A 57,671-nucleotide genomic window follows, 5' to 3' on the forward strand; every position below is an offset into this window, starting at 1 on the left:
GGCTGAAGGACGGCAGCTTCGGCTTCGCCGTCGACCAGCAGCCCTACCTCCAGGGGTACGAGGCGGTCGACGCGCTGTGGCTGCACTCCTACAACGCCAACGAACTGGGCGGCGGCAAGCCCGTGCTGACCGGCCCCGCGGTCGTCACCAAGAAGGACGTCCCACGGCTGGAGAAGTACACCAAGCGCGGAACCCGGTGAGCATCCGCCGCAGGCAGGTCGCCGATACTGGCGCGGGCATCCGCGCCCGTACCGGTGGCCCCTGCGGGCGCCGGGATGAACAGAAACACCCGTACCGAGAGGTCAGCAGTACGTGTCGAGGCTGGAAGGGTTCCGCGGGAACCGCAGGCGAAAGAGCGCGGGCCGGGCAGCGATGGCAGCCGTGGTCCTCGCGTCCGTGGGGCTCGCGGGATGCAGCAGCACCGGCGGAAAGCGGGCGGAGGAGGAGCGCGACGCGGCCGTCTCGGGCGAGGCGGCCGTCGGCACTCCCCGCTGGAAGATCGCGATGGTGAGCCACTCCGGCGAGGGCGACACCTTCTGGGACATCGTGCAGAGCGGTGCCGAACAGGCCGCCGCGAAGGACAACATCGAGTTCCACTACTCGCACGACAAGGAGGCGGGCCGCCAGGCGCAGCTCGTCAAGGCCGCCGTCGACAACGAGGTGGACGGCCTGATCGTCTCCCTCGCCAAGCCGGAGGCGATGAAGGGCGCCGTGGAGAAGGCCGTCAAGGCCGGCATCCCCGTCGTCACCATCAACTCCGGCCAGGACCAGTCCGAGAAGTACGGCGCCCTCGCCCACATCGGCCAGGACGAGGAGATCGCGGGCGAGGCCGTGGGACGTGAACTCAACGACCGTGGCCGCAAGAAGGCGGTCTGCCTCCTGCACGAGCAGGGCAACGTCGGACACGAGGAGCGCTGCCGCGGCGTGCGCAGGACCTTCGATGGCGAGGTGCGCAACCTGCACGCCGACGGTACGAACATGCCGGCCGTGGAGTCCTCCCTGGAGGCCGAACTCCAGTCGGACCCCGGGACCGACACCGTCGTGACGCTCGGCGCACCCTTCGCCCCCACCGCCGTCAAGGCCGCCGAGGGCGCGGGCAGCAAGGCCGAGACGGTCACCTTCGACCTCAACGACCAGGCGGCGCAGGGCCTCAAGGACGGCTCGATCGGATTCGCCGTGGACCAGCAGCCGTATCTGCAGGGCTACGAGGCGGTCGACCTGCTGTGGCTGGAGCGCTACAACGCCAACATGCTGGGCGGCGGCAAGCCAGTGCTGACCGGCCCGCAGATCCTCACGAAGAAGGACGCATCCACCTTGCAGAAGTACACGAAGCGGGGAACGCGATGACGGCTGCACCCACACCCACACCCTCCGGCGCCCCCGGGGCGACGGAGGAGAACGCAACCACTCAAGCCGGCGGGACCGCGGGATCCGGCGGTGCCGGGAAGACCGCTGGAAGCGACGAGCGCCTGGTGCACCGGCCGCTGCTGCAGCGGCTGCTGGGACGTCCCGAACTCGGAGCCGTCGTCGGCGCGGTCGCCGTCTTCGTCGTCTTCTCGGTCGTGGCCGAGAGCTTCCTGCGCGCCTCCAGCCTCTCCACGGTGCTCTACGCCTCCTCGACCCTCGGGATCATGGCGGTGCCGGTGGCGCTGCTGATGATCGGCGGGGAGTTCGACCTGTCGACCGGCGTGATGGTCACCACCTCCTCGCTGGTCTCCTCGATGTTCAGCTACCAGATGACGGCGAACGTCTGGGTCGGCGTCGGGGTCTCGCTGCTGGTCACGCTGGGCATCGGGCTCTTCAACGGCTACATGCTCGTACGTACGAAACTGCCGAGCTTCATCATCACGCTCGGCACGTTCCTGATGCTGACGGGTCTCAACCTCGGCCTGACGAAGCTCATCAGCGGCACGGTCTCCACCAAGACCATCTCCGACATGGAGGGGTTCGCTTCGGCGAAGGCGCTGTTCGCCTCCGAGCTGAGCATCGGCCCCGTCGGCATCCAGGTCACCGTGGTGTGGTGGCTGGGCCTGGTGGTGCTGGCGACGTGGCTGCTGCTGCGTACAAAGGCGGGCAACTGGATCTTCGCGGTCGGCGGCGGCCAGCACACCGCACGGGCGGTCGGCGTCCCCGTCGCCCGTACGAAGATCGGCCTGTATCTCGGGGTGGCGCTGGGCGCGTGGATATCCGGCCAGCATCTGCTCTTCAACTACGACGTCGTCCAGTCCGGCGAGGGCGTCGGCAACGAACTGATCTACATCGCCGCGGCCGTCATCGGCGGCTGCCTGCTGACCGGCGGCTACGGGTCGGCGGTCGGCGCCGCTGTGGGCGCCTTCATCTTCGGCATGACGAGCAAGGGCATCGTGTACGCGCAGTGGGAGCCGGACTGGTTCAAGTTCTTCCTCGGGGCGATGCTGCTGGTCGCCGTGCTGCTGAACGCGTACATACGCAAGCGGGCGGAGGCGAACCGATGACCGGCGACAAGGACGGGAACGTGGCGGACACCCCACCGAAGGACGAGGCGGCGGCCGGAGCACCGGCCGTTCAGGACCCGGCGCCGCCCGTTCAGGACCCGGCGCCGGCCGTCCAGGACACGGTGCCGCTCGTGGAGCTGACGGACGTCAGCAAGTTCTACGGCAACATCCGCGCCCTGGAGGAGGTCTCCCTGCAGGTGCACGCGGGCGAGATCACCTGCGTGCTCGGTGACAACGGGGCGGGGAAGTCGACCCTCATCAAGATCGTCGCGGGCCTGCACCAGCACGACACCGGCACCTTCCGCATCAACGGCGAGGAGGCCCGGCTCGCCTCCCCGCGCGAGGCCCTGGACCGGGGCATCGCCACCGTCTACCAGGACCTGGCAGTCGTCCCGCTGATGCCGGTGTGGCGCAACTTCTTCCTCGGCTCCGAGCCGACCAAGGGCCGCGGGCCCTTCGCCCGGCTCGACGTCGAGAGCATGCGCCGCACCACCCACAGCGAGCTGCTGCGCATGGGCATCGACCTGCGCGACGTCGACCAGCCCATCGGCACCCTCTCCGGCGGTGAGCGGCAGTGCGTGGCGATCGCCCGCGCCGTCTATTTCGGCGCGAAGGTGCTGGTGCTGGACGAGCCGACGGCGGCGCTCGGCGTCAAGCAGTCCGGCGTCGTGCTGAAGTACGTGGCGGCGGCACGGGACGCCGGGCTCGGCGTCGTGCTGATCACGCACAATCCTCACCACGCGTATCTGGTCGGTGACCGCTTCGTACTGCTCAAGCGCGGCACGATGGCCGGCAGCCACCGCAAGGACGGGCTGGAGCTCGACGAGTTGACCCGGCAGATGTCCGGCGGCAGCGAGCTGGAGCAGCTCAGCCACGAGCTGGAGCGCGCACCGGTCCCGCAGCATCTGCAGTGAGCGGCCGCAGGCTGCAGGCGCCCGGAGACGGCCTCGCATCGTCCCTGGTGAGAGGCCCGTGGCGCCGCGGCCTCACGCGGTAGGGCAGAATCGGCCAGTGGGCAGGCGTACGCATCCGCCGTACGAACCGGCTCACGTACGACCGACCCGTGGCCCACAGCCAGCAGCCGCGCACAGAGGAAAGGCCGCGCAGTGAGCATGTACCGAGAGCGCGCGGACCGGGACCGTCTCTACCGCCGCTCCGCGCCGAGCGCCAGCGTTCTGCGGACCGTCAGCACCCGGGAGCGGCGTTCGCCCCTGTCCGCCCCCCGGGTCCCCACTGTCGGCATCGACATCGGCGGTACGAAGGTGATGGCGGGCGTCGTCGACGCCGACGGCCAGATCCTGGAGCAGGTACGCGCCGAGACCCCCGAGAAGTCCAAGAGCCCCAAGGTCGTCGAGGACACCATCGCCGAGCTGGTCCTGGACCTCTCCGACCGGCACGACGTGCACGCCGTGGGCATCGGCGCCGCCGGCTGGGTGGACGCCGACCGCTCCCGGGTGCTGTTCGCACCGCATCTGGCCTGGCGTGACGAGCCCCTCAAGGACGCCCTCACCGCACGCCTCGCCGTGCCGGTGATGGTCGACAACGACGCGAACACCGCCGCGTGGGGCGAGTGGCGCTTCGGCGCCGGACGCGGCGAGGATCACCTCGTGATGATCACGCTCGGCACGGGCATCGGCGGGGCCATTCTGGAGAACGGCCAGGTCAAGCGCGGCAAGTACGGGGTGGCAGGCGAGTTCGGGCACATGCAGGTCGTGCCCGGCGGCCACCGCTGCCCCTGCGGCAACCGCGGCTGCTGGGAGCAGTACAGCTCGGGCAACGCCCTGGTGCGCGAGGCGCGCGAACTGGCCGTCGCCGATTCGCCCGTGGCGTACGGGCTCGTGGAGCGTGTCGGCGGCCAGACCTCGGAGATCACCGGGCCGCTCATCACGGAACTCGCCCGTGGCGGCGACGCCATGTGCACCGAGCTGCTCCAGGACATCGGCCACTGGCTCGGCGTGGGCATCGCCAACCTGGCCGCCGCTCTCGACCCGGGCGGCTTCGTGATCGGCGGCGGGGTCAGCGCCGCCGACGAACTGCTCATCGATCCGGCTCGTGAGGCCTTCAAGCGCCATCTGACGGGCCGTGGATACCGGCCGGAGGCCACCATCGCCAAGGCACAGCTCGGCCCCGAGGCGGGCATGGTCGGCGCCGCCGACCTGGCACGCCTCGTCGCCCGGCGCTTCCGCCGCGCCAACCGGCGCCGTCTGGAGCGGTACGAGCGCTACGAACGGGCCGCGGACAACCTGCGACGGGCGGTGGGGCAGTGACGGCCACCGCACCGCAGAACCTGCGCCCCTCGCAGCGGCCGCCGCACCGGCCCCGCCACCGCATACTCACGCTCATCATCGTCGTACTGCTGATCGCGGTCCCCGCGGGATACGTGGTCAAGTCGGCCTTCGAGAGCCGGGACAGCGGTGAGGACAAGGAGCGCAACGCCGCCGCGACCAACCTCACCTACGGCTGGCCGAGCAAGGTCCAGCGCAACGTCTACGACGTCCCCTTGCCGTCCAAGTCCAGCCACTACGCCTTCTACGAGGCCAACTCCTGGCAGACCAGCACGCTCTACGTGCAGTTCCGCCTCCCGGAGAAGCAACTCGGCGACTTCCTCGACGACGTGGGCACCAGCTCTTCCGCTCTGCGGCCCGGGCAGGTCACCATCAGCGGCAAGGAGGCCGAGACGGTCGGCTGGGACCTGGACAAGGACGGTCACGACTACGAGGGCACCACGTACCGGCAGGGCGAGAGCCGTCCCGACGTGGCGATCACCGTCGACCGCACCTACAAGAACATGCCGCGTGTGTATGTCGTGTCCACCGTGAAGTTCTGATGTACACAGCGATGCCCCCGAACCCGCACCCCGGCAGGGGCTGGGTAGCGTGGCCGCGTGAGCGAGAAGCAGAGTGACCGGATGTTGCAACACCGCCTCGACGGCCCCGACGACGCCCCCGTGCTCGTGCTCGGTCCGGCCCTCGGTACCACCTGGCACATGTGGGACCGGCAGATACCGGAGCTGACCCGCAACTGGCGCGTTCTCCGCTTCGACCTGCCAGGTCACGGCGGAGCCCCCGCGCACCCCGCCGACTCGGCGACGTCGCTCGCCGAGCGCGTCCTCGCCACCCTCGACTCCCTCGGAGTGCAGCGCTTCGGCTACGCCGGCTGCTCCGTGGGCGGCGCCGTCGGCATACAGCTCGGCATGCTGGCCCGCGACCGGCTCTCCTCCCTCGCGCTCATCTCCAGCTCGCCCCGCTTCGGCACCGCCGACGCCTGGCGGCAGCGGGGTGTCGTCGTCCGTACGAACGGACTCGACCCCATCGCCCGCTCCACCCCGGAGCGGTGGTTCACCGAAGGCTTCATCGAGGCGCAGCCGGCGATCGTGGAATGGGCCGTGCAGATGGTCCGCACCACCGACCCGGGCTGCTACATCGCGGCATGCGAGGTGCTGGCCGCCTTCGACGTACGCAGCGACCTGGGCGGCATCGGAGTGCCCACGCTCGTCGTCGCGGGCGCCGAGGACGAGGCGACGCCGCCCTCCGACGCCCGTGCCCTCGTCGCCGGGATACCGGACGCGAGGCTCGCCATAGTGCCCGGGGCGTCGCACCTGACGCCCGTCGAACAGCCGGGCGCCGTCACCGAGTTGATCATCAGGCACTTCACCACGAGCTGGCAGGAGTCGCCCGCGGGCCCGCCCGCGCCCGCACCGGTGATCACGCCCGCACCGGCCAGACCCACCGGCGCCATAGCCGAACTGGAGTCCGCCGATGCCGCGGCCGGCCGCGGCGACACCTACGACGCCGGGATGAAGGTGCGCCGCGAAGTCCTCGGCGACGCGCACGTGGACCGTGCGCAGGAGAACGCGGACCACTTCACCCAGGACTTCCAGGACTTCGCCACCCGCTACGCCTGGGGCGAGATCTGGACTAGGCCCGGCCTCGACCGGCGTACCCGCAGCGTGATCACCCTCACCGCGCTCGTCTCCCGCGGCCACTTCGACGAGCTGACCTTCCACATCCGCGCGGCCCTGCGGAACGGGCTCACGCCGGAGGAGATCAAGGAAGTCCTCCTGCAGACCGCGGTCTACGCGGGCGTGCCCGCGGCGAACTCGGCGTTCGCCGTGGCCCAGAACGTCATCCGCGAGGAGACCACGCCCACGGAGTAGCCCCTCCCGGGGCAGCCACGACCGCGCCGGCTCGCGTGTGTGGGTGCGGCCGCGAACGCAGTTCGCAGCGGGCGCCCCTCGACGTGGCCGGCGGCCGCCTCACCGCTGGCCCGTTCTGCCGCCGCGGCCGTCCGCGTCGCGGGCATGTCCATGCGCCGCCGCTGCCGCGAAGTCGGTCATGCGAGACCGGGTCTGTCGCCTGCGGCGTGCCGCGCCTGCGGTCGCCTTCACCCGCCGGGCCCCGTGCGGTCCGGCCGACCCTCGTCGGCCAGCTGGGGGCCCCTCGGTCGCAGCCGGGGCACGGACGGCTGCCGCCGTGGCGAGCGGCCACCGCGCAGGAGGGCCCGGCAGCGTGGCCGGCTGCCTGCCGTGGTGGGCGTGGCGTCGCCGGTCGCGGTCGTCGGCGGGCGTGCATCGCCGGGACTTCGGTACGGGCCGGGGCCCGGGGCGGCACGGGAGAACCGCGAACACCCGATGCGCGGGTCCCGCGGCGTGGTCGGCTGCCGGAAGGGCCGCCTGGCCCGGCCGAGAGACGAGGGGGAGCCTCGGGCGGTCGCGCCCCGAGGTCGGCCGGGGCGCCGCAGGCGACAGGCACAATGGGGCCATGAAGCTGATCAAGAAGGGCCACGCCTGCGTACGGATCGAGCAGGACGGGCGCACGCTCGTCATCGACCCCGGAGGCTTCAGCGAGGGCGACGCGGCAGTCGGAGCCGATGCGATCCTGGTCACGCACGAGCACCCGGACCACTTCGACGAGGGCAGGCTGCGCGCGGCCATGGAGGCCAACCCGGGCGCGCAGATCTGGACGCCGCGCAGCGTCGCCGAGAAGATCTCCACCACCTTCCCCGGCCGCGTGCACACCGTCGGCGAGGGCGACACCTTCGACGCCGCCGGATTCGAGGTCGAGGTCCACGGCCAGCTGCACGCCGTCATCCACCCGGACATCCCGCGGATCGCCAACTGCGGCTATGTCGTGGACGGTTCGGTCTTCCACCCCGGCGACGCGCTGACCGTGCCGGGCCGGGACGTCGACACGCTGCTGCTCCCGGTGCACGCACCGTGGAGCAAGGTCTCCGAGGTCATCGACTACGTACGGGAGGTCGCGCCGCGCCGCGCCCTCGACGTGCACGACGGGCTCCTGGCGGACCAGGCACGGCCGATCTACGACCGGATGATCGGCGACCTCGGAGGGGTGGAGCACGGCCGTCTGGCCCCCGGCGAGAGTGTCGGTGTGGCGCGGTAGATTTCACCGCATGCGTATCGCGACCTGGAACGTGAATTCCGTCGGGGCCCGACTGCCGCGGCTGCTGGAGTGGCTGGAGTCCGCCGGCCCGGATGTGGTCTGCCTCCAGGAGCTGAAGTGCTCCGCCGAGGCGTTCCCCGCCGCCGAAGTCGAGGCGCTGGGTTACGAGTCGCTGGTCAACGGCGACGGCCGGTGGAACGGGGTCGCCGTGCTCTCCCGCGTCGGCCTCGCCGACACCGTCCTCGGCCTGACCGAGGGCCCGGCGTACGAGGGCGGCCAGGAGTCCCGGGCGGCTGCCGCCACCTGTGGCGGCGTGCGCGTGTGGTCGGTGTACGTGCCCAACGGCCGCGAGGTCGGCCACCCGCACTACGACTACAAGCTGCGGTGGCTGGAGGCGCTCCGCCTCACCGCACGGCACGAGGTCTCCGGCGACCTCCCCTTCGCGATACTGGGCGACTACAACATCGCCCCGGCTGACGAGGACGTCTACGACCGGGCAGAGTTCGAGGGCTCCACGCACGTCACCGAGCCGGAGCGCGCCGCCCTGAAGGCGCTGCGCGAGGAGGGTCTGACGGACGTGATGCCGCGCCCCCTGAAGTACGACCACCCATACACGTACTGGGACTACCGGCAGTTGTGCTTCCCCAAGAACAGGGGCATGCGCATCGACCTGGTCTACGGGAACGCCCCCTTCGCGGCGGCCGTCAAGGACGCCTACGTCGACCGCGAGGCGCGGAAGGGCAAGGGAGCCTCCGACCACGCCCCGGTCGTCGTCGACCTCGAGGTCTGACTCGGCGGGGTCCGGGCGGCCGACCGCCGCTCCTGCACCCCGCTCCGGGCCCGGGCGGGGCGGCGCCCAGCCCCCGGCACCCCGCCCACTGCACCCCGCCTACGGCACCAGCTTCTTCAGCTCCACCGAGTCCGCCATCGCCTTCAACCCCGCGTCGCCCGGGTGCAGATGGTCCCCGCTGTCGTAGGCGGGCAGCATCCGCTGGGGGCGTGCCGGGTCCCGTACGACGGCGTCGAAGTCGAGCACCGCGTCGAACGTGCCCTTGCTGTCGCGTACGAAGGCGTTGACGGCGCTGCGCTTGGCGTCCACTTCGGGGAAGCAGTCCTTGTAGCCCTCACAGGGCGTCAGGGTGGCGCCTACGACCCGCAGTCCGCGTTCGTGGGCCCGCCGCGCGATCTCCTTCAGGCCCGCGATGACCTCCTCGGGCGTCGCGCCCCACCGCACGTCGTTGATGCCCTCGAAGACGACGACGGTGTGTGCGTTCGTCTGCGCCAGCACGTCGCGTTCGAGCCGGTGCACGGCGCTGACGCCGCCCGTGTCGTCGCTGATCCCGTCGCCGGGATAGCGGTCGGAGACGACGCGGTTCGCGGAGATGCCCTGGTTGAGCACCCCGTAACGCGGCACTTCCTGCTGTGCGCGCAGCCGCCGCGACAGCACGTCCGGCCAGCGGCGGTTGGCGCCGGGCGTGGAGCGCACACCGTCGGTGATGGAGTCGCCGAACGCGACGACGGAGCCCGGGCCGCCCCGCACGTCGACGGCCGTGAGGAAGGGCCAGACCTCCAACGAGCCGGTGAACGCGCTGCCTTCCGTGTCTCCTGTCCGGTCGCCGCTGCCCTTCCCGCTGACGTAGCTGCGCTGGCTGGTCGCGCTGTGCACCGGGGCGGCCGCGACCGGGTCCGGCAGGTGGAGGCTCACCAGCAGATTGGTGCCGGAGGGCACCTGGAAGCCGACGGGGTCGCTGACGGCGCTCGTGCCCGCGGGCATCACCACGCCGTCACGTCCCCCGAACTGCAGCCGCACCGGCCGGCCCCGCCCTGTCGCGCCCTCGCGCTGTACGACGACCGACGCGTGGCCGATCTCGACGGGGCCGGAGGCGAAGGTGTTCGCCAGCTTGATCCGCGTACGGGAACCGCCGGCGGAGGTGTGCACGACGAGCCGGAGGGTCTGGTTCTCCCAGGGGCCGACGGTGGTGTAGCCGGCGGTGCTCGTCGTCCAGCTTCCCGTCCAGGAGGACTCCTCGCGCCGGACGGACGCGGCGAAGACGTGCAGATCGCTCGTGGAGCCCGGGTCACGGGGCAGCGTGATGGAGCGGATGCGGCGGTCCTCGTGCACCGGCACCGTCACCGCGTACAGCTTGGCCTTCTCGGTGAGGGGGCCGCCGGAGCGGGTGTTGACCTTCGGCAGCGCCACGGCCTTCGTGGCGAGGGGGCCGCCGCGCCAGTCGGGCGCGGAGAGCGAATAGGCGGACGTGGAGCCGTCCCAGTAGCGGACGGTTCCGGTCCCGGTGACGTCCGTGCCGGGGGCGCCGCGCGATGTGCCCGCCACCAGCAGCGAGATGGCGTTGCCCGTTCCGCTCAGCCGCACCTGCTGTCCGTCGGCGGTCACGTTGTCGGGCCTGCCGGGCCGGGTGTGCGGCCAGCGCAGCGAGGCGGAGTCGAGTCCGAGAAGCCGGCCGGGATTCCAGCCGGCGGCGCGCAGGTCCTGTGCGGACAGGGAGTTGCCCGCCCCGTCGAAGTCGGCCTCACCGGGGCGTGCGTCGTCGCTCACCGCCCGGTTGTCGAAGAGCCGCTCCAAGGGGAGCGGCTCGGTGGTGTCCGTCGCTGTGCGGCTCTCCGCGACGGCGACCGCGGGGGTCCCCGCGGCGGTCAGGAGGATCATGAGGGGAACGTTCCACAGACGTCCGCGCACGCCGACTGTCCTCTCTCTCGTCCGGCACCAACACCCGCTCCTCGCACCCCGATTCGAACGAGGCCCGGTGAAGGTAGAGAGACGGCAAAGCGGCGTCAAGGTGTCCGGTCGGGACACTGACCGTTTTTTCCGCACCCCTGCCCGATGCACAGCGTGCCTGTGGTGCGGGCCCATGTGGGGATGCCACCCTGACCCGTATGAACATCCCCTTCCTGGACAACTGGCGTAAGAGGCACGAGGAGGCGCAGAGCGCGTCGCTCGCGGACGCGGTGTCCAGCGACCCCGAGGGCGCCGCCCAGCTCCTCTCGGAATGCGAACTGCTGCGGAACCAGGCCGAGGACGCGGGGGTCGAACTCGACGACTCCGCCGAGTCGTTGTCCGCGCTCGACCAGCTCCTGCCGCGCTGGCGCGAGGACCCGGAGGTCGCTCCCTGGCTCGGCAGCGACGCGGGCCTGTACCTGGGCACGGTCCTCGTGCGTACGGTGCCGGGCGCCGCGTGGCGGCTGCGGCCCGACGGCCAGCCGGTGGTGCGGCTGGAGTCGGGCCGGGAGCTGGACGTGCTGGAGGAAGGGACGTCGTGGGCGGAGACCGGGACCCCGGAGCTGTCGCAGCGCTACGCGGAGTTCTCCGAGGGTTGAGGACGCATCCGCCGGGCCGGGACCTTCGAAGCAGGCGGGTCCGGGGAATTCGACGGGCCCGTCGCCGACCGGACGGCCCGTCCGGTCCGGCACCCGCGGCGGATCAGCTCTTCGCGCGGTGGTTGCCGCGTCGTCCGCCGCCGTCCGGGTCCGCCTTGGACGCCGGCGGCGCGGTCGCGGCACGGGTGACGTCGGCGACGAGCTCGACGACGTCCGCCCCGTACGCCTGGGAGTTGACGACCCGGAGCAGCACGCAGAAGTTTCCGTTCGTGCCGTACTTGCGCATCAGCCGTCCGTGGTGCCGGGCCAGATAGCGGGCCGCGGCCTGGTTCGTGACGGAACGCTGGCCGCAGAAGAGGAAGACGGGACGTGCGCCGTCGCTCTGCCCCGCCGTCAGACGGGCGAGCAGCACGTGCTCCCGTACCCCGGACTCCAGCAGATGCCGTTCGCCGCCGATGGTGAAGGCGCCCCGGTCGGGGCTGTTCCCGGTCTCGGTGTCGATGTGGACGCCGGGCAGCAGCGACTGCAGATGCGCCGCCATGCGGCGGTTCGAGACGGGACCGCCGATGCAGAACTCGGTGCGCTCGCCGAAGCTCTGCTGTGCCATGTCATGGGATATGACGTCCCCGTTCGCGCCGCACTCCTTGACGACCGCCGACAGCTCCAGCAGCGCGAAGACGTCGTTGCGGGCGACGGACCACTCCGCGGTCGCCGCGTCGCGGTTGACGACCAGCAGACACTCGGAGTGCTCCGGCAGGCCGAAGAACCGCTGCTTCCGGCTCAGTCCGCGCTGCCACACAAACGTGCGCGCGAACCAGCCCAGGGCGACGGCCAGGGCCACCGCCGGCACACCCAGCACGAGCCAAGGCAGGTTCTCCGTCATGGTGCGGCAGCGTACATCCGCAGGCGAAGGGGGTGTACCGGAGTCCGCGGGATCGGTGCAGCACCGGTGCTGACGTGCCCGCGGCGGCGGGCTAGTCTTCGCTGACCCGTCTCGTCAGGAGGTTTCCATGCGGCGAATGACCAACCGCCGTTCCGCCAGACTGCTCGCCGTGCTCACCGCCACCGCCGCGGTGGCGACGCTGGGTGTGGCCGCCGCGCCAGCGTTCACCGGAAGCGGCCAGGACGCGGACCGCGAGCCGTCGAAGAAGCCGGTCGCGGTCGGTCACGGCGGCGCCGTCTCGAGCGTGGACGCCGACGCGTCCGCAGCCGGCATCAAGGTGCTCAAGCAGGGCGGCAACGCCGTCGACGCCGCCGTGGCCACCGCGGCCGCGCTCGGCGTCACCGAGCCGTACTCGGCAGGCGTCGGCGGAGGCGGCTACTTCGTCTCCTACGACGCGGCCAGCGGGAAGATCCGCACCCTCGACGGACGCGAGACCGCCCCGAAGAGCGCCGACGAGAAACTCTTCCAGGAGGACGGCAAGGCGCTGCCGTTCGACGAGGTCGTCACCAGCGGCCTGAGCGTCGGCACTCCCGGCACGCCCGCCACCTGGGAGAAGGCGCTGGGCAAGTGGGGCACCAAGCCGCTGGGCAAGGTCCTCGCCCCCGCGGAGAAGCTCGCCCGCGACGGCTTCAAGGTCGACAAGACCTTCCGCCGGCAGACCGCCGACAACGAGGAGCGCTTCCGCAAGTTCCCCGACACGGTCGACCTGTTCATGCCGGGCGGCAAGCTGCCGGAGACGGGCAGCACCATGCGCAACCCGGACCTCGCCCGTACGTACGACACGATGGCCCGCGAGGGCACCGGCCCGCTCTACGACGGTGCGATCGCCGACGACATCGTGGAGACGGTACGCAAGCCCCCGGTGGACCCGGACGGCGGCGAGAAGGTGCGCAACGGCGATCTGACGCGCGAGGACCTGAAGGCGTACAAGATCAAGAAGCAGGCGCCCTCGCACACCCGCTACCGCGGTCTCGACGTCTTCGGCATGGCACCCTCGTCCTCCGGCGGCACGACCGTGGGCGAGGCGCTGAACATCCTGGAACGCGGCGACCTGGGCGAGCTCAGCAAGAAGCAGCTGCTGCACCGCTACATCGAGGCGAGCCGGGTCGCGTTCGCCGACCGCGGCCGGTGGGTCGGCGACCCCGCGGCGGAGGACGTGCCGACGAAGGAGCTGCTCTCGCAGCGCTTCGCCGACTCGCGAGCCTGCCTCATCAAGGACGACGAGGTGCTCAAGAGCCCGGTGGCGCCGGGCGATCCGCGTGACCCGGCGGACTGCGGCTCCGGTGACAAGGCCGCGCCCACGACGTACGAAGGTGAGAGCACCACGCACCTGACGACCGCCGACAAGTGGGGCAACGTCGTCGCCTACACCCTGACGATCGAGCAGACCGGCGGCAGCGGCATCACCGTCCCCGGGCGGGGCTTCCTGCTCAACAACGAGCTGACGGACTTCTCCTTCGAGGCGGCCGACCCGGACGTGCACGACCCGAACCTGCCGGGTCCGGGCAAGCGTCCGCGCTCGTCGATGTCGCCGACGATCGTGCTCGACGACGGGAAGCCCGCCTTCGCGCTGGGCTCGCCCGGCGGCGCCACGATCATCACCACCGTGCTCCAGAGCATGATCAACCACGTGGACCGCGGCATGCGGCTCGACAAGGCGCTCAACGCACCGCGCGCAAGCCAGCGCAACGCGGCGAAGACCGAGATCGAGCCGAAGCTGTACGACAGCGGCGTCAGGCCGGAACTGGAGAAGCTCGGCCACTCCTTCACCGAGATCGAGGAGCTGGGTGCGGCAACCGCCGTGCAGCCGCTGCCGGACGGGCGCTGGCTCGCGGCGGCCGAGAAGGAGCGGCGCGGCGGCGGCTCCGCGATGGTGGTGCGTCCCTCGAAGAAGTAGGGCCCTGGGGCACGCCTTTGGGGCACGTCCCTGGGGGTGTGCGAAGTCCAGGAGGACGAGAAGGGGAACGACAGGCCCGACGGCCGCCGGGAGCGGGACGAAAACCGCCCGTAGCCTTCCGGAAACACCCGTCGTAACACGGCGGGTGTGCAATGCGGGGCATGGCAGACGTACCGGCTCCGGCGACCGTCGGGCAACCTCATGGCGCGGTGCGTGCGTACGCCGCCGAACTCCTCGCACTGGCCCGGCGGCTGGACCCGGCGGCCGGGTGGTACGCCGTCTTCGCCGAGCATGATCCGGACGGGCTGCGGGAGTGCCTGTCGGGACGGGAGATGCCGCCGTGGGACGTGGTGGCCTCGCTGCTGGAGGACCTGGGACGGCTGCAGGGTCCCGGTGCGGCGCGCGGGGCGGAGGAGCGGCTGCGTACCCTGCACGGCGCGGCCGTCGCCGCGTACGACGCGTACGCGGGCGGCGCACCCGTGCTGCGTGACCGACTCGCCGCCGTGACGGGGGAGTTGGACGAGGCGGTGGCGGGTCTGCGTGCGCTCGGCGCGGAGGGAGGCGCCGGCGGTGACGGCGGGGCCGGCGCGGAGCGGGCCTGGGCTCGGGACCGACTGCGGCGCGCCGAGGCACGGCGCGCCGAACTGCGTGCACGGCTGGCGGCCCAGGAGGCCGAAGCGGTCGAGCGGCGCCCGGCGGCCGAAGCCGCGGGCCGGACGGCGCAGCCCGGACGGGCCGCCGATCCGCCCGGACAGGGGCCGCCCGGCGGACAGGGCCCGCCGCCTGGACTTCTCCCGGCGGCCGGGCGGACCGCGCCCCCGGAGCACGGCGCGGACGAGGGCCCGTCAGCGGTCCGCGACCAGCACAGCCCCGCGCCGGCCCCGCCCAGGAGACGGGCGCGCACGGGCGGTTCGCGGTTCGCGGGCGCCCCCGCCGGCGAGGCCGAGTCCGCGGAACCGGCCGCGATCGTGCCGCCCGGCGCCCCCTCGCCCGACCTCGCTCCCCGCGGTGACGTGGCAGGCGTCGGCGAAGGCACGGGCCGTGCAGCCCAGGACGTGGAGCCCGGCGCCGAACTCACCCCGCGCGGCGCCCGGTTCGCAGGAGCGGTCCAGCCCTCCGAGGCACCCGGAGACCCGCACGCCGGAAGGGAGACCGCCGAGGACCGGGAGGCCGCCGCCGACGCCGCGGCGAGGCTGGCGCGGCTGCGGCGCGCAGGAGCGGGGGGAGAGGCACACGCCCTGCTGTGCGAGGCCGCTCGCTGGCCGCCGCCCCGATTCGCCGTACTGGTCGGGGAGTTGCAGCGGCGCGGTCCGAACCCGGACGCGGGAATCCTGCTGTGGGAGGCGGCGGCGCTGCCCGCCGGGGCCTTCGCCGCGGCGGCCGGCGCGCTGTCCGCAGCGGGCAGGGCCGAGGACTGCGCGAGGATGCTCCGCCAGGGCGTGTCCCGTCCGCCGCGGCAGATCGCCGAGACCGCCTTCGCGCTGCACCGTGCCGGCCGGGACCAGGAGGCCAGGGAGCTGCTGACGGCGGTGGTACGCGCCCGTACGCCCGAGGGTGCCGCGCAGGTCGCGGGTGCCGGCCCGGCCGTGCTGGTCCGGCTGCTTCTGGAGGCGGCTCTCGCGCTGTCCGAGGAGCAGTGCCGCAGGGTCGCGGACGAGCTGCGTGCCCGGGGAGTTCCCGGCGTGCCCAAGGCGCCGTGACGGCGCGGGGAGATCCCGGGGCCGCGGCGCGGTCACCACTCGTCCTGCCTGGTGAGCGGTGTGCGCGGGGCCGCTGTGCCGCGCCCCGTGGCGGCCCGCGGGAAGGAGATCGTTCGGGCGACGTGGCGCAGATGCCCTTGCCACCGTGCGAGACCCGACCTACGGTCACATTCTCACGTGGATCTACGCGTGTCGAATGGCCTTGACCTCCCGGCAAAGGAGCTGCTCATGCCCGATGTTGTGCGCGCCGCCCTCGTACAGGCGACCTGGACAGGCGACACCGAGTCGATGATCGAGAAGCATGTGCAGCACGCGCGCGAGGCAGCCCGGCAGGGAGCCCGCGTCATCGGCTTCCAAGAGGTCTTCAACGCCCCGTACTTCTGCCAGGTGCAGGACGCCGAGCACTACAAGTGGGCCGAACCCGTGCCGGACGGGCCGACGGTGCGGCGCATGCAGGAGCTGGCGCGCGAGACGGGGATGGTCATCGTCGTCCCCGTCTTCGAGGTCGAACAGCCCGGCTTCTACTACAACACCGCCGCCGTCATCGACGCCGACGGCACGGTGCTGGGCAGCTACCGCAAGCACCATCTGCCTCAACTGCCGGGCTTCTGGGAGAAGTTCTACTTCAAGCCGGGCAATCTCGGCTGGCCCGTCTTCGACACCGCCGTCGGCCGGGTCGGCGTGTACATCTGCTACGACCGCCACTTCCCCGAGGGCTGGCGTGCCCTGGGCCTGGAGGGCGCCCAGCTCGTCTACAACCCCTCCGCCACCTCCCGCGGTCTCTCCAGCCACCTGTGGCAGCTGGAGCAGCCCGCCGCGGCCGTCGCCAACGAGTACTTCGTCGCCGCCATCAACCGCGTCGGCACCGAGGAGTACGGCAGCAACGACTTCTACGGGACGAGTTACTTCGTCGACCCCCGCGGCCAGTTCGTCGGCGACGTCGCCAGCGACAAGGAAGAGGAACTGGTGGTGCGCGACCTCGACTTCGACGTGATCGACGAGGTGCGTCAGCAGTGGGCCTTCTACCGGGACCGCCGTCCCGACGCGTACGAGGGGCTGGTGCGTCCCTGATGAGCACCCAGCACACCGCGGGTTCGGCCGCCGCGCTGCTCCAGCGCCACCGCGCCGTCATGCCCGACTGGCTCGCGCTCTACTACGGCGAGCCGATGGAGATCACCCATGGCGAGGGCAGGCACGTCTGGGACGGCGAGGGCAACCGCTACCTCGACTTCTTCGGCGGCATCCTCACCACCATGACCGCGCACGCCCTGCCCGAGGTCACCAAGGCCGTCAGCGAGCAGGCCGGGCGCATCCTGCACACCTCCAGCCTCTATCTCGACCGTCCCATGGTGGAGCTGGCCGAGCGCATCGCCGCGCTGTCCGGCATCCCCGACGCCCGCGTCTTCTTCACCACCTCCGGCACCGAGGCGAACGACACGGCGCTGCTGCTGGCCACGACGTACCGCCGCTCCAACCAGATCCTGGCCCTGCGCAACAGCTACCACGGCCGTTCCTTCTCGGCGATCGGCATCACTGGCAACCGCTCCTGGTCGCCCACGAGCCTCTCGCCGCTGCAGACGCTCTACGTGCACGGCGGCGTCCGTACCCGCGGGCCCTACGCCGCCCTGGGCGACGCCGAGTTCATCGAGGCGTGCACCGCGGACCTGGAGGACATGCTGGGTCAGACCGGCGGCGACGTCGCAGCCCTGATCGCCGAACCCGTGCAGGGTGTCGGCGGGTTCACCTCGCCGCCCGACGGTCTGCTCGCCGCCTTCCGCGAAGTCCTGCGCGAGCACGGCATCCTGTGGATCAGCGACGAGGTGCAGACGGGCTGGGGCCGCACCGGCGAGCACTTCTGGGGCTGGCAGGCCCACGACCGGGCAGGGCCGCCCGACATGCTCACCTTCGCCAAGGGCATCGGCAACGGCATGTCCATCGGCGGTGTCGTCGCGGGCGCCGAGGTCATGAACTGCCTGCCGGCCAACTCCATCTCCACCTTCGGCGGCAGCCCAGTCACCATGGCCGCCGGCAACGCCAACCTCAACTACCTGCTGGAACACGACCTTCAGGGCAACGCGCGCCGCGTCGGCGGCCTGCTGCTGGAGCGGCTCCGGGCGGCCTCCGCCGGCCTCGGCGTCGTACGGGAGGTGCGCGGCCGCGGCCTGATGGCGGGCGTGGAGATGGTCGAGCCGCACACGGACACCCCGTCACCGCGGGCGGCTTCGCTGGTGCTGGAGGCGGCACGCGAGGGGGGCCTGCTCGTCGGCAAGGGCGGCGGCCACGCGACCAGCAGCGTGCTGCGCATCGCGCCGCCGCTGAGCCTCACCGTCGCGGAGGCGGAGGAAGGCGCCGAGATCCTGGAGCACGCCCTGCGCACGGTTGACACAGAGCTCGGAGGGGAGAGCACGCAATGACGCACTCACGTACGGTCGTTCGCGGCGGACTCGTCATCACCGCGGCCGACGAGACACACGCGGACGTACTCGTCGAGGACGGACGGATCGTCGCCACCGCCGCCACCGGCAGCAGCGTGGCCGAAGGCTGGAACGCCGAGCGGACCATCGACGCCACGGGCAAGTACGTCATCCCGGGCGGAGTCGACGGCCACACCCACATGGACTTCCCCTTCGGAGGCACCTTCTCCTCCGACGACTTCGAGACCGGCACCAGGGCCGCCGCGTGGGGCGGGACGACCACCATCGTCGATTTCGCCGTGCAGCAGAAGGGCCACGCCCTGCGCGAGGGACTGGACCGCTGGCACGCCAAGGCCGACGCCAAGTGCTCCGTCGACTACGCCTTCCACATGATCCTCTCGGACGTGAACCAGGGGACGCTGAAGGAGATGGACATGCTGGTGGAGGAGGGCATCACCTCCTTCAAGATGTTCATGGCCTACCCCGGCGTCTTCTACAGCGACGACGGGCAGATCCTGCGCGCCATGCAGCGCACCGCCGCCAACGGCGGGCTGACCATGATGCACGCGGAGAACGGCATCGCCATCGACGTCCTCGTCGAACAGGCCCTGGCCGCCGGCCGCACCGACCCCCGCTACCACGGCGAGGTGCGCAAGGCGCTGCTGGAGGCGGAGGCCACGCACCGCGCCATCCAGCTGGCACGGGTGGCCGGTTCGCCGCTGTACGTCGTGCACGTCTCGGCGGAGGAGGCCGTGGCCGAGCTGGCCACGGCACGGGACAAGGGTCTGCCGGTGTTCGGGGAGACCTGCCCGCAGTACCTGTTCCTCTCGACCGACAATCTCGCCGAGCCGGACTTCGGCGGCGCCAAGTACGTCTGCTCCACGCCGCTGCGTCCCCGCGAGCACCAGGCCGCACTGTGGCGGGGGCTGCGCACCGACGACCTCCAGGTGGTATCCACCGACCACTGCCCGTTCTGCTTCGTCGGCCAGAAGGAGCTGGGCCGCGGGGACTTCTCGAAGATCCCCAACGGCATGCCGGGCGTCGAGCACCGCATGGACCTGCTGCACCAGGCCGTGCTCGACGGGCACATCTCACGCCGCCGCTGGATCGAGCTGGCCTGCGCCACCCCGGCCCGCATGTTCGGGCTCTACCCCAAGAAGGGGACGCTGCAGCCCGGTTCGGACGCCGACATCGTCGTCTACGACCCGGAGGCGCGGCAGACCCTCTCCGTCGAGACACACCACATGAACGTCGACTACTCGGCGTACGAGGGGAAGCAGATCACCGGACAGGTCGAGACGGTGCTCTCGCGCGGCGAGACCGTCATCGACAGGCGCACCTACACAGGACGGGCCGGGCACGGGCAGTACACGCCCCGCGGTCTGTGCCAACTCCTCGACTGAGACCAGCGGTTGCTGTGTCTGAACAGAAAGGACGGACAGGGCATGGACTTCGGACTCGTACTGCAGACCGACCCGCCCGGGTCCCGCACGGTCGGCCTCATGCAGCGTGCCGAGCGGCAGGGTTTCCGGTACGGCTGGACGTTCGACTCGGCGGTGCTGTGGCAGGAGCCGTTCGTCATCCACAGCCGCGTGCTGGAGAACACCGAGCGGCTGATCGTCGGCCCCATGGTCACCAACCCCGGCACCCGCGCCTGGGAGGTCACCGCCTCCACCTTCGCGACGCTCAACGAGATGTACGGCAACCGGACCGTGTGCGGCCTCGGCAGGGGCGACTCGGCGATGCGCGTGGCGGGGCGCAGACCCAACACCCTCGCGCGGGTGAGCGACGCCATGTCCGCCATCCGGGACCTGGCGGAGGGGCGCGAGGCGGTCGTCGACGGTACGCCGCTGAAGTTCCCGTGGGTGCGTGACGGGAAGCTGCCGGTGTGGATGGCGGCGTACGGGCCGAAGGCGCTGGCCATGGCGGGCCGTGAGGCGGACGGCTTCATCCTCCAGCTCGCCGACCCGTATCTGACGGAGTCGATGGTGAAGGCTGTGCGCGTCGCCGCGGCGCAGGCCGGCCGCGACCCGGACGACGTCACGGTCTGCGTCGCCGCACCCGCCTACGTCGGCGACGACATCCAGCACGCGCGGGAGCAGTGCCGCTGGTTCGGCGGCATGGTCGGCAACCACGTCGCCGACCTCGTCACCCGCTACGGCGAGGACTCCGACCTCGTACCCACCGCGCTGACCAGCTACATCAAGGCCCGCCAGGGATACGACTACGCGCACCACGGCCGTGCGGGCAATCCCGACACCGAGTTCGTCCCCGACGAGGTCGTCGACCGCTTCTGCCTGCTGGGCCCCGCCGAGGCGCACATCGAGAAGCTGCGCACGCTGCGGGACCTGGGTGTCGACCAGTTCGCCGTCTACGCCATGCACGACGCCACGGAGTCCCTCATCGACGCATACGGACGCGACATCATCCCCGCGCTGAACAACTGAGCACCGGGCGGCGGCCGCCGGCGCACCACCGGCCGCCGCCCGTGTGTCCGTCCCCGACAACTGAGAATCCGCACCGAGCCGAAGAGGTGTGCCATGACCGGGACCGCTCCGACCGCCGCGCAGGGCCCGCAGGACGTGCCCGGCACCGGCACCGCTGAAGAAGTCACGTACCCCGACGGCCGGGTGGAGCTCGCCGAGGGCGCGATACCCGAAGGCAGCCGGTTCGCCAACTCGGACCTGCATCCGGTGCCCATGGTCAAACGGCACTGGACCACCTACAACTTCGCCGCCATCTGGATCGGCATGGCGCACAACATCCCGTCCTGGATGCTCGCTTCGGGGCTCATAGCCTTCGGCATGGACTGGAAGCAGGCCGTCTTCACCATCGCCCTGGCCAACGTGATCGTGCTGCTTCCCATGCTTCTCACGGGCCACGCGGGGCCCAAGTACGGCATTCCCTTCCCCGTCTTCGCGCGGGCCTCCTTCGGTCTGCGCGGCGCGAACCTCCCGGCGATGATCCGGGCGGCCGTGGCCTGCTGCTGGTTCGGCATCCAGACGTGGATCGGCGGCCAGGGCATCTTCGTGCTGCTCGGCAAGATCTTCGGCGGATGGACCGAGGCCGCGAAGATCGGCGGGGAGCCGTGGACGCTGTGGCTGTGTTTCGTGCTGTTCTGGGCGCTCGAACTCGCCATCATCTACCGGGGGATGGAGACGCTTCGCCGGTTCGAGAACTGGGCGGCCCCGTTCGTCCTCGTCGGCGCCTTCGTGCTGCTGGCATGGATCGCGTTCAAGGCCGGCGGCTTCGGGCCGCTGCTGGACGAGCCTTCCAAGCTGGGCTGGGGCCCCGAGTTCTGGCCGGTGTTCTTCCCAGCGCTCATGGGCATGATCGCCTTCTGGTCGACGCTGTCGCTCAACATCCCCGACTTCACCCGCTTCGGCGCGGGGCAGCGGGCGCAGGTGTGGGGCCAGTCCCTCGGCCTGCCCACGACGATGACCCTCTTCGCCCTGCTGTCGGTGTTCGTCACCTCCGGCTCGCAGGCCGTCTACGGGGCCTCCGTCTGGGACCCGGTGGAGCTCGCGGGCAAGACCGACAACGTCTTCGGGCTGCTCTTCGCCCTGGTGACGGTGCTCATCGCCACGATCTCCGTGAACCTGGCCGCGAACGTCGTCTCACCCGCGTACGACCTGGCGAACCTCGCGCCCAGGTTCATCAACTTCCGCACCGGCGCGCTCATCACGGGCGTCATCGGTGTGGTGATCATGCCGTGGAAGCTGACGGAGACGCCCGAGCTGTACATCTACACCTGGCTCGGCACGGTCGGCGGCCTGCTCGGCACCGTCGCCGGCATCCTCATCGCCGACTACTGGATCGTGCGCCGCACCCGCCTCCAGCTCGCCGAGCTCTACCGGGTGGGCGGCGCCTACTGGTACAGCTCCGGCTGGAACTGGCGTGCCGTGGCGGCGTTCACGGTGGGCGGCCTGCTCGCGGTGGGCGGCTCGTACTCCGCCAAAGGCAAGGGCCCTTACCCGGCGGACGGCCTGATCCCCTTCCTGCAGCCGCTCGCGGACTACGGCTGGGCGATCGGGGTCACCAGTTCGCTGCTGCTGTACGTCCTGCTGATGAAGGCGGCGCCGCCGAAGGCACCGGGCACCGTCCGGTGACGCTGCCGCCGGCCGCCGGCCGCCGGCCGCCGGCCGCCGGTCGCCGGTCGCCGGTCGCCGGCCGCTGGTCGCCGGGCTCAGGGCCGGGGCCCGGCGCCGGCGGCGGTCCCGACGCGCTGCGGCAGATAGTCCTGGCCGAGGGTGATGTGCAGGGAGAAGGCACGTACAGGCCGGCCGAAGTGAGGGCGACGAAGACGTAGAGCAGCGGGCCCGGTACGAAGACCACGCCGGCGACGGCGAGGACGGTCAGGGCGTAGGACCACTGCACGACGACGACACCCCCGAGCGGCGGCGCATGCTCGCGGTGCTCCTCGACTGCCTCCGCGTCTCACCGCGGGACCCCGTACGGCTGCCGGCCCCGGCCGACCCCCGCCTCGCGGCCGTGTGCGACCTCCTGCACCGCGACCCCGCGGACCCGCGGAGCCTGGCCGAACTGGCGAGCGCTGCGGGAGCCGGCGAGCGCACCCTCATCCGGCTCTTCCACCGCGAACTGGGCATGACGTTCCCGCGGTGGCGGACCCGGCTGCGCCTCTACCACGCACTGTGCCTGCTGGCCGACGACGTGCCGGTGACAACCGTCGCCCACCGCTGCGGCTGGTCCTCCGCCAGCGCCTTCATCGACGTCTTCCGCCGCGCCTTCGGTCACACCCCGGGCAGCCACAAGGCCGGGCCGCAGTCCGGCTGAGCGCGGCGAACCGCCCGGGCCCGCGCCCCTGAGCGGCCTCGGACGCCGGTCACAACTCCGCGTCGAGGGACAGGCGGTGGACGCCGGGAAGGTACGGGTCGAGCTCGCCCGGGGCGAAGCGGGCCATGCCGACGACGTGCCAGAACTCGCCTGCCACATCGCCCTCGTACTTGTACCCGCCGCCCGGTGTCAGCGCCGCCCACCCGCCGGGCACGCCGATCAGCGTGGCCCGCGGCCCGAGGTCCGCCGCGGCTGTGCCGGACGGGCCGGTCCCGTCGGGGATGTTCCACAGGCGCACCGTGCCGTCCTCGCCGCCGCTCGCCAGCGCCCCGCCGTCCGGGCTGAAGGCGAGCGTGTGGATGCGGCCGGTGTGGCCGGTGAGCCGTGCCGTCTGCTCCCCGCTGTCCGCGTCCCACAGGCAGATCGCCCGGTCGTCGCCCGCGGTCGCCAGCAGCGGGCGCCGGGGGTGTGCCGCCGCGGTCCACAGGCGGCCGCGGTGGCCACGCAGCACATGCCGCGCCTCGCCGTCCTCCCACACGACGGCCGTGCCGTCCCAGGAGGCGCTCAGCACCGCGCTGTCGCCTCGGCAGAAGGTGACCGCGTACACGCGGTCGGCATGGCCTTCGAGGTCGGCCACGAGACGGCCGGTCGAGGGCTCCCACAGCCTTACCCGGCTGTCGTCGCAGCCGGTGGCGAGGAGCCGGCCGTCCTCGCGGAAGGCGATGGAGCGCACCCGGCCACGGTGCAGCGTCAGCGTCGTGACGTGCGAGCCGGTGCTGCGCCACCAGAGCCGTACGGTGTCGTCGTCGTTGGCGGTGGCGAGCAGGTCGCCGTCGGAGCTGAAGGCCTCGGCCCAGGTGTGGTCCGTCTCGACGTCGATCTCACGCAGATACTCGCCGGTGTCCGCGTTCCACAGGTAGACGTCGCCGTCGTTGCTCGCGGTGCCCAGCAGGGGACCGGCCGGGCTGAAGACCGCGGAGACCAACCGGTCGCCGCGGCCGGAGAGTTCGGCCGTACGGCGTCCCGTGCGGGCGTCCCACAGCCGAACGAGTCCGTCGCTGCCGCCTGACGCGAGGCGAGCGCCGTCACTGCTGAAGCTGAGCGCGGTGACGCGGCGTCCGTGGCCGCGCAGGATTCGCTTGCCCTGGCCCGTAGCGGCGTCCCAGATCTGCGCGCCGCCGTCGTTGCCGACGGTGAGGAGCTGCCTGTCCTGCGGGCGGAACGCGCAGGCCCATGCCGAACCGCGGTGCTCCAGGGGCTGTTGCGGCACGAGAGTCACCGGGCGTGCGCCCGTGCCGGGGGCCGGAGCCGCCGCCACCCGCCACATCCGTACGGTGCCGTCGCTGTCGCAGGCGGCCAGCAGCCTGCCCTCGTCCCCGAACAGCACCTGGTAGACGGCGCCGGTGCAGCGCTCCAGCGTTCCGCTCGTGACGCCGGCGCGCGGGTCCCACAGCCGCACCCTGCCGTCGGTGTCCCCGCTGACGAGCAGATCGCCCGAGGGGTGGAAGTCGAGGGTGTAGACGGGTCCGGAGTGGCCGGTGAACTCGTGCAGCAGCCCGGGGCCGCCGCCCTCTTCCGGGGATTCCCCGGCGGCCGCCGTCATGTCCCAGACGCGTACGGTTCCGTGGCCGTCCGCGCCGCGGTCGCCGGTGGCCAGCAGACTCCCGTCAGGGCTGAACCGGGCGCGGTAGAGGGCCCCTTGGTGGTCGTGCAGCTCGGCGGTGCACCGGCCCGTGCGGGTGTCCCAGATCCGCAGGACGGCGCCCGCGTCGCCGGTGACGAGGGTGCCGCCGTCGGGGCTGAAGACTGCCGTGTAGACGGGGGCGGCGTGACCCGGCAGCCGGTGCAGGGGCGCGCCCCTCTCCACGTCCCAGAGCGTCACCAGCCCTTCGGCGTCGCCCGTCGCCAGCAGCCGCCCCTCGGCGTCGAGGGAGACGGGCCACACACCGCCGGGGTGGACTTCGAGCCGGTGCAGGCAGCGGCCGGACACCGGGTCCCACAGCCGCACTTCGCCGTCGGCCGCGCCCGTCGCGAGCACGCCCGCCCGGAACTTGACCGCGTAGACCCGGCCTTCGTGTCCGTGCAGCGTCCGTACCGCCCGTCCGGTGTCCGCCGCGCACACCAGCACGCCGCCGTCCTCGCTACCCACGGCGAGGAGTTCGCCCTCGGGGCTGTAGGAGACGGGCTCGGGCAGCCGGCTCGTACGCATGTCGAAGCCGTAGGGGACGCCGACGGCCGACGGGCGCAGCCCCGCCTCCACCGGCATCCCGGGTGCGACGGCGGCCGTGGCCGGCTCCGGCGCGGAGTCGAACTCCCCGTCCGTGACGGGGTCGATGAGCGCCGCCCGGTTCCACCTGCTGCCCGTCAGCCGGGCGCCGCGCAGGTCGGTCCTGGTCAGCCGCGCCCTGCGCAGGTCCGCGCCCCCGAGGTCCGCCCCGCTGAGGTCGGCCTGGTCGAGGCGGGCCCCGACGAGGCGGGCGTCACGCAGCACGGAACCGGAGAGGTTGGTGCCCAGCAGCCGGGCGTCGGTGAGGTCGGCACCGGTGAGGTCGACCCCGGAGAAGTCGCGTGCCGAGAGGTCCTCGCCGACGAGGCGCGCGCCGCGCAGATCCGCGTCGGCGGGCACCCGGAGCCGGTCGACGACCCGCACCGCGTTGGCACGCGCCGCCTCGCTCGTACGCGGGCCGGGGGAGTTGAGCACGTCCTGGACCCAGGCGGTGCACAGCTCGTGGTCCGCCAGGTCGCAGAAGAACTCCACGGCGAGCTGGGTGAGGGTGCGTGCCGCGAGCAGCGTGTCGTCGCCGCGGGCCAGCCGGGCCGCCGCCTCCCGGGCGACGAGCCACTCGACCACGGAGCCGTGGATGAAGTGGAAGAGGCCGTCCTCCGTACGTACCAGAAGACTGCCCGCGCCGACGGCCTGCGCGCTTTCATGGGTGGACATCGAGCCGCCGTCCGCCAGACCGCTGAGGGTCTCCGCGACGGTCTCGGTCAGCTCGTCCAGGCGCAGCGCGCTGCGGCCGCTCTCCCACAGCCGCTGGGCGAGCGCGGTGACCGCGGCCCACAGATGGTCCACGCTCAGGCCGGGGGCGGCGCCCGGACCGCCCTGGCCGCGCCGCTCCTCGAAGGCGAGCCAGGCCGAGAAGACGTCCTCGTACAGACCCGCGGGGCTCAGTGCGCGGCCCGCCCCGGCCACGGCGCGCAGTTGTTCCGGTGCGAGGTCCGCCACGAAGCTGAGGAGGCGCGGGTTGGCGCACAGCTCCAGCAGGTCGGGGATGTTCTGCAGCAGCCGGAAGCGCCGGTCGGCCACGTCCTCGTCGCCGTAGCGGTTGAGGAGGTACGAGCGGATCTGGGCCGGTACGAAGCCTTCGAGGGACAGCACGCGCCGCCGCGGGAGCATCCCGACGCGTTCGCCCAGCGCCGTGAGGATCTGCGCCTGCGACTTGAAGTGCTGGGTGCGGCTGCTGACCACGATCTTGGCGTTGTCGACGGAGGCGTCGAGGAGGACCTGGAGGTGGTCGGCCGCCCTGTCGTAACTGACGCGGTTGACCAGCTCGTCGAAGCCGTCGAAGAGCAGCACCACACGGCCCTGCCCCAGCATGTAGCGCAGCGCCCGCAGATCGATGGTGTCGACGCCGTGACCGGCCAGGTGCGCCGCTACGAGACCTTCGAGGCTGTGCGCGCGGTCGAGGGTGTTGAGCGGGATCAGCAACGGCGTGAGATGAGGCAGCTGTTCGGGGATGCGGCGGGCCAGTTCCCGCAGGGCGAAGGTCTTCCCGTGCCCGAAGTCGCCGAGCAGCAGTACGAAGCGGCCGTGGTCCGCGGCAAGCAGTTCGAGCATGTTCTCGACGAGGCCGTCGCGCTCCTCGCCGTCGGGGCGTTCCGCGTCGCGGTAGCGGCCGGGCAGGTACAGGCCCGGCGGGTAGCGGTCGTCGGCGGCGAGCCTCGCCGTCTGGGCGTCCACGTACGCGCGCAGGTCGAGCAGCCCCTGGAACTCCAGGAAGCTGCGGACGCGGATGCCGCGGCGGCTCGCGCGCTCCCGCAGCGGCCGCTCCGGCGCCGGCCCCTGGTGGACGATCTCCGCCTCCGAGCCGGTGTCGGTGGCGTGGGCCTGCGCGATGAAGCGGTCCGTCTCCTCGTCCGTCGGCGTGCCGGGGTGCAGGGCGATGCGCTGCTGGCGCACCACTCCTTCCTCGTGCCACGTCGCCATGATCTGCGGCATGTCCCGCGGGTCGCGGCGGGGGACGTCGCGCAGCCGTACGCCTTCGCGCCGGGCCCGGCACACCTCGCGTACGCGTTCGGTGAGGGAGTCGGCGGGCTCGTCGAGCGGACGGTCGTCCCGCCCGTCCGGCGCGGGGGCGACGGGCAGGGACGCGGCCGGCTGGTCGGGCACGGCGAAGATCCGCCGGGCCGCGCGCCATTCGGCGGGAAAGTCCGCGGGCTCGGCGCCGGCCTCGTCCGTCCAGCGCGTCACGCCGCCGGCGCCGACCCGCAGCAGCTCGCAGCGGGCCGGGGCCGCCGAGCCGAAGAGCGGCAACTCGCCTGCAGGGGTGGTCAGTTGCGCATGCGACGGTTCGGAGGAGGTGGTACGCGGGCCGCCCGTGGGCCCGTGCAGCACGAAGTGGAGCCGGCGCGCGGTCAGCCGCGCGAAGGTGGCGGCGTCGCGCAGCGGTCCGGGACCGCCGGGCGCGTCACCGGGCCGCTGCCGTCCCTCGGTGAGGGGGTGCCGCAGCACACCGATGCGCAGCCAGCCCTCGTCCTCGTACGTGCGCAGTGCCTCGGAGAACCAGGTGGCCTGGTCGCGGCCGAGGAAGCCGTACTGGTCGTCGGCGCGGTGGCTGAAGGCGATGGAGGAGTTGAACCCGGCGACGACGGTGTGGAGTTCGGGCACGGGGAAGAGCGTCCAGGGCTGGTCGCTCTCGAAGACGGTGTCCATGCCGTGGTACAGGCCGCGGAACAGCCGCGTGTAATGGCGCCACTTGGGCCAGTACGGCGGCTGCGGCGGCACCTCGTCGGCCTCGCAGGTGTGGAAGTAGCCCAGGCAGGCGGCCTGGTTGACGTCCTGGGTGCCCGGCACGACGACCATCCGCTGCGGCGGCAGGTCAAGTTGGGAGCGGAGCCCCGTGAGGAAGCCCAGGGCCTGGTCGCATTCGCGGGGACTTCCGGACGCGGTGAGGTCGCCGGAGACGACGAGGAGGTCGGGGTCAGGGGCCCCGGCGTCCTTCAGTTCGACCAGGTCGCTCCACATCTCCCGCAGCAGCGCCTCGGGTTCACGCCCGCGGCCGAAGCCGGGGCCTGCCACATGGAGGACGGACAGGGTGTCCTGCGGCGTCGTGGCACCGCCCGGTGCCGCCGGATACTGCGGCGCTCTGGCGGGGCGCCGCCGCCCGGACCAGCCCGTACGGCCCAACGGGCGCTGTCCGCCCGCCGGTTGGCCGTCGGGCCGGTCCGCCGGATCGAGGGGACCTGCCGGAACCGAGGGACCTGCCGGAACCCAGGGGCCGGCAGGCCCTTCCGGAGCTGCGAGGCCCTCCGGGTCGGCGGGAGCGCGCGGCGCGGGAACCTCCAGGCCCCTGACACCGCCCGGATAGCCGGGCCGCAGCCCCGGACGGGCATGGCCCGCGACGGCCTGCCCGACGCGCGTGAGCAGCATGCCGCGGGCCGTCTCCGTGTCCGTGACGCCCACGAGGTCCACGTACGTGATCGTGGCGAGGAGCCCTTCGATGGGGACGTCCTCCACCCGTACGGTCAGCAGCTTGCGCTCCGGCGCCTCGGGCTCGGCGCGCAGCGCGGCCTGCCACTCCATGCGCCCGTACGTGGAACGCCCGTAGTGGCTGGAGAGGACGGCGATGACGGCGACGGACTCGCTGACTCCGCGGTCCATGAAGTCGATGAAGTTCGTCCCGGGCACGAAGTCCCACGCCTGGATGACCGTCCGGTACCCGGCCTCCTCCAGCGTCCAGGCGATCCACGACGCCCACTGCTCGTCCGCCGGGGAATAGCTGATGAAGAAGTCCAAGTCCCGTGTCTGCCCCACCAGTTCCCCGTTGTCCGTCATGGCAGCATCGTAGGAGCCGCGGGGCAGTTCGGGCATCTCGGGTACGACAGCCGGCGACGCCGCCCTCACGTCGCGTGTGCGATTCTGTCCGACGTGCGAATCCTGAAGAGCGTGCACCCCCTGGACTGGCTGGCGGGCGGACTGCTCGTCTGCGGGCTGCTCCTGGTCGCCGTCGGGCTGCTGCCGGCCCGTCCCGCCGAGGACGCGATGACACGCATCGGACCGCTGCTCGTCTTCCTCGCGACGGTCATCGTCATGGCCGAACTGACCGGCAAGGCCCAGGTGTTCGACGCCGTCGCCTCCTGGGTCGCGCGCACCGGCAAGGGCAGCTATCCGCTGCTGTTCGGCCTCTGCGTGCTCTTCGCATCCGTCACCACCATCACGCTCAACCTGGACACCACGGCCGTTCTGCTTACGCCCGTGATGCTCGCGCTCGCCACCCGCGTCGGCATCGCGGCCGTGCCGCTGGCCATGACGACGGTCTGGCTTTCGAACACCGCCAGCCTGCTGCTGCCCGTCTCCAACCTGACCAATCTGCTCGCGGCGGACCGCGTGGCGCTCTCGCCCGCCGGGATGGCGGCCACGATGTGGTCGCCGCAGCTCGCCGCGATCCTGGTGACCATGGCATGCCTCTGGGGCTTCTACTGGCGACGGGGCAGACGCGGCTCCGAGAGCTACGTGCCGCCGCAGCCGCTGCGGCCCGCCGACCCCGTGCTCTTCCGCGTCTGCGCCCTTGCGTGCGCGGGCTTCCTGGTCGCGATCCTCGTCGCCGACGTGCCGCTGTGGTCGGCGTCGCTCACGGCCGCGCTCGTCGTCGTCGCGGCCTTCGCCTTCAGACGCCGCAGCGACCTGCGGATCTCGCTCGTGCCGTGGCGGCTGCTGATGCTCGTCCCGGGGATGTTCCTCGTGGTGGAGACCGTCAACGCACACGGCCTGCACGACCTCCTCACCGCGACGATCGGCTCCGACGGGGGAGTGCTGGGCATGCTCCGCTCGGCGGGCGTCGGCGCCGGACTGTCCAACGTCCTCAACAACCTTCCCGTCTATCTCGCGGGCGAGGCGGCCGTGCCCGCCGAGAACAAGCACCAGCTGCTCGCGCTGCTCATCGGTACCAACGTGGGCCCCCTCGTCACTCCGTGGGCGTCGCTGGCGACCCTGCTGTGGTTCGAACGCTGCCGCACGCACGGCACACGCATCCCGCTGAAGCGCTTCGTGGGCACCGGGTTCGTGCTCGCCGTCACGGGCACGTTCGCGGCCACCGCCGCGCTCGCCCTCGTCTGAGGCCGGTCACGCCCCTCCGCAGCCGGCGCCGGCAGCGGCGACGAGTTCCAGCAGATGAGGCAGGGTCCCCCCGCGGGCCGCGATGAAGCTGCGCCCCGAGTCGGGCCCGTCGAAGCCGACTTGGAACCCGCCGCCCGACAACGTACGGAACTCCACGCCCGCTTCGGCGGCCAGCAGCGCACCCGCGGGGAAGTCGATGCCCTCCGCGCGGTAGCCGACGTAACCGTGGATGGTGCCGGCCGCCAGCATGCCCCACCCCAGCAGCGGCGCCCACAGCTGCAGTACGCGCCGTGAGTGCAGCTCGAGAACTCCGCGCAGGGCCAGGGCGTTCGCGTCGCCGCGGGCCACGGCATGCCCCTGTGTCCATGCCAGCACGGGCCCGGAGCGCGGCACGTCTCCGCACGGACCGTTCAGCCGGGCGGTGCCGCACCAGGCGCCCTGTCCGAGCGCGGCGCGCCACGTGCGCCCCGTCACCGGCTCGTGCACCACGCCGACGACGGGCGAACCCTCCACACACAGCGCGATCCCCACGGCGTACGCGGTGAGCCCTATCGCTACGTTGTTGCTGCCGTCCAGCGGGTCCACGAGCCACGTCCGGCTGCCGTCCGCGTCGAGAAGCCCCGCCTCCTCGGAGACGATCCGCTCCTGCGGGAAGTGCGTGCGCAGCCGGGTGAGGATGACCTGTTCCGCCGCGAGATCGAGATCGGTGACGACGTCGCCGCCGTCGCCCTTGCTGCCGACCGTGTGGGCCCGGGCGAAGCGCGCGCGGAGCAACGCCCCCGCCTCCTCGGCCGCTTCGACGGCAACCTTCAGCTCGTAGGCGTATGCCCCGGTGCCCGAGTCACTCCCGCTGCCCGGCATGGACCCTCCTCAGCGCCGCCCGCACGCTCCTCCGGGTGTCTTCCGCCCCGCACAGCCGCCGCACGGTGCGATGGCCGCGCCCGTGCACCGGCCCGAGGAAGAGGTCGGTGCGCCCCGGCAGCGTCCTGCCCAGCACCAGCGTGGCCGCCGGCTCGCCGTTCCTGACGAGCGTCGAGTGGAACTCGCCCGCTGCCAGCATGTACGTCTCACCGCCGCCGCTCGTGTGCTCCGGGCCGGGCTCGCTGCGTACGAGCCGGTCGGTGGGCCGCAGTTCGTCGGTGCCGTCCGGCGCGCTGTGCACCTCGAACACGCGGTGCGTGGGCCGGGGCGGCGCCGCGGTCACCGGATCGGCCACCCGCACCGGGACGTTGGAGACGCGTCCGTACACGACATAGCTGAGCAGCTCCCAGCTGTGTGCGTGCGCGCCGGCGGACGTGGGCTGACCCGAGGGAGTTCCGCCGTCGAAGAGATGGACGCACACGCCGCGTTCGCCCTCCCGCACCACGGGCAGGCACAGAAAGCCCAGCGGATGCCGTACGGCCCGTAACTGCCGCTCACCCGCGGCGATCTCGCCGAGTACGCCCGCCACGGCCTCGCGTGGCCGGTCGGTCGCCGGGCCGGCCCGGAGCGCGTCTTCGAGCTCGTCGTAGTCCATGGCGCCCGAGAGGTTCACCTCCGGTACGGATCGTCGGCGTGCAGTGCCTTCTCAATGATCTCGCCGACGTCGCCGTCGGTGAAGACGGCCGGGAGAGGAAGCCTCAAATGGTCGAAAACCGCGCGCACTTCGTCGACCGTCGGCTCGTCGCTCAGCGGCGGAAGCGCGTGCAGGTCGAGCCGCTCGGCCTGCTCCCTGCTCTGGTGCAGCTCGGTGACGTAGTAGTCGTAGAGCGGCTGGTCACGTGCGACGAGGAGGTTGACGCGGTTGGGGTCGTCCTGCGTGATGACGAGGCAGGATTCGGACAGGTCGAAGCGGAGGGTGGGCACGCCGGAGGAGAGATGCACGCTGATCTCCAGGGTGTCGAGCCGCTGCCGGTACCAGCAGGCGGCCAGCACCGTCGCGTACGACTCCTTGCGGGTACGGGTCGCGGTCCAGGCGTCGGCGGCGTCCACGTTCCGCTGCATCGCGAAGGTCTGCCGGAAACGGGCGTAGTCCGAACAGGTCTTCTCGCTGCCGGGGTTGATGATGTCGATCTTGATGCTGAGCTGTGTGCGCTGCCGGGTGGCCGCCTCCACGCAGCGCGGAAGGGTCACCGCTCGCAGATAGGTGCCCGTACCGCCTTTGAAATACCAGCGGTTGGTCTGCTCACGCGCCTTGCTCAGCGCCTCGCCGACCTCGTTGCCCGAAAGCGAGCGCACCATCGCCAGGTCCTCCAGCGCGCGGCGCGTGTCCGCGGACACCTCCTGGATGTCGGACCGGCGGCGCAGGCGCTCCGTCATCGACCCCACCGCAAGTGCGCCGAGAACAAGGAGAGTTGCGCCCGAGGAGACGTCGTCGCTGACGACCTCTCCGAAGACGTCGAGGAGACCGATCGTCAGGCCCAGCCCGACGGCGATCACGACGTCCAGGTTCCGGATGATCCAGCCGACGCCCAGCTCCAGTCGGCCCACACGCTGTGCCACGTAACCGCCCCTCCCCGTGATGACCAGCATCGTAGGAGCAGCGGCGACGGCCCCGCCAGGAGGGCCCGCTCCATGTGGCCGGTTCCCTGCGCCTTCGGTCCGATCAGGCCGCCGACGAACTCCCGGACGTGTGCGTGGAGTTGTGCCAGTCGAGGCAGAGCACCGTCGCGTCGTCGCGCGGATCGTGGTCCGTGGCCGTCAGGACGGACCTCGTGAACGTCTGCACAGCTTCGCGGGGGTGCTCCGAGGCGGTGGCCTCGACCAGCCGGCGCAGGCTCCTGTCGTCCTGGTCGGGTTCGAGCATGCCGTCGGTGATGAGGACGAGGCGGTCGCCGGGGCGGAGAGCGATGTTCTGCAGGCGGTACTCCGCGTGCGGCTCGATGCCGAACGGGAGGTCGATGAGCGCTGTGAGCTCCTGTGCTTCCCCGTCCCGCAGCAGCAGAGGCCACGTGTGCCCGGCGTTGACGAAGGCGGCCTCCCCGGTCTCGAAGTCGACCCACATCAGCTGTCCGGTGACCATGGCCTGTGCGCCGTGCGCGGCGAGGGCGTGCTGCACCTGAGGCGAGTGCTGCGTAACGGCCCGCTGCTCCCGTACGGCGTGTTCGATGACGGCCTCGTTGGCGGCGTGCGCCTGTGTGAGCAGATCACGGCCGGCGCGGCGCGCGTTGCGCAGCGCCGCGACCACGACGGTGGCCAGCTGCGCCGCCCGTACGTCGTGCCCCATGGCGTCGGTCAGGGTCAGAGTCAGACCGCGCTCGCCCAGGGTGTAGTCGAAGGTGTCGCCGCCGATGTTGGCGGCGGGTTCCAGCGAGCCGGCGACGGTGAAGGGTCCGGCGTCACACGTGAAGGACTCGGGCAGCAGCCGGTGCTGGATCTCGGAGGCCAGCGACAGGCGAGTGGTGCGCCGCCCCCACTCGTACAGATCGGTGAAGCGCCTGTTGACGATCACCACGTAGGCGAGGGCATGGGCGGCCTCTCTGATGCGTTCCAGTCTGCCCCGGTCCGGCCGGGAGGGCAGGGTCAGCTCCAGCAGCCCGATCGCGTCCCCCCGGTCGGTGACCGGTGCGACGACCTTGGTCGGCTCGTCGTCGTGCGCCTCCGGCCCTCCCTCCGCGGGTGCGGACTCCCACTCGCCTTCGCGCAACGGGCTGCCCGCGGAGTCCACCGCCGTGTGCTCGGCGGGTCCCGTCCAGAGCCGCTGGGTGTGGATCACATGCCCGTAGACGGTTCCCGCCAGGGCAAGGGGCTCCGGCCCGCCGTCGGCACCGCCGGTATGTCCGGGCAGGCGGACCACGGCCCTTCCGCCGAGGTCGGTGATCAGGAACGACACGTGGACAGCGGAGAACTCCTGCTCGAGTACCCGCGCGAGCACGGCGACGGACCGCACCGGGGACTCGCGTTCCAACGAGGCGAGCAGATCGTCCATCCAACTACGCCGGTCACCCACGTCCCGCGTCCTTCGCTTCGGCCCGAGGCACAACCTGACCCTGCAGAGAGGAGCGGCCTCTCCTACCCGGGAGTCTGCGTCCCGCCCCCGACCGCCGCCCGGCGGGCGCCCCCGATCGCGTGAACCGGGCGGCGCGGGCCGGGCCCCCGCCGGGGGGCTGCCTCGTCCGTGTACCCGGGGCCTGCCTTGCCCGCGTCCCGTTCCGGCCGCGAGGATCGCCAGGTGCCCGACAGCTCCCGTACGAACGCCGCCCCTGCGAACGCCTCCCGTACGAATGCCTTCGAGGCCGCTCTCGCCGCCGTACCGGCCGAGGACTTCCACGGCTCCGACGGCCGCGCCGTACGCCCCCTGACCCCGGCCGCCGTCACCCACCGGCATCTGCTGATGCTGGACGTGCGTCCCGGCGCCGGCGTCCTCGACATCGGCCTCGGCTCGGGCCTGTCCGCCGCTCTTCTCGCCCGGCTGACCGGTCCGGACGGGCAGGTGACGGCCGTCGAGATCGACGCCGGCCTCGCCGGGCGGGCCGAGCGGCTCTATGCGGAGCACGGGCACCGGGTCGGCGTCGTCGTCGGTGACGGTCTGCGAGGACACCCGCCCCACGCCCCGTACGACCGCATCCTCGCGGGCACCACACCGCCGGCGGTGCCGGACGCCTGGCTCCGTCAACTCAAGCCCGGCGGCGTGCTGTTGTGCGGCGTACGCACCTCCGGCCTGCCCAGCGGCTACGCGATCGCCCGCATCACCGTCGACGAACGGCACAGACCGCACGAGGTGGAGGTCCACCAGGGCGGCTACATGCCGATGGTCGCGCCCGAGCGGCCCGAAGACGTCACCGGCGCGGTCGGTCCCGGACAGCCGGAGCGGTCCGTCACCCTGCTCGGCGCGCACGAAGCCGCCACCGCGGCGGGCTTCCTCACGGCGCTCGACGGCGCCCGTCACATCGAGCCGAGTCCGGCCATGTACGGCGACTGGTTCCACCTGAAGGACTGGCTGATCGCCGCCGGACCGGACGGTCTGCTCGAAGCGACGGTCGAGCGTGGCAACGGGATCGGCCTCGGCTGCCTGTCCCCGGACGGCACCGGACATGCCGCTCTCGTCACGGGCCTCCACCTCATCGCCGACCGGGCGGAGTCACCGGCGCTCCGTGTCCTCACCGGCCTGGTCCGCCGATGGCGGGCGAGCGGCTCTCCGCGTACGCACCAACTGCGCGCAGAGCTGCGTCCGTCGGGCGATTCGTGGCGGGTGCGGATCGACACCGGCTGACATGGTCAGTCGTACATGTTGTACTGTCCGGTGCATTGAAGTGTCCTGTACCCGGCGTGTACCGGGCCTGTACCCGGAGGAGAGAGCACCGTGACGGTCGGCACCGGAACCGGCACCGGAGACGTCGCCGCGCTGCGGCGATGGCTCGACGAGGCGTCCATCGATCCTGCGGTCGGTGAACTCCGCCCCGACTACCGGGCGTTGCTCGTCGCGGCCGACGGCCTGCGGCCGGGCCCCTCCGACGGGTTCAGCGAGAGCATGCTCGCCGCCGCCGAGGCGGACGCCTGCGGCGACCCCGGTGCGCACCCCCACGTCGCCGCCTGGCACGAGGCGTTCCGCGCCTTCGGCGCCAAGCCCAAGCGCGTACGGCCGAGCGTGGACGCGCTGCTGCGCCGCGCGCCGGAGGGCGGGCTGCCCCGGGTGGACCGGCTCACGGACGTCTACAACGCCGTGTCCGTCGCCCACGTACTGCCCCTCGGCGGCGAGGACTTGGACCGCTACGCCGGCCCCGCCCGGCTCGTACGTGCCGAGGGCACCGAGCCCTTCGAGGCCGCCTCGGCCGGCGAGCCGACTGTGGAGTACCCCCGTCCGGGAGAGGTCGTGTGGAGTGACGACGCCGGAGTCACCTGCCGCCGCTGGAACTGGCGCCAGTGCGTCCGCACGCGCCTCACCACCCGCACCACCCGCGCCGTCTTCATCCTCGACGCGCTGGGTGCGATGAGCGACGACGCGCTGACCGCCGCGGGTGACTCGCTGACGGAGGCCCTGTCCGCGGGGAGCCCCGGCGCGCGGACCGTGACACGGCTGCTGCGGGCGGTCTAGAGCGGCCCGGGCGCGTCCGCGGGCCCCGGACGCCCGGCCGGAGCCGGTGACTTCGCCCGCGAGGGGGCCTGGGCTGTGCCGGCCTGGGCCGCCCCAGCCCTACCTGGTCCGGTATGCCCGCAGAAAGGTCCGTACTCCCTCGACGACGAGTGGCCGGACGCGGCCGTCCTCCGCGGCGTTCGCCCAGCCGAGCCTGTCCAGCGCGACGCCGAAGGTCAGCGCGATGAACTGGTCGGCCGCGAGCCGGGCGTCGGGGACGTCCAGCAGCCCCGCAGCGGCGAGGGCGGAGAGCCGCTCGGCGACCGCCTCGTCGGGGGTGTCGGCCATGGAGTTGTAGCCCCGGTGCGGCAGGTGGCCGGATTCCGCCCGGACCAGTCGTTGCAGCGTCGCGTACTCCGCCGAGCCGAGCATGTCGGTCGCGATGCGCATCGAGAACGTGACCAGGGCGTCCTCGAGTTCGGCGGCCTCGGTGACGTCGGTGAGGGTGTCGTCGAGGGTGCTCCGGACCGCGGTGATCATCGACTGGCCGACGTCGTCGACGACTGCTCGCAGCAGCGTCTGCTTGTCGCCGAAGTAGTCGTAGACCGTCCGCTTGGACACCTCGGCCCGTGCGGCGACCGCGTCGACGCTGGAGCGGTCGAAGCCGTCGGCGAGGAACAGTTCCCGGGCCGCCGAGAGGATGGCGGCCCGCTTCGGCGTGGACCCCTCGCGCAGTGTCTTCGTGGTCGGCATGGGCACATCCTAGCGTCCTACACTGCACGGTGTAGTGTAGTAGTCCAGTGCTCGGGGGGAGCCGCGCTGTTACAGCCGCCCTTCCGTGCCCGGCAATGACGGAAAGGACGTCCATGTCCGCCACTCTGGCTCCCCCCGTTCGCATCGGGAAGGCGGCCGTCGGGGCCCTCGGCCTGCTGGCAGTCGCCACCGGTGCCCTGGAGTCGGTGGTGACGCCGACGCTCCCGCTCCTGCAACGCGAGCTGGACATGAGTCCCGCCGAAGGCGCGTTGCTCAGCGTCGTGCTCCTCGTCACCGGCGCCCTCGTCACACCTGTCGCAGGCAAGTTCGGTGACCGCTACGGCGGGAAGCGGGTCCTGATCCGGCTGATGGCGGTGGTCTGTGCCGGTGGGCTGGTGTCCGCCCTGGCGCCGAACCTGCCACTGCTGCTGCTCGGTCAGGTACTGCAGGGAGCGATGGTCGGCGCGCTGCCCCTGTCGTTCATCCTGGTGCGCGAACACCTCCCCGAGGGAGAGTCGAAAGTGGCCATCGGTGTGGTCAGCGGCCTGTTCGTCGGGGGCGGGATGGCGGGGACGCTGGCGGCCGGGCCCGTGGCGGAAGGGCTGTCCCGGCACTGGATGTTCGCGCTGCCGACGATCGCGGTCATCGGGGCCACAGTGCTTGTGAACAGGCTGATGCCGCATGATGCACCGAGCCGTTCGGACGACGCGGGGGTCGACTGGCCCGGCCTGGTTCTCCTGAGCGGGACGCTCGTCACGCTCATGCTCCTGCTCGCGATGGCGCCCGACATGGGCTCGCAGCCACTCGTGCTCGGCGCCCTCGTCGTGGTTCTGGGCGCCTTCGTGACCGGATGGACAGCCGTCGAGCGTCGTGCGGCCTCGCCGATGGTCGATCTGCGCATGCTGGCACGGCCCCAGGTGTGGCAGTCGTGTGTGCTGACGTTCGTGATCTGCGTCGGCACCTCGGTGGCGGTCTATCTCGTCCCGCAGCTGTTCGCCGTGCCCGCCGGCGAGTACGGGTTCGGGGCCGGCGCCACGGAGATCGGCTTCTTCCTGCTGCCCGGTGCCGTGGCCGCGTCGCTGGCCGGGCCTCTCGGTGGGATCGGGGCGCGGCGTTTCGGCTCGCGTGCCGTGGTCGTCGCCGGGACAGGCCTCATGGTCGTCGCCCTGATCGCCCTGGCCGCCGTGCACACGGAGATCTGGCACCTCGTCATCGGCAAGGCGATGATCGCGCTTGCCAACGGCCTGTGCGTCACGGCGATGGTGACGAGTACCGCGACATCCGTCGACCGGAGCGACACCGGCATCGCCACCAGCCTCGTCCTGGTGGCTCGCGTGGTCGGCTACGCCGTGGGTGCGCAGGTCAGTGGCGCGATCCTCACCGCCGGGACCCCTTCCGGGTCGGATGTGCCGGCCGAATCGGCCTTCGTCACCGGCTTCGTCATAGCCGGCGCCGTCACGGCACTGTCCCTGCTCGTCACCCGTAACGTCAGCAAAGGACCCAAGGAATGACCCGCACCGGTCTGTTGAGGGACACCCGTACCACGCAGCGGCGCAAGGTCCTGATATCGGGGGCAAGCGTGGCGGGGCCCGCCCTCGCGTTCTGGCTGAACCGTTACGGATTCGCGGTCACGGTGGTCGAGAAGGCGGGCGCACTTCGCGGCGGCGGCTATCCGGTAGACGTGCGCGGCACCGCGGTCGAGGTCGTCCGGAGGATGGGAATCCTGCCGCGGCTGCGGGACGCCCACATCGACTTGCGCCGGATGACCTTCCTCGACGGGGAGGGCAGCGAGGTGGCCTCGGTCAGCCCGCACACCGTCACCGGCGGAGTCGCGGGACTCGACCTGGAGGTGCGGCGCGGGGATCTGACCGGCGCCCTCCACGCGGCGGTCCGTGACGACGTGGAGTTCGTGTTCGACGACTCCATCGACACCCTCCACCAGTCCGGCCGCGGGGTCGACGTCACCTTCCGCGGGGGCGGCAGGCGCAGGTTCGACTTGGTCTTCGGCGCGGACGGGCTGCACTCACGCACCCGCGAGCTGCTGTTCGGTCCCGAGGAACAGTTCCACCGGTACCTCGGCTACTGCTTCGCCGGGTTCACCATACGCAACACCTTCGGGCTCTCCCGCGAGACCGTTATGTGGAACACCCCGGGCAGGGCCGCGGCACTCTACGCCGTGGGGGACGGCGACGAGACGCACGCCCTCCTGAACTTCGCCCACCCGGAACCGCCGTTCGCGGCGTTCCGGAATCCGGAGGCCCAACGGGACCTGGTCGCCGCGGTCTTCGCCGGCGCGGGGTGGGAGGTCCCGGGCATGCTTGCCGCCATGCGCGACGCGGACGACCTGTTCTTCGACGCGGTCAGCCAGATCCGCATGCCCCGCTGGTCGAGCGGCAGGGCCGCACTGGTGGGCGACGCCGCGTACGCGCCCTCGTTCCTCACCGGACAGGGCTCCAGCCTCGCGCTCGTCGGCGCGTACATGCTCGCCGGCTGTCTGGCCGACCGGGACCACGCAGCGGGCTTCGCCGCGTACGAACGCAGCACGCGTCAGTTCGTCACCCTGAACCAGGAGCAGGTCGGCGAGGGCGATGCCACTCTGTTCCCGACCACCGCCCGGGCCCTGGAGCAGCGCAACGACATGCTGCGCGGTCTCAGGGCCATGCCCTCCCCGGAGGCGAGACCGGAGCATTCGGCCCTCACCCTGCCCGAATTCGGTCCAACCGCCGGGAGTTGAGCGCGACAGGCACTCAACCCCCGTGCAGCCCCTCCAGCAGCGCCGGAAGCGCCTCGCCGATCGGTTCGCGTACGACCTCGTCCGCCAGGCCGTCGTAGGGCGTCGGCTCGGCGTTGACGATGATGAGGCGGGCCCCGTGGCCGGCGGCGATCTCCGCGAGGGACGCCGCCGGCTGCACCTGGAGGGACGTACCGACGGCCACGAAGACGTCGCAGGCCTTGGCCACACCGACCGCCTGCCCCAGCACGTCGGGGTCGAGGGCCTGTCCGAACATCACCGTGCCCGACTTGAGGATGCCGCCGCAGTCCAGGCACGCCGGGTCGTCCTCGCCTGCCTCGACCCTCTCCAGGGCCTGCGCCATGGTGCTCCCGGCCTCGCACTGCGTGCACACCACGGTCCGTGAACTGCCGTGCAGCTCCAGCACCTTGCGGCCGGGGAGCCCCGCGAGCTGATGCAGCCCGTCCACGTTCTGCGTGATGACCCGCACCGGCTTGCCGGACTTCTCCAGCCTCGCCACCGCCTCGTGCGCGGCGTTCGGACGGGCGTCCCAGGTGGGGCTGGTCCGGCGCATCTGCCATGACTTGCGCCGGATTTCGGGATCGGTCATGTAGTAGTCGTACGTGACGAGCTTCTCCGCCTCGGGATCGCGGCGCCAAAGCCCTTGCGGGCCGCGGTAGTCGGGGATGCCGGAGTCCGTGGAGATCCCCGCGCCGCTCAGGATCGCCACGAGAGGGCCGCGGGGGGAGCCGCCGGAGTCCGCGGGGTGCCCCGCTTGCGCGGTGTGCGGTCCGTCCGGTGCGGGTCCGGGGGAGCCTGGGGAGACAGCCATGCCCGCCAAGGGTAGTCATCCGCGGGCGGAACGGTGAGGTCGCACAGGGTGGGTCCCCTGGGGCCGGGAGGTACTGGATTCGCAGCAGCAGAATGTGAATGTTCTTCCTGAATCCTTGCCAATCCGGACAACCCGGTGCACTCTCTGACTTACGGCCCTCGCAGTTCACCCCCACGGCACCGACAGGTGCGTGGGGGTCTTCTGTCTCCCGGCCGTCGTTCTCCTCGGCCGTCGCTACCGGCACCGGCTCACACCCCCAGGGGCGCGGACCACAGCGCGGCGGCCGAGGTCGCCAACCGCAGGGCAGACGAAGGGGAGTGGCGGGGACGGCGTCCGGGGTGGTCCCGGGACGTTGTCCGGGACGTCTTCCGTCCGCGAGACGGCCCACGAGAAGGGGGCACCTCTTGATCACCACCAGCAGGGCCGGGGTGAAGCTCATCGCCTCGGCCAACACTCAGCCCGAGGCGTGCGAGCTCCGGGACCGCCTGGCCCTGCGGCTGCGCCGCTCCCAGGTCGCCGGCCGCTACATGATCAGGGTGAAGCGGATGGAGCGCGGCGCCTGGGGCGTGTATCTGGTCCATCCCGCCTCCCTCCGCCGCTTCGAACGGGCCGAGACGGCGTAGAGGCGGCGCAGCGGCGGCAGGGGAGCCGCATCCAGGATGCGGGCGCAACGGCGGATCACGCTGCGTGGAAGCACGGCTCACGCAGCCGCGACGTCCGCCGGCCGGGCCGCTGTGCGAGGCCGCTGCGGACCTTGTCAGGTGGCTGTATACGACATACTGTCGCCCGCATCCTGTCGATCCGCTTCAGAGGTGGACAGCCGTGCTCCCCCAAGCTTCCTCCCGCGGGCCCGGTCAGGGGGAGTGCCCCCGGCGCATACCAGCCCTCTCTCGCGCCGCGGCCGTGACGGCCGTTCTCGCTCTCGGCGTGACAGGCTGCGCCTCCCTGACGACTTCGGCCACCGAGGTCGGCGGAGTGCGGATGACCGACGAGCGGCCCGCGCGGGACGGCGGCACGCTCACCGTCGCGCTCAAGTCCGATCCGGACAAGCTGGATCCGAGTCTCGGCAGCACCCTCGTCGGCCGCAGCGTCTTCGCCTCGATGTGCCAGAAGCTCTACGACACCGACGCGCGGAACCGCATCCGGCCCCAACTGGCCGCCGGCATGCCCGAGGTGAGCGACGGCGGCCGCAAGGTCGTGATCGAGGTGCGCCGCGGCGCGCGCTTCAGCGACGGAACGCCGCTGAACGCCGAAGCCGTCGAGACGTCGCTGCGCCGCCACCGCGACCTGCCCGAGTCGGCACGCTCCAGCGAGCTCGAACCGGTGAAGAGCATCGAGGCCACCGGCGGCGACAAGGTCGAACTGCGGCTGAAGGAGCCGTACGAGCCGCTGCTGGGCGCACTCGCCGACCGCTCCGGCATGGTGATGTCGCCGCGTGCGCTGAAGAAGTACGGAGAGGACTTCGCCACGCACCCCTCATGCGTCGGACCGTTCCGCTTCAAGGAGCGGGTGACGGGCGACCGTATCGTGCTGGAGAAGGACCCGAACTACTACGACGCCTCCCGCGTACACCTGCGGAAGGTCGTCTACCGCACGATCGTCGACGGCAACGTGCGACTGGCCAACCTGCGCTCCGGCGACGCCCAGATCAGCGACCAGACCGCGCCTCTCGAAGTGCAGAGCGCACTGACCGACGACACGCTGCAGGTCTTCAACTCCCCGACGCTCGGCTACCAGGGCCTCACCGTGAACATCGGCAACTCCCGCGGCCTGGGCAAGAAGCCGGGCAAGGTGAACAGCTCCCTCGCACGCGACGGACGCATACGGGAGGCGTTCGCGCTCTCGCTCGACCGCGCCCTGATCAACAAGATCGTCTTCCAGGGCATGTACGACACCGCCTGCGGGCCCGTGGCCCCCTCCAGCGAACTCGGCACGAAGATGCGCTGCCCCGGCCGGGACCTGGGCCGGGCACGCCAGCTCCTGCGTGAGGCGGGCGAGAAGGGCCGCGTACCCGTCGAACTGACCATCTCCAACACCGTGGAGGACATGCGGCTGGGGCAGGTCGTCCAGGCGATGGCCAAGGACGCCGGATTCCAGGTGAAGCTGCGGCCCACGGAGTTCACCACTCTCCTCGAACACGCCGACAAGGGCGACTTCGAGGCCGTGTCGGTCGGCTGGTCCGGCAGGCTCGACCCCGCGGGCAACATCGACGCCTTCGCCGCCACGCTCGGCTCGGAGAACCGCTCCGGGATCTCCGACGAGCGCATCGACTCCCTCATCGAGGACGGACGCCGCACCGCCGACCCGGACGAACGCAGGGAGATCTACCGCGACGTGACCGCCGCCATCAACGACGAGCACGCCCTCATCTACCTCTACCGGCAGCGCAACTACGTCGTCACCACCAAGGAGATCGCGGGCCTGCGCGTCTACGGCGACGGCCTGATACGCGTCGAGAACGCCGGCTACGCCCGGGGCGGAGACGCGGGCGGGAAGACCGGCGCAGACACGGAGGCGAGGAGCCGATGACCCGCTACGCCCTGCGCCGCCTGGGCCAGTCGGCGGTGACGCTGGTCCTGGTCAGCATCGTCGTCTTCCTCGGAGTGCGCGCCATGCCCGGCGACACGGCCCGCGCACTCGCCGGGGAGGAGACCAACCCGAAGGCGCTGGAGGCGATCCGGCACCAGTACGGACTCGACCAGAACATCGCCGTGCAGTACGGCCGTTACGTGGAGCAGGCCGTCACCGGCGACCTCGGCACCTCGGCCCGTACCGGCCTGCCCGTCGTCGACGCGATCTTCGAGGCGCTGCCCGTCACGCTCGAACTCGCCCTGCTCTCCCTCCTCCTGGCCGTCGTCGTGGGCATCGGAGCGGGAGTCGTCGCCGCCGTGCGGCGCGGCAGGCCCGCCGAGTGGTTCGCCAACACCCTTGCACTGCTGGGACTTTCGGTGCCGAACTTCTGGCTCGGCATCGTCCTCATCCTCGGATTCGCCATCGCCGTACCGGTGTTCGCCGCATCCGGCTTCGTACCCTTCGGCACCGACCCCCTGGAGAACCTGCGGCGGATGGTGCTGCCCGTCGTCGTACTCGGAAGCGGCCTCGCCGCCATCGTGATGCGGCAGACCAGAGCGGCGATGCTGGAGTCGCTGTCCGCGGACTACGTGCGCACCGCCCGCGCCAAGGGCCTCGCGCCGCACCAGGTCGTCGGCGGGCACGCGCTGCGCAACTCCCTCGTCACCGTCGTCACCGTGCTCGGTCTCCAGCTGGGCCATCTCATCTCGGGCGCGGTCGTGACGGAGCAGATCTTCGTTCTGCCCGGGTTCGGGAAGCTGATGATCGACGCCGTCTTCACCCGCGACTACGCGATGGTGCAGGGCGTGGTCCTCTTCACCGCGGCCGGCTACATCCTCGTGAATCTCGCGGTGGACCTGCTCTACTCCGTCATCGACCCCCGCATCCGGCTGGGAGGTGCACCGTGAGCACACAGAGCCCGCAACGACCGGAGAGCACGGGAAGCACGGAGAGTACGGGGAACGCGGGGAGCCCTCAGGGCCCGGCCGGCGCACCCGCCGCCGGCACGGACGCGTACGCGGGGGGCGCGGCCGGCGCCGTACGGGCCGGCGCCGCACCGGCACGGCCCGCCGGCTTGCTGCGTCAACTGCGCCGCAACCGGCTCGCGTTCAGCGGCGCCGTCATCGCCGCCGTCTTCGTCCTCGTGGCGCTCGCAGCCCCGCTGATCGCCCCGTACGACCCGGCGCGTGCCGACTTCGGCTCCGCGCTCGCCCCACCGGGCCTGGACCACTGGCTGGGCACCGACGACCTGGGCCGCGACCAGCTCTCCCGGGTGATCCACGGCGCCCGCGCCTCGATGCAGGTGGGAGTACTGGCCGTTGCGCTGGCTTTCGCGGCGGGCGTGCCGCTCGGGCTGCTCGCCGGGTACTACGGCCGGTTCGCGGACTCCCTCGTCTCACGCCTGACCGACACCCTGCTCGCCTTCCCCTTCCTGGTGCTGGCCGTCGGCCTCGCCGCCGTGCTGGGGCCGTCGCTGCTGAACGCGACGATCGCGATCGGCGTCTCCCTCGTCCCGCAGGTCATACGGGTCACACGTGCCGAGACGCTGCGCCTGAAGCACCTCGACTACATAGGGGCGACGATCGCGGGCGGCGGAGGCGACGGCACCGTCCTGGCCCGGCACATACTCCCCAACGCGGCCTCCGCGCTGCTCGTGCAGGCAACCGTCGGCGTCCCCACCGCCATCATCGGCGAGGCCCTGCTCAGCTTCCTCGGCCTCGGCGTCCAGCCGCCCGAACCCTCGCTCGGCGTGATGCTCTCCAGCGCCCAGCCCTACATCGCGGCGGCGCCCTGGATGGCGGTCTTCCCCGGGCTCGCCATCGTCGCAGCGACGCTCGCCTTCAACCTCTTCGGTGACGGCCTGCGCGACGTCCTCGACCCGAGGGGGGTCACACGGTGAACGGGACCACACCGGCGGCTTCGGACGCCGCAAGCACGGCAAGCACTCCAAGCACCGCAGCCGCCGCGAGCACTGCCGCTGCCGGCGGAGCAGTCGCCGGTGAGCCGGTGCTGCGCGTACGCGACCTGTCGGTCACCTTCCACGCCGAGGAGGGCGAGGTCCACGCGGTCGACCGCATCGGCTTCGACGTCGAATCCGGCGAAGTGCTCGCCGTGGTCGGCGAGTCGGGGTGCGGCAAGTCCGTCGCGTCGCTGGCCGTGATGGGGCTGCTGCCCGGAACGGCCCGCGTCAGCGGCTCCGTGCTGCTCCGCGGACGCGAACTCGCGGGCGCGGAGGAGAAGTCGCTGCGCCGCGTGCGCGGCAGCGAACTGTCCATGATCTTCCAGGAGCCGATGACGTCGCTCAACCCGGTGCTGAGCGTGGGACGCCAGATCGGCGAGGTGCTGCGCCGCCATCAGGGCCTGGACCGGCGGGAGGCGAAGGAACGCGCCGTCGAACTGCTGGACTCGGTGGGCATTCCCGCCCCGCGCCGCCGCATCCACGAGTATCCGCACCAGCTCTCCGGAGGGATGCGCCAGCGCGTCATGATCGCCATCGCGGTCGCCTGCGACCCGGCTGTGCTCATCGCGGATGAGCCGACCACCGCACTCGACGTCACGGTCCAGGCGGGCATCCTCGACCTGCTGACGTCGCTGCGCGAGCGGCTGGGCACAGCGATCGTGCTGATCACGCACGACCTCGGCGTCGTCGCCCACACCGCCGACCGCGTGCTGGTGATGTACGCGGGACGCGCCGTCGAACACGCCCGCGCCGACGAGCTGTTCGCGCGGCCACGGCACCCCTACACCCGCGGCCTGCTCGACGCCGTGCCCCGCCCGGGCACGCGGGCCGCCGCGCCCGCGGGCGAGCGCGCACGGCTGCGGGAGATCCCCGGCATCGTCCCCGGACTCTCCCGGCAGCCGGACGAGTGCACCTTCGCACCGCGCTGCTCCCGCGCCGACGAGGAGTGCACCGCTGAGCGGCCCGCGCTCACCCGCTCCGCCGGGACGGACGGTGACGACGCGGACCCCGGGCACACCGTGGCCTGCTTCCACCCCCTCGGCGCCACGGCGGCGCCGGGAGAGGAGGCAGCACCGTGAGCACAGCGCCCGACGCCACCGCCCCGGAAGGCACCGCCCCCGCCCTCGAAGTACGCGGTCTGGTACGCCACTTCGCCGCCCCGCGCGGGAAAGGCTCCGTACGCGCCGTCGACGGCGTGTCGTTGACCGTCGGACGCGGCGAAGTCGTCGGCCTCGTCGGGGAGTCGGGCTCAGGGAAGTCGACCGTCGGACGCTGCGTCGTACGCCTCGACACACCCACCGCCGGCACCGTCCGCATCGGCGGCACCGACATCACGCGGCTCTCCCGCCGCCGGCTGCGCCCCCTGCGCAAGGACTTCAACATCGTCTACCAGGACCCTTCCGCGTCCCTCGACCCGCGGATGCGCGTCTCCCGCATCGTCGGCGAGCCTCTCCTCCTGCACCGCGTGGTGAGCGGCACGGCTCTCCGTGGGTGTACCCGCGACGAAGTCAGGGGGAGGGTGGAGGAACTGCTGGGCCAGGTGGGCCTGCCGCCCGGGACCGCCGACCGCCGCCCGCACGAACTGTCCGGCGGGCAACGGCAGCGCGTCTCCATCGCGCGTGCGCTCGCAGTCGACCCCATGCTGCTGGTCGCGGACGAGCCGACGTCGGCCCTGGACGTGTCCGTACAGGCGTCCGTGCTGAACCTGCTGGCCGATCTGCAGCGTGACCGCGGCTTCGGCTGCCTGTTCATCACCCACGACCTGGCCGCCGTCGAGTTCCTCGCCGACCGCATCGCCGTGATGTACCTCGGGGAGATCATCGAAACGGCACCGGCCGCCGAGCTGTTCGCCGCGCCCAAGCATCCGTACACGCAGGCGCTGCTCTCCGCCGTTCCCGTCCCCGACCCGCCGGTCCAGCGGGCGCGGAAGCGGATCGTGCTCCAGGGCGACCTGTCCGGCTCGGCCCTGGGACCGGGACTCCCGGGGCCCGGCGGGGTGGCGCAGACTGTTGACCACTGCCGTTTCCACACCCGCTGTCCCCTCGCCTTCGACCGCTGCCGTACGGAGGCGCCCGAGCACCGCACACTGCCGGGCCCGGGCGGAACCCGCACGGTGGCCTGCCACCTCGTGGCGGACGACGGAACCGCGCCCGACGCGGCGGCCGCACACGTCCGCCCCTGACCAGCACACCTACAGCAGGGAGCCGCACCACCCGTGTTCACGACCCGTCCCACCCTCCAAGGCACCTTCGGCATGGCCTCCTCCACCCACTGGCTCGCCTCCCAGACGGCGATGGCAGTGCTGGAGGACGGCGGCAACGCCTACGACGCCGCCGTCGCCGCAGGCTTCGTGCTGCACGTCGTCGAACCCCATCTGAACGGCCCCGCCGGCGAGGTGCCCGCCGTCGTCGCGCCGGCCGGCGGTCCCGTGCGCGTCCTGTGCGGGCAGGGGGTCGCACCGCGCGGCGCGAGCGTGGAGCACTACACCTCCCTCGGCCTCGGGCTCGTCCCCGGCACCGGACCGCTCGCGGCCGCCGTACCGGGCGCCTTCGACGCGTGGATGACGCTGCTGCGCGACCACGGCACGCTGTCGCTGGAGCGGGTCCTCGGATACGCCATCGGCTACGCGGAGCGCGGCCACCCCGCCGTGGAGCGGGTCGGGGAGACGGTGGAGACCGTCCGCGAGCTCTTCGAGACGGAATGGGCCACGTCCGCCGCCCTCTACCTCCCAGGGGGACGCCCGCCCGCTCCGGGGGCGCTGCTGAAGAACCCGGCCCTGGCCGCGACCTGGCAGCGGCTGCTGTCCGAATCCGCGGCCGCCGGCCCCGGCCGCGAACAGCGAATCGAAGCCGCCCGGCGCGTGTGGCGTGAGGGCTTCATCGCCGACGCCCTTCTCGCCGCCTCCGCCCGTCCCACCATGGACACCTCGGGCGAGCGCCACACCGGCACCCTCACGGGCGACGACCTCGCCGGCTGGGAGGCCACGTACGAGGACCCCGTCACCTACGACTGGAACGGCTGGACGGTCTGCAAGGCGGGCCCCTGGTCGCAGGGCCCCGCCCTGCTCCAGCAACTGGCGCTGCTGCCCGACGACATGACGCCCGAGTCCCTGACCCCGGACGGCACGACCTCCGACGGCGCCGCCACCGGCTCCGCCTTCATGGATGCGGCCTTCGTCCACCGCCTCATCGAGGGCACCAAGCTCGCCATGGCCGACCGCGAGGCCTGGTACGGCGATGCCGGGGGCCCCGGCGGCGTCCCCGTCGAAGCGCTGCTCTCCGCGGAGTACAACCGTGCCCGGCGCGCACTGATCGGCGAGAGCGCCTCCCGTGAACTGCGCCCCGGCAGCCCGCAGGGCCGTGAGCCGCGGCTGCCGGCGCACGCCGCCGCCGTGGCCTCCGGGCAGGCCCCCGTCGACGGCCCCCGGAACCCCCGGTCAGCCGGCGCCGGCGAGCCGACCGTCGCGCGCAACGGCGCCACGAGCGGCGACACCTGCCACATCGACGTCGTGGACCGCTGGGGCAACATGATCAGCGCCACTCCCAGCGGCGGCTGGCTCCACTCCAACCCCGTCGTCCCCGAACTCGGCTTCCCGCTCGGCACCCGCCTGCAGATGACCTGGCTGGAGCCCGGTCTGCCCAACTCCCTCACCCCGGGCCGCCGTCCCCGCACCACCCTCACCCCGTCCCTGGCGCTGCGCGACGGGCAGCCCGTCCTCGCCTTCGGCACACCCGGCGGCGACCAGCAGGACCAGTGGCAGCTGCACTTCTTCCTCTCCGTCGCGCTGCGTCCGTACGTACGCGGCGGGCTCGACCTCCAAGGCGCCATCGACGCCCCGAACTGGCACACCGACAGCTTCCCCGGCTCCTTCTATCCGCGGGCCATGCGCCCCGGCAGCGTCACCGTCGAGTCCCGGACCTCGCGGGAGGTGACCGACGGGCTGCGGCAGCGCGGCCACGACGTCGAGGTCGGACCTGCATGGTCGGAGGGACGGCTGTGCGCCGTGGCACGCGACCCGGAGACCGGAGTGCTCAGCGCCGCCGCCAACCCGCGCGGCATGCAGGGCTATGCGATGGGCCGGTGACCGCCGCCGGGGGCAGGGGCACGCGGGCGGCGTCGCCCGGCCCCCGTGCTTTCATTGGTCGCATGATCGACGATGAGCTGATCGCAGCGGTCGAAGGCGTCGTACGCAGGGCGGTCGCGCAGGAGGTGACTCCGCGGTGGCGGCAGCTCGGTGACGACGAGGTGGTGCAGAAGAGCGGGCCGCACGACCTGGTCACCGTCGCCGACCAGCGTGCCGAGGAGCAGCTGACCAGAGAGCTGGCCAACCTGCTGCCCGGCTCCGTCGTCGTCGGCGAGGAAGCGGTGCACGCCAAGCCCGCCACGTACGAGGCGCTGCACGGCGACGCACCCGTGTGGATCGTCGACCCGATCGACGGCACACGGCAGTTCGTCCGCGGCCACGAAGGCTTCTGCACCCTCGTCGCCCTCGCCCGCTACGGCGAACTCCTCGCGTCCTGGACGTACGCGCCGGTCCCCGACGAGATGGCCGTCGCCCGGCACCGCGGCGGCGCGCTGCTCAACGGGGAGGCTCTGCTCGCCGGATCGCCCGAGGAGGGCAAGGTGCTCGAAGTGGCCACCTCCCACCCGGACTTCACCACCGACGCACAGAAACGCTCGCTGCTCGGGCTGCGCACCGAAGGCGTCGCCCCGCGCCCCTGCGGCTCCGCGGGTCTGGAGTACCTGTCCGTGGCGCGCGGGCGCGTCGACGCCGTCGCCTTCAGCTGGGAGGCCGCCTGGGACCACGCCGCGGGGCTGCTCCTGGTGGCCGAGGCGGGCGGCGAGAGCCGCACCGTCGACGGGCAGCCCTTCCGCCTCGCCGGCGGCAACGCGCTGCCCTTCACCGCGGCGCGGGACGCCGGCACGGCCCGGCGTATGGTGGGGCTGCTGCGCGCCGGACGTTGACCAGGTACGGCACGCGACCTCACAGGCGAGGGGAGAGCCGACAGTGCCATCGATCCGTGACGCGGTCGTCGTCGGAGCGGGACCGAACGGTCTGACCGCGGCAGTCGAACTGGCCCGCCGCGGCTGGTCCGTGGAGCTGTTCGAGGCCAGGGAGACCGTCGGGGGCGGTGCGCGCACCGAGGAGCTGACACTGCCGGGTTTCCGGCACGACCCCTGTTCCGCCGTGCATCCGACGGGCGCGGTCTCGCCCGCCTTCAACGGCATGCCGCTGGAGAAGTACGGACTGGAGTGGCTGCACCCCGAACTGTGCATGGCCAACCCCTTCCCTGACGGCACGGCAGCCGTGCTCTCCCGCTCCGTCAGTGAGACGGCGATCTCGCTCGGCGCGCGCGACGCGGGCACCTACCGGCGCATGGTCGAGCCCTTCCTCGCCAAGTGGGAGGAGCTCGCAGAGGACTTCCTGGGCATGGGCTCCTGGTTCAACGGCCGTTTCCCGCAGCACCCGTTGCTGCTCGCCCGGTTCGGTCTGACCGCCCTGCAGCCCGTCAGCACGCTCAACGTCCGCTTCCGCGACGAGAAAGCCCGTGCCCTGATGGCGGGCATGGGCGGTCACGTCATCGCACCGCTGTCCACGCCCGCCATGAGCGGAGCGGCGCTGACCTTCGCACTGGCCGCGCACAAGGCCGGCTGGCCCGTTCCGCGGGGCGGATCGCAGTCCGTCTCCGACGCCCTCGCCGCGTATCTACGCGCGAAGGGCGGCCGGATCCACACGGGCTACGAGGTCAAGCGGCTCGACGACCTTCCCCCGGCCCGCGCCTACGTCTTCGACACCTCCCCACGGGCCCTCGCCCGCATCGCCGGGCTGGGCAACGCCTACGACGGATTCCGCTACGGCCCGGGCGTCTTCAAGATCGACTACGCGCTGGACGGACCCGTCCCGTGGACGTCCGAGGCGGCACGCCGTGCCGGGACCGTCCACGTCGGCCCCACCGCGGGCGCGATCGGCACGGCTCTCAAGGACGCCGTCTCCGGCCGCGCACCCGAGCGTCCCTTCCTCATCACCGCCCAGCCGAGCCTCGTGGACGAGAGCCGCGCACCCGAGGGCAAGCACGTCTTCTGGGTGTACGGGCATGTCCCGAACGGCTGGGAAGGCGACGCCACCGAGGCCGTCGAGGCCCAACTGGAGCGCTTCGCACCCGGGTTCCGCGACCGCGTACTGGCCCGTGCGACGGCCGGTCCGCCCCAACTGGCCGCGCGGAACGCCAACTACGTCGGCGGAGACTTCTGCGCGGGCGCCGCCGACGGGCTCCAGCTGCTCATCCGTCCGAAGCTGACGCCCCTTCCGTACAGCACCGCTCACCCCGCGGTCTTCCTCTGCTCCTCCTCGACGCCTCCCGGCCCCGGAGTGCACGGAATGTCCGGACATCATGCGGCCCGTGCGGTCTGGCGGGAGCTGCGGCGGCGCTCCTGAGCCCCCGGCGGGGCGGCGGCACCCTCCGGGACTCTTGACCTGGGATGCGAAATGGATGACCGAGCGGTGCCCTCTCGTTGCATGGCCCATGGTGGCCGGGGGCCCGTGCCGGATAAGGTCGCACCGGCGCGACTGCCTGTTCGAACGTAAACAGACCCAGGGGCAGAACCATGACGACGACGGCGCGCGTACTGATCGCCGCGGACAAGTTCAAGGGATCGCTGACGGCCGTCGAGGTCGCCGAGCGGATCACAGCCGGGATCAGGCGGGCGCGGCCCGGCGCGAGCGTGGAATCGCTGCCCGTCGCGGACGGCGGCGACGGCACGGTGGCGGCAGCCGTCGCCGGCGGCTTCGAACGCCACGAGAGGGAGGTCACCGGGCCGCTGGGCGCGCCCGTCACCGCGGCCTTCGCACTCCGTGACGGCACGGCGGTGGTCGAGATGGCCGAGGCCTCCGGCCTCGAACTGATGCCCCCCGGCGTCTTCGCCCCGCTGACCGCCACCACCCGGGGCACCGGCGAACTGATCCTCGCCGCCGTCGAGGCCGGCGCCCGCACCGTCGTGCTCGGCGTCGGCGGCTCCGCGACGACGGACGGCGGCACCGGAATGCTCGAAGCACTCGGCGCCCGTTTCCTCGACGAGGACGGCGACCCGGTGCCGCACGGCGGCGGGCCCCTGGTGGAGATGGTCTCCGCCGACCTCTCCGGGCTCGACGAACGGCTGGCGGACATCGAGGTCGTGCTCGCCAGCGACGTCGACAACCCGCTCACCGGCCCGAAGGGCGCCGCGTACGTCTACGGCCCGCAGAAGGGCGCGGGGGAGCAGGACGTGAAGGTTCTCGACTCCGCGCTCACCCACTTCGTGCACGTGATGGGCGAGTCCGTCGGTCCCCGCGCGGCCGAGAGCGCGGAGGCCCCCGGCGCGGGCGCGGCCGGCGGCATCGGCTACGGCGCGCTCGTCGGGCTGAACGCGACCTTCCGCCCCGGTATCGACGTACTGCTGGAAGTCCTGGGCTTCGCAGGCGCGCTCGAACGCGCCGACCTTGTCATCACCGGTGAGGGCTCGCTGGACGAGCAGACCCTGCACGGCAAGGCCCCGGCGGGCGTCGCGTCGGCGGCTCGCAAGGCGGGTAAGCCCGTCGTCGCGGTGTGCGGCCGCCTCGGCCTGGACAACAAGGCCCTCAAGGGCGCCGGCATCGAACGCGTCTATGCGCTCAGCGACTTGGAGAAGGACAAGGACCGCTGCATGTCGCAGGCGGGCCCCCTACTGGAACAGCTCGCCGAACGCCTCGCGGAGGACCGCCTCTAGGCACCCCGGCACCACTTCGCCACCACGCTGTCGCGGGCAGCGCCGCGCCCGTGCGCCAGTGGTGTCATGGGCACGCCCGCGCGCCGCCCGCACCGCGTGCACCGTCCGTTCCCTCCGCGCCGGGAACGCGGCCCCCCGCCGCCCCGGACTCGGCACAGACCCAAAGGGTCCCGCCCGAGCCGAAAATGTTAGTGTCTAACATAAGGTCTCTCCGAGCACGGACGAAGGCGGAACCGGCAGTCATGGGCAAGAGCGAGCGGACGCGGGAGCGGCTGGCCGAGACGGCGCTGGAACTCTTCGAACGCCAGGGGTTCGAGCAGACGACCGTCGGCCAGATCGCCGCTGCCGCCGGGGTCACCGAGATGACGTTCTTCCGCCACTTCCCGGCCAAGCACCAGGTGCTCTTCGAAGACCCCTATGACGCCCTCATCGCCGACGCCGTCGCCGCCCAGCCGGGAGGGTCGGCCCCGCTGCGCAGAGCCGCGGGCGGCCTGCGGCAGGCGTGGTCGCGCGTGCCGGAACCGGACGGGGACGTCGTACGGAGGCGGGTGCGGATCGTGGCGGGCACCCCCTCCCTGCGGGGCGAGATGTGGCGCAACAACAGCGAGACGGAACGGCTGGTCGCCGAACAGCTCGTACGGGACGGAGCCCGGCCGCTCCCCGCGAAGGCGGCCGCCGCGGCCGTGCTCGCCGCGGTGACCGCCGCGCTGCTGGAGTGGTCCGTCGGCGAGGACGCCCCCCTCGGCGACGCGGTCCTCACAGCGCTGGAGACGGTGGAGGGCGGCGGGAATGAGTGAACTCCGCCTGCAGACCAGGAACTTGACGCGTGCCTTCCCGGGCGGCGCCGGCGTGCACGGTGTCGACCTGGACGTCACCGCCGGGCAGATCCATGCGCTGGTCGGGCTCAACGGTGCCGGAAAGACCACGCTGATGCGCCTTCTGCTGGGGATGCTGCGCCCGGACTCGGGAGCCGTACGCCTGGGCGGGTGCGCCCTAGGCGAAGCGGGCGCGGCGACATGGGCCAGGGTCGGCCACCTCGTCGGCCACCCCCTCGCCTACCCGGAACTCGACGCCGAGTCCAACCTCACGGTGGCCGCGCGGATGCGCGGCGTCCCGCGTCCGCGCATACCCGCCATGGTGGCCCGTGCGCTGGCCGAACTCGATCTCGAACAGTACGCCCGTGTACGTACCCGGGTGCTCTCGAGCGGCAACAGGCAGCGCCTCGGAGTCGCCGGTGCGCTCCAGCACGACCCGGACCTGGTCGTGCTCGACGAGCCGACCAACGCCCTCGACCCCGCGGGAGTCCTCCTCGTGAGGGAGGCCTTGCTGCGCAGGGCGCACGCCGGAGCCGGGGTGCTCGTCTCCAGCCACCACCTCGACGAGGTGGCGCGAATCGCGCACCGCATCACGGTCGTCAACCGCGGCCGCACGATCGGCACGCTGGATCCGGAGGGCGTGGAGATCGAACGGGCCTTCTTCGCGCTGGTCCATGCCGACGACGAACGGAGGAAGGGATGCACACAGCCTTCGCGGCCGCGCTGACCGTCGAGGTCCGTAAGTTCGCCGCGTCCCGGGTCGTGCGGACCGCCACGGTGCTGGTCGTCCTGGGCATCGCGGTGCTGACGGGTTCGATGACCGCGGCTGCGGAGGCGGGCAACGAGGAAATCCTCGCTCAGCTCGGGGCGTTCGCCGACGCGGAGGGCTGGGACCGGCTGGCAGGCGTGGCCGCTCAGATCACCGGAGCGGGCGGGCTGCTCGGCTTCGGGGTCGTGCTGGCGTGGGCGGTGGGCCGGGAGTTCGCAGAGGGCACGGTCAGCGGTCTGTTCGCACTCCCGGTGTCCCGGGCGACCGTCATGGCGGCGAAGCTGACCACGTTCGCCGTCTGGACGGCGGGCGTCGCCGTCGCGCTGGTGACGGTCCTTGCCGTGACCGGCGTTGTCGCGGGCAACGGAGCGCCCGATGCCGAGGCGTTCGCCGGGCTCGGGCGGCTGCTCGCACTGGTCGTCTTCTCCGGGCTGCTCGCCGCACCTGCGGCGTGGGCGGCCACGCTCGGGCGGGGACTCCTCCCGGGTATCGCGACCTCCATCGGCACCGTCGTCGTCGCACAGGTCATGGTCGTCTCGGGTACCGGTGCCTGGTTCCCCGTCGCCGCGCCCTCGCTGTGGGCCATGCGGCCGGGCGACGTCTCAGCCGTCCAGCTGGCGCTCGCGCTGCTGGTCCCGCTCATATCGGGTCTGCTGGCCATGCGGGCCTGGTCCCGCCTTCAGCTCGACCGCTGACGGGCGCGGGCGACGACAGGGCGCCGGCGTCCCGCGACTTGTGACAAACGGACCGGACCGGGCCGCAGACTGCGGCCCGGTCCGGTCCGTTTCACGTTCATGCCCGGCGGCCACCGGCCGCGGGCCGGGCGCCTAACCCTGCGCGGCCGTCCTCGCCTCGCGACGGTTGTCGCGGAAGGTGTGCACGCGGCGGGCCGTCGCGAAGAGCGGGATGACCGCGCCGAGCACGACCTGCAGGGCACAGCCGGTCTGCAGCAGCACCTCGCCGCCCGGTGCGTCGAACGCCCAGGCTGCGAGCAGTCCCATGCTCGCGACGATCCAGCCCAGCATCGCCACCGCGAGACGGCCCGTCGGCTTCGGGTACTCGACGCGGCTCACCATCAGCCACGCGACACCCATGATCGCCAGTAGCGTCGGCACGAACGGCAGCTCCAGCAGCACGATCGAGACGACGGTCAGCGCCCCGAAGGGCCCGGGCATGCCCTGGAACATCCCGTCGCGCATCGGTACGCACGAGAATCTGGCAAGCCGCAGCACCACCGCCAGCAGCACCACGACGGCGGCCACCACGGACACGTGCTGGTTCGCGTCGTTGGCGACCATGCCCCATGTGGCGACGAAGTAGGCGGGGGCCAGTCCGAAGCTGATGAGGTCGGAGAGGTTGTCCAGTTCCGCGCCCATCGCCGAGCTGCGCAGCTTGCGCGCCACCAGCCCGTCGAAGAGGTCGAAGACGGACGCCAGGAGCATCAGCATCACGGCGGTGGCGGCGCTGTGCCGCGCCATGCCGCCGTCCTCGCTGCCCGTCAGATGCGGGATGAGGACACCGGTCGTGGTGAAGTAGACCGCCATGAAGCCGCAGGTGGCGTTGCCCAGCGTGAGGGTGTCCGCTATCGACAGCCGCGTGGAGAGCGGCATTTCGTCGTCGTCCGCCTCAGCCTCGGCGACCCAGGCGGCGGCCTGCGTATCGGGATCAATCACGGTCAAGACGAGTCACCCCCGCGGTGGTGGCCTGGCCGACCTCGACGGCGGCCTCGACTCCCTCGGGAAGGTAGACGTCCACGCGGGAGCCGAAGCGGATCAGCCCGATGCGGTCGCCCTGTTCGACCTTGCAGCCCTGCGGCACGTACGGAACGATCCGCCGCGCCACCGCACCGGCGATCTGGATCATCTCCACGTCGCCGATCTCGGTGTCGAAGTGCCAGACGACCCGCTCGTTGTTCTCGCTCTCCTTGTTGAAGGCCGGCACGTAGCCACCGGGGATGTGCTCCACGGAGGCCACCGTGCCCGCGAGGGGAGCGCGGTTGACGTGGACGTTGAGCGGGCTCATGAAGATCGCGACGCGGGTGCGTCCGTCGTGCCACGGCATGATGCTCTGCACCACACCGTCGGCCGGGGAGATGACGCGTCCCTGCGTGATCTCGCGCTCCGGGTCGCGGAAGAACCAGAGCATGCCCGCCGCGAGCGCCGTCGCCGGTACGGCGACCGCGGCCGCTCTCTTCGACCGGCGGGCGCGCAGCAGGCCGACGGCTGCGGTGGCCACGGTCGGCAGAAGCCACGGCGACGCTCCGCGCGCGATGCGGACTCGTCCGCGGGGTGCAGAGGATGGGCTGTGGGGCATGTATGACCTTCGTAGCGGAGGGAGCCGCGGCTGTGATTGGGGGACGACGGCTTTCCGGGATGTTAGCGGTAACGGATGGCAACTGGCCAAGCCAGTGCGGCAGTCCGTGACCTGAATCCCGGTCCGGGATGTCGTCCTGGCTGTCAGGAAAACATCCCGAAAAGGGACATCACCCCTGGAAGCGATACTCCTCCAACAGGCGGCGGCCTACGATCATTTTCTGGATCTCGGCGGTTCCTTCACCGATCAAGAGCATCGGCGCCTCGCGGTAGAGGCGCTCGATCTCGTACTCCTTGGAGAAACCGTACCCGCCGTGGATGCGAAACGCGTCCTCCACGACCTCCTTGCAGTACTCGGAGGCGAGGTATTTGGCCATTCCGGCTTCCAGGTCGTTGCGCTGACCGGCGTCTTTCTTGCGGGCCGCGCCCACCATCAGTGCGTGGGCGGCTTCGACCTTCGTTCCCATCTCGGCCAGCTTGAACTGAATGGCCTGGTGCTGGGCGATCGGCTTTCCGAAAGTGTGCCGTTGCTGTGCGTAGTCGATGCCCAGCTCGAAGGCACGCTGTGCCACTCCGCAGCCACGCGCGGCGACATTGACGCGGCCGACTTCGACGCCGTCCATCATCTGGTAGAAACCGCGGCCGGTCTCCCCGCCGAGGACGCGGTCGGCAGGCACCCGGAGGTCCTGCATGATGAGCTCCGTCGTGTCGACGCCCTTGTAGCCCATCTTGTCGATCTTGCCGGGGATGGTCAGCCCGGGCCGCACCTCGCCGAAGCCCGGCTCCTTCTCCACCAGGAACGTCGTCATCGACTTGTGCGGCGCCGTGGATTCCGGGTGCCCCTCGTCCGTACGGCACAGGACCGCGACCAGCGTCGACGAGCCGCCGTTCGTCAGCCAC

Annotated in this window: 47 protein-coding genes and 2 pseudogenes (2 of these 49 only partly in view); 36 read left to right on the top strand and 13 right to left on the bottom strand. The window is 72.0% G+C overall.

The genetic code is table 11. The features are described 5' to 3' along the window. The 9 genes from AN215_RS03745 to AN215_RS03785 all read left to right on the top strand — a co-directional run. On the top strand, window positions 1-200 hold the end of the coding sequence (locus AN215_RS03745) for a sugar ABC transporter substrate-binding protein (protein WP_070010226.1). The gene continues 811 nt to the left of window position 1, outside the view; the window shows 200 of its 1,011 coding nt (coding positions 812-1,011); the start codon falls outside the window, past its left edge; it ends in the stop codon at window positions 198-200. 172 nt (window positions 201-372) lie between these two features. After that, window positions 373-1,347, top strand: a complete 975-nt coding sequence (locus tag AN215_RS03750; RefSeq protein ID WP_070010225.1) for a sugar ABC transporter substrate-binding protein — start codon at window positions 373-375, stop codon at window positions 1,345-1,347. Then, window positions 1,344-2,474, top strand: a complete 1,131-nt coding sequence (locus AN215_RS03755; protein ID WP_079122665.1) for an ABC transporter permease — start codon at window positions 1,344-1,346, stop codon at window positions 2,472-2,474. Before AN215_RS03750 ends, AN215_RS03755 begins: the two co-directional genes overlap by 4 nt. Continuing rightward, window positions 2,471-3,388, top strand: a complete 918-nt coding sequence (locus AN215_RS03760; protein ID WP_079122666.1) for an ATP-binding cassette domain-containing protein — start codon at window positions 2,471-2,473, stop codon at window positions 3,386-3,388. Before AN215_RS03755 ends, AN215_RS03760 begins: the two co-directional genes overlap by 4 nt. Window positions 3,389-3,586: 198 nt before the next feature. Then, window positions 3,587-4,741 (top strand): ROK family glucokinase, encoded by a 1,155-nt coding sequence (locus AN215_RS03765; RefSeq protein WP_070010224.1) that lies wholly within the window; start codon window positions 3,587-3,589, stop codon window positions 4,739-4,741. Then, complete coding sequence (locus AN215_RS03770; RefSeq protein WP_070010223.1) at window positions 4,738-5,301, top strand: hypothetical protein; 564 nt, start codon at window positions 4,738-4,740, stop codon at window positions 5,299-5,301. Before AN215_RS03765 ends, AN215_RS03770 begins: the two co-directional genes overlap by 4 nt. Before the next feature lie 81 nt (window positions 5,302-5,382). After that, entirely contained in the window at window positions 5,383-6,630 is a 1,248-nt protein-coding gene (gene pcaDC, locus AN215_RS03775) for a bifunctional 3-oxoadipate enol-lactonase/4-carboxymuconolactone decarboxylase PcaDC (RefSeq protein ID WP_070010222.1), read from the top strand. A 604-nt stretch (window positions 6,631-7,234) separates the two neighbouring features. Next, window positions 7,235-7,873 (top strand): MBL fold metallo-hydrolase, encoded by a 639-nt coding sequence (locus AN215_RS03780; RefSeq protein ID WP_070010221.1) that lies wholly within the window; start codon window positions 7,235-7,237, stop codon window positions 7,871-7,873. Window positions 7,874-7,883: 10 nt separating this feature from the next. Then, the gene (locus AN215_RS03785; RefSeq protein ID WP_070010220.1) at window positions 7,884-8,663 is read left to right on the top strand and encodes an exodeoxyribonuclease III; all 780 of its coding nucleotides are present in this window, start codon (window positions 7,884-7,886) and stop codon (window positions 8,661-8,663) included. A gap of 99 nt (window positions 8,664-8,762) precedes the next feature. Here the strand turns inward: AN215_RS03785 and AN215_RS03790 are convergent, their stop codons facing one another. Continuing rightward, window positions 8,763-10,541, bottom strand: coding sequence for an SGNH/GDSL hydrolase family protein (locus AN215_RS03790; protein WP_070010371.1), 1,779 nt, complete (start codon window positions 10,539-10,541; stop codon window positions 8,763-8,765). A gap of 227 nt (window positions 10,542-10,768) precedes the next feature. On the opposite strand from AN215_RS03790, the gene AN215_RS03795 reads away from it, so the two are divergent. Beyond that, window positions 10,769-11,209, top strand: coding sequence for a DUF6278 family protein (locus AN215_RS03795; RefSeq protein ID WP_070010219.1), 441 nt, complete (start codon window positions 10,769-10,771; stop codon window positions 11,207-11,209). Between the two features lie 103 nt (window positions 11,210-11,312). On the opposite strand, the gene AN215_RS03800 is transcribed toward AN215_RS03795, so the two are convergent. Continuing rightward, window positions 11,313-12,092, bottom strand: coding sequence for a hypothetical protein (locus AN215_RS03800; protein ID WP_070010218.1), 780 nt, complete (start codon window positions 12,090-12,092; stop codon window positions 11,313-11,315). A gap of 127 nt (window positions 12,093-12,219) precedes the next feature. Here AN215_RS03800 and ggt point away from each other — a divergent pair, with 127 nt between their 5' ends. The 7 genes from ggt (at window position 12,220) to AN215_RS03835 (ending at window position 22,272) form a co-directional block, all read left to right on the top strand. Then, entirely contained in the window at window positions 12,220-14,049 is a 1,830-nt protein-coding gene (gene ggt / locus AN215_RS03805) for a gamma-glutamyltransferase (RefSeq protein WP_070010217.1), read from the top strand. A 161-nt stretch (window positions 14,050-14,210) separates the two neighbouring features. Then, entirely contained in the window at window positions 14,211-15,749 is a 1,539-nt protein-coding gene (locus tag AN215_RS03810; protein ID WP_070010370.1) for a hypothetical protein, read from the top strand. A gap of 228 nt (window positions 15,750-15,977) precedes the next feature. After that, the gene (locus AN215_RS03815; RefSeq protein ID WP_070010216.1) at window positions 15,978-16,820 is read left to right on the top strand and encodes a nitrilase-related carbon-nitrogen hydrolase; all 843 of its coding nucleotides are present in this window, start codon (window positions 15,978-15,980) and stop codon (window positions 16,818-16,820) included. Beyond that, window positions 16,820-18,163, top strand: a complete 1,344-nt coding sequence (locus AN215_RS03820) for an aspartate aminotransferase family protein (protein ID WP_070010215.1) — start codon at window positions 16,820-16,822, stop codon at window positions 18,161-18,163. Before AN215_RS03815 ends, AN215_RS03820 begins: the two co-directional genes overlap by 1 nt. Then, window positions 18,160-19,566: a dihydropyrimidinase gene (gene hydA, locus AN215_RS03825; protein ID WP_070010214.1), complete on the top strand. Its 1,407-nt coding sequence runs from the start codon at window positions 18,160-18,162 to the stop codon at window positions 19,564-19,566. Before AN215_RS03820 ends, hydA begins: the two co-directional genes overlap by 4 nt. Window positions 19,567-19,608: 42 nt before the next feature. Continuing rightward, window positions 19,609-20,610 (top strand): TIGR03842 family LLM class F420-dependent oxidoreductase, encoded by a 1,002-nt coding sequence (locus AN215_RS03830; RefSeq protein WP_070010213.1) that lies wholly within the window; start codon window positions 19,609-19,611, stop codon window positions 20,608-20,610. A 93-nt stretch (window positions 20,611-20,703) separates the two neighbouring features. Continuing rightward, window positions 20,704-22,272: an NCS1 family nucleobase:cation symporter-1 gene (locus tag AN215_RS03835; protein ID WP_070010212.1), complete on the top strand. Its 1,569-nt coding sequence runs from the start codon at window positions 20,704-20,706 to the stop codon at window positions 22,270-22,272. 95 nt (window positions 22,273-22,367) lie between these two features. Here the strand turns inward: AN215_RS03835 and AN215_RS30205 are convergent. Further along, window positions 22,368-22,549 (bottom strand): annotated as a pseudogene (locus tag AN215_RS30205) (MFS transporter); the annotation flags it as partial. Between AN215_RS30205 and AN215_RS03845 the strand changes: the two are divergent. Then, window positions 22,544-22,957: pseudogene (locus AN215_RS03845) on the top strand (helix-turn-helix transcriptional regulator); the annotation flags it as partial. The pseudogenes AN215_RS30205 and AN215_RS03845 overlap by 6 nt on opposite strands. A 49-nt stretch (window positions 22,958-23,006) precedes the next feature. Here AN215_RS03845 and AN215_RS03850 read toward each other — a convergent pair. Further along, window positions 23,007-29,012 (bottom strand): WD40 domain-containing protein, encoded by a 6,006-nt coding sequence (locus tag AN215_RS03850; protein ID WP_070010369.1) that lies wholly within the window; start codon window positions 29,010-29,012, stop codon window positions 23,007-23,009. 93 nt (window positions 29,013-29,105) lie between these two features. On the opposite strand from AN215_RS03850, the gene AN215_RS03855 reads away from it, so the two are divergent. Beyond that, entirely contained in the window at window positions 29,106-30,293 is a 1,188-nt protein-coding gene (locus AN215_RS03855) for an SLC13 family permease (RefSeq protein ID WP_245694211.1), read from the top strand. Between the two features lie 6 nt (window positions 30,294-30,299). Here AN215_RS03855 and AN215_RS03860 read toward each other — a convergent pair whose 3' ends face one another. The 4 genes from AN215_RS03860 to AN215_RS03875 form a co-directional block, all read right to left on the bottom strand. Continuing rightward, window positions 30,300-31,154 (bottom strand): inositol monophosphatase family protein, encoded by an 855-nt coding sequence (locus AN215_RS03860; protein WP_070010210.1) that lies wholly within the window; start codon window positions 31,152-31,154, stop codon window positions 30,300-30,302. Then, window positions 31,135-31,827, bottom strand: a complete 693-nt coding sequence (locus AN215_RS03865) for a hypothetical protein (protein WP_245694212.1) — start codon at window positions 31,825-31,827, stop codon at window positions 31,135-31,137. Before AN215_RS03865 ends, AN215_RS03860 begins: the two co-directional genes overlap by 20 nt. Beyond that, window positions 31,824-32,774 (bottom strand): hypothetical protein, encoded by a 951-nt coding sequence (locus AN215_RS03870; RefSeq protein WP_245694213.1) that lies wholly within the window; start codon window positions 32,772-32,774, stop codon window positions 31,824-31,826. Before AN215_RS03870 ends, AN215_RS03865 begins: the two co-directional genes overlap by 4 nt. A gap of 103 nt (window positions 32,775-32,877) precedes the next feature. Continuing rightward, the gene (locus AN215_RS03875; RefSeq protein WP_245694214.1) at window positions 32,878-34,221 is read right to left on the bottom strand and encodes a PP2C family protein-serine/threonine phosphatase; all 1,344 of its coding nucleotides are present in this window, start codon (window positions 34,219-34,221) and stop codon (window positions 32,878-32,880) included. A gap of 222 nt (window positions 34,222-34,443) precedes the next feature. Here AN215_RS03875 and AN215_RS03880 point away from each other — a divergent pair, with 222 nt between their 5' ends. Both AN215_RS03880 and AN215_RS03885 read left to right on the top strand, forming a co-directional pair. Beyond that, window positions 34,444-35,484, top strand: coding sequence for a methyltransferase domain-containing protein (locus AN215_RS03880; RefSeq protein ID WP_070010208.1), 1,041 nt, complete (start codon window positions 34,444-34,446; stop codon window positions 35,482-35,484). Window positions 35,485-35,574: 90 nt separating this feature from the next. Next, complete coding sequence (locus AN215_RS03885) at window positions 35,575-36,306, top strand: B3/B4 domain-containing protein (RefSeq protein ID WP_070010207.1); 732 nt, start codon at window positions 35,575-35,577, stop codon at window positions 36,304-36,306. A 99-nt stretch (window positions 36,307-36,405) separates the two neighbouring features. Here the strand turns inward: AN215_RS03885 and AN215_RS03890 are convergent, their stop codons facing one another. Beyond that, window positions 36,406-37,038 carry a TetR/AcrR family transcriptional regulator gene (locus tag AN215_RS03890; RefSeq protein WP_070010206.1) on the bottom strand — a complete coding sequence of 211 codons (633 nt, stop codon included), beginning with the start codon at window positions 37,036-37,038 and terminating at the stop codon, window positions 36,406-36,408. A 113-nt stretch (window positions 37,039-37,151) separates the two neighbouring features. On the opposite strand from AN215_RS03890, the gene AN215_RS03895 reads away from it, so the two are divergent. Both AN215_RS03895 and AN215_RS03900 read left to right on the top strand, forming a co-directional pair. Beyond that, window positions 37,152-38,549: an MFS transporter gene (locus tag AN215_RS03895; protein WP_070010205.1), complete on the top strand. Its 1,398-nt coding sequence runs from the start codon at window positions 37,152-37,154 to the stop codon at window positions 38,547-38,549. Next, window positions 38,546-39,772 (top strand): FAD-dependent monooxygenase, encoded by a 1,227-nt coding sequence (locus AN215_RS03900; protein ID WP_070010204.1) that lies wholly within the window; start codon window positions 38,546-38,548, stop codon window positions 39,770-39,772. The genes AN215_RS03895 and AN215_RS03900 overlap by 4 nt, the downstream gene beginning before the upstream one ends. A gap of 13 nt (window positions 39,773-39,785) precedes the next feature. Here AN215_RS03900 and AN215_RS03905 read toward each other — a convergent pair whose 3' ends face one another. Beyond that, window positions 39,786-40,601 (bottom strand): SIR2 family NAD-dependent protein deacylase, encoded by an 816-nt coding sequence (locus AN215_RS03905; RefSeq protein WP_079122668.1) that lies wholly within the window; start codon window positions 40,599-40,601, stop codon window positions 39,786-39,788. Window positions 40,602-41,005: 404 nt separating this feature from the next. Between AN215_RS03905 and AN215_RS03910 the strand changes: the two genes are divergently transcribed. From AN215_RS03910 to AN215_RS03970, 13 genes are all read left to right on the top strand, one after another. Beyond that, the gene (locus tag AN215_RS03910; RefSeq protein ID WP_070031108.1) at window positions 41,006-41,224 is read left to right on the top strand and encodes a hypothetical protein; all 219 of its coding nucleotides are present in this window, start codon (window positions 41,006-41,008) and stop codon (window positions 41,222-41,224) included. Window positions 41,225-41,582: 358 nt separating this feature from the next. Continuing rightward, the gene (locus AN215_RS03915; RefSeq protein ID WP_079122669.1) at window positions 41,583-43,130 is read left to right on the top strand and encodes an ABC transporter substrate-binding protein; all 1,548 of its coding nucleotides are present in this window, start codon (window positions 41,583-41,585) and stop codon (window positions 43,128-43,130) included. Then, window positions 43,127-44,080: an ABC transporter permease gene (locus tag AN215_RS03920; RefSeq protein WP_070010200.1), complete on the top strand. Its 954-nt coding sequence runs from the start codon at window positions 43,127-43,129 to the stop codon at window positions 44,078-44,080. Before AN215_RS03915 ends, AN215_RS03920 begins: the two co-directional genes overlap by 4 nt. 167 nt (window positions 44,081-44,247) lie before the next feature. Next, window positions 44,248-45,072, top strand: coding sequence for an ABC transporter permease (locus tag AN215_RS03925; RefSeq protein ID WP_070010365.1), 825 nt, complete (start codon window positions 44,248-44,250; stop codon window positions 45,070-45,072). 107 nt (window positions 45,073-45,179) lie between these two features. Then, window positions 45,180-46,211: an ABC transporter ATP-binding protein gene (locus AN215_RS03930; RefSeq protein WP_070010199.1), complete on the top strand. Its 1,032-nt coding sequence runs from the start codon at window positions 45,180-45,182 to the stop codon at window positions 46,209-46,211. After that, window positions 46,208-47,314: an ABC transporter ATP-binding protein gene (locus tag AN215_RS03935; protein ID WP_070010198.1), complete on the top strand. Its 1,107-nt coding sequence runs from the start codon at window positions 46,208-46,210 to the stop codon at window positions 47,312-47,314. The genes AN215_RS03930 and AN215_RS03935 overlap by 4 nt, the downstream gene beginning before the upstream one ends. Before the next feature lie 33 nt (window positions 47,315-47,347). Continuing rightward, entirely contained in the window at window positions 47,348-49,216 is a 1,869-nt protein-coding gene (locus AN215_RS03940) for a gamma-glutamyltransferase family protein (RefSeq protein ID WP_070010197.1), read from the top strand. A 62-nt stretch (window positions 49,217-49,278) separates the two neighbouring features. Next, window positions 49,279-50,097, top strand: coding sequence for an inositol monophosphatase family protein (locus tag AN215_RS03945; protein WP_070010196.1), 819 nt, complete (start codon window positions 49,279-49,281; stop codon window positions 50,095-50,097). A 43-nt stretch (window positions 50,098-50,140) separates the two neighbouring features. Further along, window positions 50,141-51,568 carry a phytoene desaturase family protein gene (locus AN215_RS03950; protein ID WP_070010195.1) on the top strand — a complete coding sequence of 476 codons (1,428 nt, stop codon included), beginning with the start codon at window positions 50,141-50,143 and terminating at the stop codon, window positions 51,566-51,568. Window positions 51,569-51,738: 170 nt separating this feature from the next. After that, window positions 51,739-52,875 carry a glycerate kinase gene (locus AN215_RS03955; protein WP_070010194.1) on the top strand — a complete coding sequence of 379 codons (1,137 nt, stop codon included), beginning with the start codon at window positions 51,739-51,741 and terminating at the stop codon, window positions 52,873-52,875. 242 nt (window positions 52,876-53,117) lie between these two features. After that, window positions 53,118-53,672, top strand: coding sequence for a TetR/AcrR family transcriptional regulator (locus AN215_RS03960; protein ID WP_070010193.1), 555 nt, complete (start codon window positions 53,118-53,120; stop codon window positions 53,670-53,672). Beyond that, complete coding sequence (locus tag AN215_RS03965; RefSeq protein ID WP_070010192.1) at window positions 53,665-54,417, top strand: ABC transporter ATP-binding protein; 753 nt, start codon at window positions 53,665-53,667, stop codon at window positions 54,415-54,417. The genes AN215_RS03960 and AN215_RS03965 overlap by 8 nt, the downstream gene beginning before the upstream one ends. After that, window positions 54,390-55,154, top strand: coding sequence for an ABC transporter permease (locus AN215_RS03970; RefSeq protein ID WP_070010191.1), 765 nt, complete (start codon window positions 54,390-54,392; stop codon window positions 55,152-55,154). The genes AN215_RS03965 and AN215_RS03970 overlap by 28 nt, the downstream gene beginning before the upstream one ends. A 132-nt stretch (window positions 55,155-55,286) precedes the next feature. Here the strand turns inward: AN215_RS03970 and pssA are convergent, their stop codons facing one another. From pssA to AN215_RS03985, 3 genes are all read right to left on the bottom strand, one after another. Beyond that, window positions 55,287-56,138 carry a CDP-diacylglycerol--serine O-phosphatidyltransferase gene (gene pssA / locus AN215_RS03975; protein ID WP_079122671.1) on the bottom strand — a complete coding sequence of 284 codons (852 nt, stop codon included), beginning with the start codon at window positions 56,136-56,138 and terminating at the stop codon, window positions 55,287-55,289. Then, on the bottom strand, window positions 56,125-56,772 hold the full coding sequence (locus tag AN215_RS03980; RefSeq protein ID WP_070010189.1) for a phosphatidylserine decarboxylase: 648 nt from the start codon (window positions 56,770-56,772) through the stop codon (window positions 56,125-56,127). Before AN215_RS03980 ends, pssA begins: the two co-directional genes overlap by 14 nt. Window positions 56,773-56,941: 169 nt before the next feature. Beyond that, window positions 56,942-57,671 carry the 3' portion of an acyl-CoA dehydrogenase family protein gene (locus AN215_RS03985; RefSeq protein ID WP_070010188.1) on the bottom strand. The gene runs 485 nt beyond the window's last position, so only the last 730 of its 1,215 coding nucleotides appear in the window; its start codon lies beyond the right edge, outside the window; the stop codon is at window positions 56,942-56,944.

Source organism: Streptomyces abyssalis (assembly GCF_001751365.1).
Taxonomy (GTDB): Bacteria; Actinomycetota; Actinomycetes; order Streptomycetales; family Streptomycetaceae; genus Streptomyces; species Streptomyces abyssalis.

What these genes read in the sequence shown, in the direction of transcription:
- AN215_RS03750 (WP_070010225.1), top strand. Translation starts at nt 373, where the DNA reads ATGGCAGCCGTGGTCCTCGCGTCCGTGGGGCTCGCGGGATGCAGCAGC.
- AN215_RS03755 (WP_079122665.1), top strand. Translation starts at nt 1,344, where the DNA reads ATGACGGCTGCACCCACACCCACACCCTCCGGCGCCCCCGGGGCGACG.
- AN215_RS03760 (WP_079122666.1), top strand. Translation starts at nt 2,471, where the DNA reads ATGACCGGCGACAAGGACGGGAACGTGGCGGACACCCCACCGAAGGAC.
- AN215_RS03765 (WP_070010224.1), top strand. Translation starts at nt 3,587, where the DNA reads ATGTACCGAGAGCGCGCGGACCGGGACCGTCTCTACCGCCGCTCCGCG.
- pcaDC (WP_070010222.1), top strand. Translation starts at nt 5,383, where the DNA reads ATGTTGCAACACCGCCTCGACGGCCCCGACGACGCCCCCGTGCTCGTG.
- AN215_RS03780 (WP_070010221.1), top strand. Translation starts at nt 7,235, where the DNA reads ATGAAGCTGATCAAGAAGGGCCACGCCTGCGTACGGATCGAGCAGGAC.
- AN215_RS03785 (WP_070010220.1), top strand. Translation starts at nt 7,884, where the DNA reads ATGCGTATCGCGACCTGGAACGTGAATTCCGTCGGGGCCCGACTGCCG.
- AN215_RS03790 (WP_070010371.1), bottom strand. Translation starts at nt 10,541, where the DNA reads ATGATCCTCCTGACCGCCGCGGGGACCCCCGCGGTCGCCGTCGCGGAG.
- AN215_RS03795 (WP_070010219.1), top strand. Translation starts at nt 10,769, where the DNA reads ATGAACATCCCCTTCCTGGACAACTGGCGTAAGAGGCACGAGGAGGCG.
- AN215_RS03800 (WP_070010218.1), bottom strand. Translation starts at nt 12,092, where the DNA reads ATGACGGAGAACCTGCCTTGGCTCGTGCTGGGTGTGCCGGCGGTGGCC.
- ggt (WP_070010217.1), top strand. Translation starts at nt 12,220, where the DNA reads ATGCGGCGAATGACCAACCGCCGTTCCGCCAGACTGCTCGCCGTGCTC.
- AN215_RS03810 (WP_070010370.1), top strand. Translation starts at nt 14,211, where the DNA reads ATGGCAGACGTACCGGCTCCGGCGACCGTCGGGCAACCTCATGGCGCG.
- AN215_RS03815 (WP_070010216.1), top strand. Translation starts at nt 15,978, where the DNA reads ATGCCCGATGTTGTGCGCGCCGCCCTCGTACAGGCGACCTGGACAGGC.
- AN215_RS03820 (WP_070010215.1), top strand. Translation starts at nt 16,820, where the DNA reads ATGAGCACCCAGCACACCGCGGGTTCGGCCGCCGCGCTGCTCCAGCGC.
- hydA (WP_070010214.1), top strand. Translation starts at nt 18,160, where the DNA reads ATGACGCACTCACGTACGGTCGTTCGCGGCGGACTCGTCATCACCGCG.
- AN215_RS03830 (WP_070010213.1), top strand. Translation starts at nt 19,609, where the DNA reads ATGGACTTCGGACTCGTACTGCAGACCGACCCGCCCGGGTCCCGCACG.
- AN215_RS03835 (WP_070010212.1), top strand. Translation starts at nt 20,704, where the DNA reads ATGACCGGGACCGCTCCGACCGCCGCGCAGGGCCCGCAGGACGTGCCC.
- AN215_RS03850 (WP_070010369.1), bottom strand. Translation starts at nt 29,012, where the DNA reads ATGACGGACAACGGGGAACTGGTGGGGCAGACACGGGACTTGGACTTC.
- AN215_RS03860 (WP_070010210.1), bottom strand. Translation starts at nt 31,154, where the DNA reads ATGCCGGGCAGCGGGAGTGACTCGGGCACCGGGGCATACGCCTACGAG.
- AN215_RS03890 (WP_070010206.1), bottom strand. Translation starts at nt 37,038, where the DNA reads ATGCCGACCACGAAGACACTGCGCGAGGGGTCCACGCCGAAGCGGGCC.
- AN215_RS03895 (WP_070010205.1), top strand. Translation starts at nt 37,152, where the DNA reads ATGTCCGCCACTCTGGCTCCCCCCGTTCGCATCGGGAAGGCGGCCGTC.
- AN215_RS03900 (WP_070010204.1), top strand. Translation starts at nt 38,546, where the DNA reads ATGACCCGCACCGGTCTGTTGAGGGACACCCGTACCACGCAGCGGCGC.
- AN215_RS03905 (WP_079122668.1), bottom strand. Translation starts at nt 40,601, where the DNA reads ATGGCTGTCTCCCCAGGCTCCCCCGGACCCGCACCGGACGGACCGCAC.
- AN215_RS03915 (WP_079122669.1), top strand. Translation starts at nt 41,583, where the DNA reads ATGACCGACGAGCGGCCCGCGCGGGACGGCGGCACGCTCACCGTCGCG.
- AN215_RS03920 (WP_070010200.1), top strand. Translation starts at nt 43,127, where the DNA reads ATGACCCGCTACGCCCTGCGCCGCCTGGGCCAGTCGGCGGTGACGCTG.
- AN215_RS03945 (WP_070010196.1), top strand. Translation starts at nt 49,279, where the DNA reads ATGATCGACGATGAGCTGATCGCAGCGGTCGAAGGCGTCGTACGCAGG.
- AN215_RS03955 (WP_070010194.1), top strand. Translation starts at nt 51,739, where the DNA reads ATGACGACGACGGCGCGCGTACTGATCGCCGCGGACAAGTTCAAGGGA.
- AN215_RS03960 (WP_070010193.1), top strand. Translation starts at nt 53,118, where the DNA reads ATGGGCAAGAGCGAGCGGACGCGGGAGCGGCTGGCCGAGACGGCGCTG.
- AN215_RS03965 (WP_070010192.1), top strand. Translation starts at nt 53,665, where the DNA reads ATGAGTGAACTCCGCCTGCAGACCAGGAACTTGACGCGTGCCTTCCCG.
- AN215_RS03970 (WP_070010191.1), top strand. Translation starts at nt 54,390, where the DNA reads ATGCACACAGCCTTCGCGGCCGCGCTGACCGTCGAGGTCCGTAAGTTC.
- AN215_RS03980 (WP_070010189.1), bottom strand. Translation starts at nt 56,772, where the DNA reads ATGCCCCACAGCCCATCCTCTGCACCCCGCGGACGAGTCCGCATCGCG.